47 protein-coding genes, 1 tRNA gene and 4 pseudogenes (1 of these 52 running past the window's edge) are annotated in these 57,671 nt (G+C 53.8%); 24 read left to right on the top strand and 28 right to left on the bottom strand.

Annotation, left to right across the window (positions count from 1 at the left end; genetic code table 11):
* A protein-coding gene (locus G5315_RS19170; RefSeq protein ID WP_421333733.1) for a RecQ family ATP-dependent DNA helicase crosses the window boundary here: on the top strand, window positions 1–4,972 show its 3' portion. Its footprint begins 227 nt before the window's first position; 4,972 of the gene's 5,199 nt are visible here — the last part of the coding sequence; its start codon lies off the left edge, out of view; the stop codon is at window positions 4,970–4,972.
* Between the two features lie 149 nt (window positions 4,973–5,121).
* Here the strand turns inward: G5315_RS19170 and G5315_RS19165 are convergent.
* Window positions 5,122–6,177: pseudogene (locus G5315_RS19165) on the bottom strand (IS3 family transposase).
* A gap of 72 nt (window positions 6,178–6,249) precedes the next feature.
* Window positions 6,250–6,969, bottom strand: coding sequence for a hypothetical protein (locus G5315_RS19160; protein WP_421259297.1), 720 nt, complete (start codon window positions 6,967–6,969; stop codon window positions 6,250–6,252).
* Between the two features lie 295 nt (window positions 6,970–7,264).
* Here G5315_RS19160 and G5315_RS19155 point away from each other — a divergent pair, with 295 nt between their 5' ends.
* Both G5315_RS19155 and G5315_RS19150 read left to right on the top strand, forming a co-directional pair.
* Window positions 7,265–7,816 (top strand): lipoprotein, encoded by a 552-nt coding sequence (locus tag G5315_RS19155; protein ID WP_421333731.1) that lies wholly within the window; start codon window positions 7,265–7,267, stop codon window positions 7,814–7,816.
* Window positions 7,817–8,011: 195 nt separating this feature from the next.
* Window positions 8,012–10,009: a hypothetical protein gene (locus tag G5315_RS19150; protein WP_421235898.1), complete on the top strand. Its 1,998-nt coding sequence runs from the start codon at window positions 8,012–8,014 to the stop codon at window positions 10,007–10,009.
* 84 nt (window positions 10,010–10,093) lie between these two features.
* Here G5315_RS19150 and glgC read toward each other — a convergent pair whose 3' ends face one another.
* Entirely contained in the window at window positions 10,094–11,368 is a 1,275-nt protein-coding gene (glgC, locus tag G5315_RS19145; RefSeq protein ID WP_421333730.1) for a glucose-1-phosphate adenylyltransferase, read from the bottom strand.
* A 189-nt stretch (window positions 11,369–11,557) separates the two neighbouring features.
* On the opposite strand from glgC, the gene G5315_RS19140 reads away from it, so the two are divergent.
* A complete protein-coding gene (locus tag G5315_RS19140) occupies window positions 11,558–13,198 on the top strand; it encodes an EAL domain-containing protein (RefSeq protein ID WP_421172589.1) in 1,641 nt (546 codons plus the stop codon).
* Here the strand turns inward: G5315_RS19140 and G5315_RS19135 are convergent.
* The 9 genes from G5315_RS19135 to G5315_RS19095 all read right to left on the bottom strand — a co-directional run bounded on the left by G5315_RS19135 (window position 13,161) and on the right by G5315_RS19095 (window position 21,307).
* Window positions 13,161–13,655, bottom strand: coding sequence for a hypothetical protein (locus tag G5315_RS19135; RefSeq protein WP_421333728.1), 495 nt, complete (start codon window positions 13,653–13,655; stop codon window positions 13,161–13,163). The two genes, G5315_RS19140 and G5315_RS19135, sit on opposite strands and share 38 nt — an antisense overlap.
* Window positions 13,656–13,830: 175 nt before the next feature.
* On the bottom strand, window positions 13,831–14,193 hold the full coding sequence (locus G5315_RS19130) for a DUF2750 domain-containing protein (RefSeq protein ID WP_005337077.1): 363 nt from the start codon (window positions 14,191–14,193) through the stop codon (window positions 13,831–13,833).
* 179 nt (window positions 14,194–14,372) lie between these two features.
* Window positions 14,373–15,677, bottom strand: a complete 1,305-nt coding sequence (locus G5315_RS19125; RefSeq protein ID WP_005337079.1) for an inosine/guanosine kinase — start codon at window positions 15,675–15,677, stop codon at window positions 14,373–14,375.
* A 186-nt stretch (window positions 15,678–15,863) separates the two neighbouring features.
* The gene (locus G5315_RS19120; protein ID WP_216953401.1) at window positions 15,864–16,256 is read right to left on the bottom strand and encodes an MAPEG family protein; all 393 of its coding nucleotides are present in this window, start codon (window positions 16,254–16,256) and stop codon (window positions 15,864–15,866) included.
* Between the two features lie 34 nt (window positions 16,257–16,290).
* Window positions 16,291–17,265: a ferrochelatase gene (gene hemH, locus G5315_RS19115; RefSeq protein ID WP_160880938.1), complete on the bottom strand. Its 975-nt coding sequence runs from the start codon at window positions 17,263–17,265 to the stop codon at window positions 16,291–16,293.
* A gap of 98 nt (window positions 17,266–17,363) precedes the next feature.
* Window positions 17,364–18,008, bottom strand: coding sequence for an adenylate kinase (gene adk, locus G5315_RS19110; protein WP_005337083.1), 645 nt, complete (start codon window positions 18,006–18,008; stop codon window positions 17,364–17,366).
* A 303-nt stretch (window positions 18,009–18,311) separates the two neighbouring features.
* Window positions 18,312–19,070 carry a tRNA isopentenyl-2-thiomethyl-A-37 hydroxylase MiaE gene (gene miaE, locus G5315_RS19105; RefSeq protein WP_076494671.1) on the bottom strand — a complete coding sequence of 253 codons (759 nt, stop codon included), beginning with the start codon at window positions 19,068–19,070 and terminating at the stop codon, window positions 18,312–18,314.
* Window positions 19,071–19,276: 206 nt separating this feature from the next.
* Complete coding sequence (purF, locus tag G5315_RS19100; RefSeq protein WP_005351229.1) at window positions 19,277–20,797, bottom strand: amidophosphoribosyltransferase; 1,521 nt, start codon at window positions 20,795–20,797, stop codon at window positions 19,277–19,279.
* Between the two features lie 21 nt (window positions 20,798–20,818).
* Window positions 20,819–21,307: a CvpA family protein gene (locus G5315_RS19095; protein WP_005337086.1), complete on the bottom strand. Its 489-nt coding sequence runs from the start codon at window positions 21,305–21,307 to the stop codon at window positions 20,819–20,821.
* An 8-nt stretch (window positions 21,308–21,315) separates the two neighbouring features.
* Between G5315_RS19095 and G5315_RS19090 the strand changes: the two genes are divergently transcribed.
* Window positions 21,316–21,492: a hypothetical protein gene (locus G5315_RS19090; protein ID WP_155395816.1), complete on the top strand. Its 177-nt coding sequence runs from the start codon at window positions 21,316–21,318 to the stop codon at window positions 21,490–21,492.
* 2 nt (window positions 21,493–21,494) lie between these two features.
* Here G5315_RS19090 and serS read toward each other — a convergent pair whose 3' ends face one another.
* From serS to lrp, 5 genes are all read right to left on the bottom strand, one after another.
* Window positions 21,495–22,790 carry a serine--tRNA ligase gene (serS, locus tag G5315_RS19085; protein ID WP_421333726.1) on the bottom strand — a complete coding sequence of 432 codons (1,296 nt, stop codon included), beginning with the start codon at window positions 22,788–22,790 and terminating at the stop codon, window positions 21,495–21,497.
* A 306-nt stretch (window positions 22,791–23,096) separates the two neighbouring features.
* On the bottom strand, window positions 23,097–24,434 hold the full coding sequence (locus tag G5315_RS19080) for a replication-associated recombination protein A (protein ID WP_421333724.1): 1,338 nt from the start codon (window positions 24,432–24,434) through the stop codon (window positions 23,097–23,099).
* A 76-nt stretch (window positions 24,435–24,510) separates the two neighbouring features.
* Window positions 24,511–25,119 (bottom strand): outer membrane lipoprotein chaperone LolA, encoded by a 609-nt coding sequence (gene lolA / locus G5315_RS19075; RefSeq protein WP_041202312.1) that lies wholly within the window; start codon window positions 25,117–25,119, stop codon window positions 24,511–24,513.
* A gap of 80 nt (window positions 25,120–25,199) precedes the next feature.
* A complete protein-coding gene (locus G5315_RS19070; RefSeq protein ID WP_421263212.1) occupies window positions 25,200–27,710 on the bottom strand; it encodes a DNA translocase FtsK 4TM domain-containing protein in 2,511 nt (836 codons plus the stop codon).
* Between the two features lie 202 nt (window positions 27,711–27,912).
* On the bottom strand, window positions 27,913–28,404 hold the full coding sequence (lrp, locus tag G5315_RS19065; protein WP_005300047.1) for a leucine-responsive transcriptional regulator Lrp: 492 nt from the start codon (window positions 28,402–28,404) through the stop codon (window positions 27,913–27,915).
* A 150-nt stretch (window positions 28,405–28,554) separates the two neighbouring features.
* Here lrp and ald point away from each other — a divergent pair, with 150 nt between their 5' ends.
* The 3 genes from ald (at window position 28,555) to G5315_RS19050 (ending at window position 32,116) form a co-directional block, all read left to right on the top strand.
* Window positions 28,555–29,670, top strand: coding sequence for an alanine dehydrogenase (ald, locus tag G5315_RS19060; RefSeq protein WP_047438314.1), 1,116 nt, complete (start codon window positions 28,555–28,557; stop codon window positions 29,668–29,670).
* A gap of 185 nt (window positions 29,671–29,855) precedes the next feature.
* Window positions 29,856–30,806, top strand: coding sequence for a thioredoxin-disulfide reductase (gene trxB, locus G5315_RS19055; protein WP_111900030.1), 951 nt, complete (start codon window positions 29,856–29,858; stop codon window positions 30,804–30,806).
* Between the two features lie 62 nt (window positions 30,807–30,868).
* Entirely contained in the window at window positions 30,869–32,116 is a 1,248-nt protein-coding gene (locus G5315_RS19050) for a diguanylate cyclase (RefSeq protein ID WP_167567200.1), read from the top strand.
* 108 nt (window positions 32,117–32,224) lie between these two features.
* Here G5315_RS19050 and G5315_RS19045 read toward each other — a convergent pair whose 3' ends face one another.
* On the bottom strand, window positions 32,225–32,695 hold the full coding sequence (locus tag G5315_RS19045) for a glycine zipper 2TM domain-containing protein (protein WP_421333721.1): 471 nt from the start codon (window positions 32,693–32,695) through the stop codon (window positions 32,225–32,227).
* A gap of 19 nt (window positions 32,696–32,714) precedes the next feature.
* Here G5315_RS19045 and aat point away from each other — a divergent pair, with 19 nt between their 5' ends.
* The 3 genes from aat (at window position 32,715) to infA (ending at window position 34,422) form a co-directional block, all read left to right on the top strand.
* Window positions 32,715–33,422 (top strand): leucyl/phenylalanyl-tRNA--protein transferase, encoded by a 708-nt coding sequence (gene aat / locus G5315_RS19040; RefSeq protein ID WP_421333719.1) that lies wholly within the window; start codon window positions 32,715–32,717, stop codon window positions 33,420–33,422.
* On the top strand, window positions 33,419–34,135 hold the full coding sequence (locus G5315_RS19035) for an arginyltransferase (protein ID WP_421263210.1): 717 nt from the start codon (window positions 33,419–33,421) through the stop codon (window positions 34,133–34,135). The genes aat and G5315_RS19035 overlap by 4 nt, the downstream gene beginning before the upstream one ends.
* 68 nt (window positions 34,136–34,203) lie before the next feature.
* Entirely contained in the window at window positions 34,204–34,422 is a 219-nt protein-coding gene (gene infA, locus G5315_RS19030; protein WP_005300033.1) for a translation initiation factor IF-1, read from the top strand.
* Window positions 34,423–34,490: 68 nt separating this feature from the next.
* Here the strand turns inward: infA and clpA are convergent, their stop codons facing one another.
* Together clpA and clpS are read right to left on the bottom strand one after the other, a co-directional pair.
* The gene (gene clpA / locus G5315_RS19025) at window positions 34,491–36,746 is read right to left on the bottom strand and encodes an ATP-dependent Clp protease ATP-binding subunit ClpA (RefSeq protein WP_005337110.1); all 2,256 of its coding nucleotides are present in this window, start codon (window positions 36,744–36,746) and stop codon (window positions 34,491–34,493) included.
* Between the two features lie 59 nt (window positions 36,747–36,805).
* Window positions 36,806–37,123 carry an ATP-dependent Clp protease adapter ClpS gene (gene clpS, locus G5315_RS19020; protein ID WP_319920861.1) on the bottom strand — a complete coding sequence of 106 codons (318 nt, stop codon included), beginning with the start codon at window positions 37,121–37,123 and terminating at the stop codon, window positions 36,806–36,808.
* A 229-nt stretch (window positions 37,124–37,352) separates the two neighbouring features.
* Between clpS and cspD the strand changes: the two genes are divergently transcribed.
* A complete protein-coding gene (gene cspD / locus G5315_RS19015; protein WP_005300025.1) occupies window positions 37,353–37,571 on the top strand; it encodes a cold shock-like protein CspD in 219 nt (72 codons plus the stop codon).
* Between the two features lie 117 nt (window positions 37,572–37,688).
* On the opposite strand, the gene folD is transcribed toward cspD, so the two are convergent.
* A complete protein-coding gene (gene folD / locus G5315_RS19010) occupies window positions 37,689–38,543 on the bottom strand; it encodes a bifunctional methylenetetrahydrofolate dehydrogenase/methenyltetrahydrofolate cyclohydrolase FolD (RefSeq protein WP_005337113.1) in 855 nt (284 codons plus the stop codon).
* 213 nt (window positions 38,544–38,756) lie between these two features.
* Here folD and G5315_RS19005 point away from each other — a divergent pair.
* Window positions 38,757–38,833 (top strand) — tRNA-Pro (locus tag G5315_RS19005).
* A gap of 744 nt (window positions 38,834–39,577) precedes the next feature.
* Window positions 39,578–39,787, top strand: a complete 210-nt coding sequence (locus G5315_RS19000; protein WP_164091211.1) for a hypothetical protein — start codon at window positions 39,578–39,580, stop codon at window positions 39,785–39,787.
* Window positions 39,788–39,891: 104 nt separating this feature from the next.
* On the opposite strand, the gene G5315_RS18995 is transcribed toward G5315_RS19000, so the two are convergent.
* Window positions 39,892–40,458, bottom strand: a complete 567-nt coding sequence (locus G5315_RS18995) for a hypothetical protein (RefSeq protein ID WP_421333717.1) — start codon at window positions 40,456–40,458, stop codon at window positions 39,892–39,894.
* Between the two features lie 118 nt (window positions 40,459–40,576).
* On the opposite strand from G5315_RS18995, the gene G5315_RS18990 reads away from it, so the two are divergent.
* From G5315_RS18990 to G5315_RS18975, 4 genes and pseudogenes are all read left to right on the top strand, one after another.
* Window positions 40,577–40,783, top strand: coding sequence for a helix-turn-helix domain-containing protein (locus tag G5315_RS18990; RefSeq protein ID WP_080631368.1), 207 nt, complete (start codon window positions 40,577–40,579; stop codon window positions 40,781–40,783).
* Between the two features lie 240 nt (window positions 40,784–41,023).
* Window positions 41,024–42,127, top strand: a pseudogene (locus tag G5315_RS18985) (DUF3289 family protein).
* Between the two features lie 610 nt (window positions 42,128–42,737).
* Window positions 42,738–42,971: pseudogene (locus G5315_RS18980) on the top strand (DUF4172 domain-containing protein); the annotation flags it as partial.
* Window positions 42,972–43,037: 66 nt separating this feature from the next.
* Window positions 43,038–43,865 (top strand): Fic family protein, encoded by an 828-nt coding sequence (locus G5315_RS18975; protein WP_245131266.1) that lies wholly within the window; start codon window positions 43,038–43,040, stop codon window positions 43,863–43,865.
* Between the two features lie 75 nt (window positions 43,866–43,940).
* On the opposite strand, the gene G5315_RS18970 is transcribed toward G5315_RS18975, so the two are convergent.
* The 4 genes from G5315_RS18970 to G5315_RS18955 all read right to left on the bottom strand — a co-directional run bounded on the left by G5315_RS18970 (window position 43,941) and on the right by G5315_RS18955 (window position 47,392).
* Window positions 43,941–44,207 carry a hypothetical protein gene (locus G5315_RS18970; protein WP_234915294.1) on the bottom strand — a complete coding sequence of 89 codons (267 nt, stop codon included), beginning with the start codon at window positions 44,205–44,207 and terminating at the stop codon, window positions 43,941–43,943.
* A gap of 43 nt (window positions 44,208–44,250) precedes the next feature.
* Window positions 44,251–46,131, bottom strand: coding sequence for a hypothetical protein (locus G5315_RS18965; RefSeq protein ID WP_194495205.1), 1,881 nt, complete (start codon window positions 46,129–46,131; stop codon window positions 44,251–44,253).
* Window positions 46,132–46,199: 68 nt separating this feature from the next.
* The gene (locus G5315_RS18960; RefSeq protein WP_194495203.1) at window positions 46,200–46,610 is read right to left on the bottom strand and encodes an H-NS family nucleoid-associated regulatory protein; all 411 of its coding nucleotides are present in this window, start codon (window positions 46,608–46,610) and stop codon (window positions 46,200–46,202) included.
* A 590-nt stretch (window positions 46,611–47,200) separates the two neighbouring features.
* Window positions 47,201–47,392, bottom strand: coding sequence for a hypothetical protein (locus G5315_RS18955; RefSeq protein ID WP_033113929.1), 192 nt, complete (start codon window positions 47,390–47,392; stop codon window positions 47,201–47,203).
* A 12-nt stretch (window positions 47,393–47,404) separates the two neighbouring features.
* On the opposite strand from G5315_RS18955, the gene G5315_RS18950 reads away from it, so the two are divergent.
* The gene (locus G5315_RS18950) at window positions 47,405–47,956 is read left to right on the top strand and encodes an antitoxin Xre/MbcA/ParS toxin-binding domain-containing protein (protein ID WP_421333714.1); all 552 of its coding nucleotides are present in this window, start codon (window positions 47,405–47,407) and stop codon (window positions 47,954–47,956) included.
* A 464-nt stretch (window positions 47,957–48,420) separates the two neighbouring features.
* Here G5315_RS18950 and G5315_RS18945 read toward each other — a convergent pair whose 3' ends face one another.
* Window positions 48,421–49,551 (bottom strand): hypothetical protein, encoded by a 1,131-nt coding sequence (locus G5315_RS18945; RefSeq protein ID WP_421333712.1) that lies wholly within the window; start codon window positions 49,549–49,551, stop codon window positions 48,421–48,423.
* Between the two features lie 78 nt (window positions 49,552–49,629).
* Between G5315_RS18945 and G5315_RS18940 the strand changes: the two genes are divergently transcribed.
* From G5315_RS18940 to G5315_RS18930, 3 genes are all read left to right on the top strand, one after another.
* A complete protein-coding gene (locus G5315_RS18940) occupies window positions 49,630–49,971 on the top strand; it encodes a transposase (RefSeq protein WP_421333710.1) in 342 nt (113 codons plus the stop codon).
* A gap of 79 nt (window positions 49,972–50,050) precedes the next feature.
* Window positions 50,051–50,161 (top strand): hypothetical protein, encoded by a 111-nt coding sequence (locus G5315_RS18935; protein WP_376902966.1) that lies wholly within the window; start codon window positions 50,051–50,053, stop codon window positions 50,159–50,161.
* A gap of 786 nt (window positions 50,162–50,947) precedes the next feature.
* The gene (locus G5315_RS18930; RefSeq protein ID WP_100654370.1) at window positions 50,948–52,804 is read left to right on the top strand and encodes a metallophosphoesterase family protein; all 1,857 of its coding nucleotides are present in this window, start codon (window positions 50,948–50,950) and stop codon (window positions 52,802–52,804) included.
* A 206-nt stretch (window positions 52,805–53,010) separates the two neighbouring features.
* Here the strand turns inward: G5315_RS18930 and G5315_RS18925 are convergent.
* Window positions 53,011–53,359, bottom strand: a pseudogene (locus G5315_RS18925) (IS66 family transposase); the annotation flags it as partial.
* 580 nt (window positions 53,360–53,939) lie between these two features.
* Here G5315_RS18925 and G5315_RS18920 point away from each other — a divergent pair.
* Complete coding sequence (locus G5315_RS18920; RefSeq protein ID WP_376901543.1) at window positions 53,940–54,980, top strand: IS481 family transposase; 1,041 nt, start codon at window positions 53,940–53,942, stop codon at window positions 54,978–54,980.
* A 245-nt stretch (window positions 54,981–55,225) separates the two neighbouring features.
* The gene (locus G5315_RS18915) at window positions 55,226–57,103 is read left to right on the top strand and encodes a methyl-accepting chemotaxis protein (protein WP_100654373.1); all 1,878 of its coding nucleotides are present in this window, start codon (window positions 55,226–55,228) and stop codon (window positions 57,101–57,103) included.
* The last annotated feature ends 568 nt before the right edge of the window (window positions 57,104–57,671 follow it).

Below are 57,671 nucleotides of genomic sequence, written 5' to 3'. Positions count from 1 at the left end.
GGCCAAACAGGCTGTACGTCCCCAGTTGCTTCTCGAAAAGCCGGTAATAGATACCCTCTATCTATCTCCCCTTGCCTTTCCCAAAAACCCCTATCACCGCTTGGTCAAGGATTACAAACTGGTTCGGGATACCCTCAATGATCCGGTCGCGGATGCAAGGCTCGCATTGCAGATCTTCTCGGAACAGTTGATAGCCCTGCAAGCCTTACCCCTGTCCCAATTGCAGCTTTATCAATATCTGTTCGACCAGGGAGTCATGGCGCAATTTAACACTCAGGGTCTGTCACTGGTGTTTGCCAGACTGACAGGCCGCCCGCCAGTGCGGGTCTCGGAGCTACCCACTCTCATCAAGAGCATTGCCCATGAGAAAGCGTGCCCCAATCAGCTCAACCGGGTGATTGGTGATGCCCTGCGTCAACCCATGCTGTTGTTACCATTGGCTTATGCCTGCGCCTGGTTGCCCGTGTCCGGCGGGAACTCCGTGTTGCCCCCCTGGATTTGGCGCCGCTTCCCCCAGACCGCAGAAATCATTCACACAATTCGTGAACGTCACTGCGGTCATGCTGACTGCAGCTATTGTCAGGAGAACCACGATGCACGCCGCCATCTGCAGCGAATCTTCGAGCTCGACAACTTTCGCAACCTGCCTGATGGGACACCATTGCAGAAGACCTTGATCGAGGAAGCCATGGCTGGCGTCGCATTGCTCGGCATACTCCCAACCAGCGGTGGCAAGTCGCTCTGCTACCAGCTCCCGGCACTGGTGCGTAACCAGCGAAGCGGTGCTCTCACGGTCGTGATATCCCCCCTGCAGGCACTGATGAAGGATCAGGTGGACAACCTTAAACACAAGGCCGGTATTGAAGGGGTTGCCGCTATCTCGGGGCTGCTGACGCTACCAGAGCGAGGCGCGATTCTTGAACAGATCCGTATGGGGGATATCGCCTTGCTCTATATCTCCCCCGAGCAGTTGCGCAACCGCACAGTCAAACAAGCAATACGACAACGTCAGATCGGTGGCTGGGTATTTGACGAAGCGCACTGCCTGTCGAAATGGGGGCATGATTTTCGCCCTGACTATCTCTACTGTGCCAAGGCCATCGCCACCATTGCCAAGGAACAGCAGGTCCCCATGCCTCCTGTCTTCTGCTATACCGCGACCGCCAAACCGGATGTGATTGAGGATATTTGCGCCCAGTTTCTCGACAAACAGCCCAGACCTCTTCTCAGACTGGAAGGCGGGGTTGAACGTACCAACCTCGAATATGCCGTCGTTGAGTGTCCCGGTCTCAATAAACAGGGCCATATCCTTAACCTGCTCGAGCAGTTCTTCGGTGAGGAAAAGCCCGGTTCCTGCGTTATCTACTGCGCAACCAAGCGCAGCGTGGACGAGCTGGCCGATTTCCTCGGTCAGCAACAATCCCTCCCGATCTCGCGCTTTTACGCCCGAATGGACAGTGCCCAGAAAAAAGCGACTCTCGAACAATTTATCAATGGCGAGATCCGGGTCATCTGCGCGACCAACGCCTTCGGGATGGGGATCGACAAGGATGATGTGCGTTTGGTGATCCATGCCGATATCCCCGGCTCCCTCGAAAACTATCTACAGGAAGCGGGACGAGCGGGACGCGATACAGCACAAGCCCACTGCGTACTGCTGTTTGATGAACAGGATATCGAGAAACAGTTCCAGCTCGAGGCAATGAGTGAAGTCAGCCTGCGCGATATCAAGCAGATTCTGCGCGGAATACGGCTCAGGGCCAGCAAAGGCGGCAAGCAGGAGAACAACCCGCCACTGGTCGCAACCAGTGCAGAGCTCATCAACCAGCCTGAGGTGGAAACCAGCTTTGCTGCCGATGACACCAATGCGGATACCAAGGTCAAGACAGCGATCGCCTGGCTCGAGCGCGCTGGCTATCTGGAGCGCAGCGACAACATCACTCAGGTTTTTCAGGGGCGCCCTCTGTTTGCTTCCACAGAAGAGGCAATGAAAAGGGTAGACAGTCTAAAACTCGCTCCCAAGGCCAAAGCCATCTGGCAAGCGGTTATCCAGGCGCTGATGAGTGCTGCCGATGATGATGGTCTCAGTGCCGATGCCATTGCCGAAGAGGCAGGCCAATACATGGCCGATCACGGAAGTGGAGTTCAGGCCAGTGAAGTGATGCGGGTACTCACCCAGATGGCGGATGTCGGTCTGCTCTCTCAGGGGATGTTACTGACTACCTGGCTTCGCCCCAAAGGAAGAGACAATGCCAAGGTGCTCTGCGGGCAAGTACACAGCATTGAAAAGGCGATGCTGGACACCTTGCGTGAAACAGAACCCGAACCTGATACAGGGCAAGGGCTGATCTTTAACATTCGACTGGTCAATCAGGCCATCAAAGATCTGGGGCATGAGCGGTGTAACCCTGGCTTGCTGCGCAATTTGCTGACCAGCTGGGCCCAGGATGGTCGCTCGGGGGGCGAGAAAGGCTCCATTGATGTCAAATATCTCTCTCGGGATCTTTACCAACTCACCTTCAACCGAACCTGGTCCCAGATTGAGCAGACAATTGAGCAACGCCATCGCGTCACTGGCGCCACCCTCGATTTTCTCTACACCCTGTTGGCAAGCAGCGAAGAGAGTGTCCAGCGCCAAGTGATGCTGTCATTTGCCCTGGAACAACTGGTCAAATACCTGCGAGAAGACATGGATGTGGCTCAGCTAATGAACAAGCGGGAGGCAAGCAGCCAGCAGGAGTGGTTGCTCAAAGGGGCAGAGCGGGCACTGCTCTACCTGCATGAGCAACACGCCATCGTGCTGCAAAATGGTCTTGCCGTGTTCCGAAGCGCTATGACCCTCACGCTGACCGCTGAGCGGCAGCAACAATACAACAAGGCAGACTATCAGCCGCTTGAGCATCACTATCGCCAGAAGGTGATTCAGATCCATGTGATGAATGAATACGCCCGCATCAGCCTGGAGCACTTCAAGAAAGCCAAAAAGCTGGTGACAGACTACTTTTCCATGGAAGCTGACAAGTTCCTCGGTCACTACTTCAAAGGGCGCAACAAAATCCTGGAGCTGGCGACCAGCGAACACTCCTGGAAGCGCATTGTCGAAGATCTTCACAACCGAGCCCAGGAGCAGATCGTTCAGGCACCGCCCGAGCAAAACTTGCTGGTACTGGCAGGCCCGGGTTCAGGCAAGAGCAAGGTGATTATCCACCGCTGCGCCTACCTGATGCGGGTCAAGCAAATCTCCCCATCGCGGATCATGTTGCTCTGTTACAACCATAATGCGGCGATGTCCCTGCGCCGACGCCTGACCGAGTTGCTGGGGCGTGACGGAGCACGGGTCTCGGTATTCACCTTTCACGGTCTCGCAATGAGTCTGACAGGCAATGCGGTGCAAAACCGGACATCCGACGATATCGACTTTACCACCATCATTGATGACGCAATCAAGCTGCTCCGGGGGGAGCAGAACCAGCTCGGTCTCGAATTGGAAGAGCAGCGGGAAAAGCTGCTCGGTGGATTGCAATTTCTGCTCGTCGACGAGTATCAGGACATTGATGAACAACAGTACCAGCTTATCGCGGCACTGGTGGGCAAAAGCGAAGAGGATGAGGAGGCCCGACTGCATCTGATGGCTGTGGGTGATGATGACCAATCGATCTACGCCTTTCGCGACGCGAACGTCAGCTTTATTCGCCGCTTTGAGCACGACTACAATGCCCAGACTCACTTCCTGACCTGGAACTATCGTTCCACCACCCACATCATCGAGACCTCCAACCGCGTGATTGAGCACAATCAGGATCGCATGAAGCGTACACATCCCATCAAGATCGACGACAGGCGCAAGATGGAAGTGGCCGGGGGGCACTGGGAGGGACTGGAGGCAGCACAGGGCCGTGTCATCATCCAGCAGTGCCAGGATGTGGCGCAACAGGCAGCCGAGGTTGTGAGACATATCGCGCTTATCCGTGAGAAGACTCCCACTTGCCCGCTGGAATCTATCGCCGTGCTGGCCCGTAATGGGCTGGAGAAGGAGGAACTGGCCTGGGTTCGCTCGGCGCTGGCAGATGCCGATATTCCCTGTCGTTTTACTCTGGATAAAGAGAACGGTTTTCCTGTGCATCGCTGCCGTGAAATCTTGCGCTATCAGAATTGGCTACAACAGCAAGGTCATGCCCTGCTGACAGCGGAGCAACTTGCAGCCCCTCTCCCTCCACTCTCACTGGCCAACCGTTGGGAGGAGCTACTGCACAATCTGATTGCTCAATGGCAAGCAAGCCAGGGAGAGCACGCTCTTTCTGCCCACCACTTCCTGATGTTCCTCTACGAGTATTTGAGCGAGCAAAAGCGCCAGATCCGCTTCGGTAAAGGGGTATTGTTAAGTACGGTACATGGGGTTAAGGGGGAGGAGTATCGCCATGTGATACTTCTCGACGGCGGCTGGCAACGCGCGGCGGAGCTATCGACCAGTAACCTGGAAGAAGAGCGGCGCCTCTTCTATGTGGGGATGACACGTGCTATCGAAAGGCTGGTTCTCATGGCTCGCCACGATCAACGTAATCCCCATATTCCACTGATCGCCTCCCACTGCTACGTGCAGAGACCTTACGCAACCCGACCGGACAGACAACGTCGTTTTGCCATGATGGGTATGTCGCAACTGGTGTTGGGCTATGCCGGACGCAGTAGCGAGACTCATCGTATCCACCGCCTGCTCAGTCAGATAAAGGTTGGCGATGCCGTGCGTATCGCTCCCGATAAAAACAACAAGCTTCATGTGTATCACCAGAATCACGAAATAGCTCGCCTCTCCCTGCTCGGCGAAGAGACCTGGAAATTCGACATGAATAGCATCCGTGAAGCCCGAGTGATTGCTCTGGTGGAACGACGTAAAGAACAGGAGAAAGAAGAGTATCAACCCAAGATGCGCAGCGAACGTTGGGAGATCCCCATAATCGAGCTGGAGTTATGAACCAAACTGGTAGCCCCCCATGCTACCGGGATAGACCTTCACGACTTGCAGCACCAGCTGTGCCGGTACTGCAATAGGTGATAGTGAAAGCTTGGTGACTTGACGACACGTCGCTGCCAATAGCCTCAATTCAGGTCATAATGTAGTGGTCAACTAAATCCGGACACTTGGTTAGGCCGTTCTTCGGCTTTTGCTGGCGGTATCCCGTCATTGTGGCAATGTGGACGCCGCCAGTTGTAGTAAGTAATCCATCAGGTAATAACTGATATCTCGTTTCGCTTCTCGCAAGCTCATATATCCCATAGCCGGGAGCCACTCTGACTTCAGGCTCCTGAACAGTCGCTCCATCGGGGCGTTATCCCAGCAGTTACCACGACGACTCATACTCTGGGTCATGCGATAGCGCCACACTCGTTGCCGAAATGCCCGGCTGCCATATTGGCTGCCCTGGTCAGAGTGAAATAGCACACCGGATGGGCAACCCCGCTGCTGATAGGCCATCTCCAGTGCTTTGATGGCTAGCTCTGCATCTGGTTTATCTGACATCGCCCAGCCCACGACCCGCCGAGTGTGCAGGTCAAGAACCGCTGCCAGGTAATGCCAACGACCACCTGCCCAGACGTAGGTGATATCGCCACACCACACCTGATTGGGTTGCTGGACATCAAATTCACGGGCCAGCAGATTGGGGATATCCGGTCGTTCAGACTGTGCCACCTTATAGCGGTGTGCGCCCGGCTGTTTGGATACCAGCCTGGCTTCCTTCATCAGGTTACGTACTTTGAATCGGCCAATCTGATACCCCAACTCTCGCATCATCGACATCAAGGCGCGGCTGCCCGCTGAGTTCCGGCTTTCTTTGAACAACCTGCGCAACTCAGAGCGCTGCTGCATACGCTCACGGTTAATCGTCCGCCTGCGAGTCAGATAGTCGTAAAAGCAGGAGGTGGGAACATCGAAAGCGCGGCAGACCAGAGTGATGGGGCTTCCAGCTCCTGGATTTTCTGCAGCTCCGGAGTCAGCGCTTTGCTGATTGGGGTAGTGCCAATTCGTTAGGATTGAAGCTGCTGAACCCAACGACGCAGTACGGTTTCACCGACATCCAGTGAACAGCTGGCTTCAGGGACAGAATATCCCTGGTCGAGCACCAGGGATGCGGCTTCGAGTTTGAATTCGGCAGTAAATGAGCGACGTAATCTTGTCATTGAACACCTCAGGTCATGGTGGCGACTGTACCACCTAAAATGGTGTCCGGGATGATTAGACCACTACATTGCTTATTGGCGGGTGACCCGGATCTGCAGGGTCTGGCGCTCGCTCTGGCTGCCTCGTCCGCCCTGTAGCTGGGTGCCGAGCCTGCTCCCCTGATCTGCCGAGCTGGTTGAGAGCTCCCCCACTGTCAGCCACTGGCCCGGGGCTCCACTGACCTCGGTGGCACTCTGCCCGCGATTGATGGTGCCCTGATCCAGCCTCGCCTGTTCGCTGCTCAGCGCAATCTGCACCCGATCGCCAATCAAGGTGGCCGTGGCATAGAGGCCGTTCACCAGCGGCATCATCCCCACCACGGCGCCCCCGTTCCACTGATAGAAGGTGACCGGCTGATAGGAGCCCATCTGCAGCAACACGGGACGACCCGACAGCCCGCGCACCTGCCAGCTGTCGTTCTGGCTGCGCTGGTACTGCTGGGCGTTGCCATCGACCAGCCATTGCCGCTTGGCCTCGTCACGACTTACTGAACCGCCCAGTTGTTCACTGCTGGAAAGCCCATCCACCCGCCACTCGATAAGCAGGCTTTGCGGTGGCTGGTTGATCTGCGCCAGCGTGGCTTCGGCCTCCTGCAGCTGGGCTGGCGTCCCGCTCAGCACCAGCTGATTACCCATGGCGCTGACCCCAAGCTGGGGATAGATCTCCTTGAGGGTCTGCACCGCCGCCTGCGCCTCGAAGACCGGGATCACTTTCACCTCGGCCCACAGCGATGGGCTCCAGAGTCCCATCATGCAGCCAAGCCACAGCAGCGCCCTGCGGCCAATCTTGCCCATCCGAACCATTACGCTCTCCTCGTTCTCTGTGCTCTTCTCGCTTTCTGTTCTCTTTCTCTCTGCTTAAGGTGTAGACCCCACCCGAAGCAACAGCTCAGCCCTATTTCGTTCACCCGTCGATGATGAACCCGGCGGTTGCCAAAAAACAATCGGGAATGCAGCAAGTCCGTGATTTCCCACGGTATGAGGCTCTCATTCCACGCCCGTTATCGCGTAAGATAGCGCCATCATAGTTGCCCAAGCGGAATCCATCATGTTGAAACAGTTGTTGTTACTCCCCCTTGCCCTGCTGCTGGGGGCCTGCTCCCTGACCCAGTACAATGTCAGCGAGGCCGAAATCAACCATTACCTCAAAGATCAGGTCTCTTTTGAAAAGCAGCTGGGGATCCCCGGCATCATGTCGAGCAAGATCCGCCTGGACGAGATGCAGAGCCGTATCGGCCGCAAACAAGCAGATCGCATCGAGCTGGACGCCGCTGGCGACCTGCAGGTGAGCAGCCCCCTTGGCAGCCAGCAGATGAAGATCCGCTTTGCTTTGAGCGCACGCCCGGACTATGTGGCCGATCAGGGTGCCATCTATCTGCGCGATCTTGAGCTGCTCTCGGTCAAGACCGAGCCGGCCGATATCGGGGCCGCCCTCACCCCGCTGCTACCCACCTTCAATCAGTCGCTCTCCCTGTTCCTGTCGCAGACCCCGGTCTACCGCCTCGACAGCAGCCGCAAGAACGAAGCCAGGCTCAAGGAGAAGGTCGAAGCCCTCAAGGTAGAGCCAGGCCGTCTGGTCATCCCGTTCAAGCTGCTCTGATCGCCGCCGCACCGGCACTTTCATCGCAATAAACAGATAACCGTCCTCTTCGACAGCGCACATCCGGTTCAACGTGCAGCCGAATGGGGCGGTTTTTTACTTCTCAAGTCCCCGCCAACACAGCATAATGCAGACCATTCTCATTTAGATTCGTCATGAGAAGCGTCAATAATAAAACCAATGGTGAGAAGGGACATGAGAAAAACCGTACTGGTTCAGGCGATCGCCTGCGCACTGATCAGCGGCGCAGCACACGCTGCCGTCAAACTCGAAGACAAGACATTCAATACCGCCGCCAACATGCTGGCCTATACCGAATTCGAGCTCTCCGGTGAGCCGCTTGCCGAAGCGCTGGGGCTGGATCTGGATGTGCTGGATGCCAACCGTGCCGATGAGCCGACCCCGTTCGACTTCGCCGCCGGCATCGAATCCTACGAATACTCCGAAGAGGCGATGTACGCCCTCAACTACCAATCCGGCATGGGCCCTCATCTGGTGAACGGGCCGCAAAACCTGGCCCGTGGCGGCACCATGGCCTCTCTGGGGCAACGGGTGTTGGCCATGGCCGATGCCGTTGGCTTCCCGGCTGATGAAGTGCCGCAGGGCATGTATCCCCTCTCCCTGCCCTACGCCTCCGCCAATCCGGAGTTTGCCCAGGCCGTCAACGCCACCCCTGTCAATGGCGATCAGATCACCATCAAGACCGCCAAAGGGACCGAGAAAACCGTCAAGACCCAGGTGCCCGCCTACTTCCGCGACTACAGCACCCTGCGCTGGAGCGGCAGCGACAACCTGCTGGTGCCCGCAGCGGTGGGCGGTATCCTGCTCAAAGAGGTGATGTGGTCCCAGGACTTCCTCGGCGGCATGCACGTGGCCGAGACCGATGAAGAGGTAGAAGCCGCCTCCGCCACCATGGATCAGGATGGCAAGCACAAGCTGGGCGTCTCTGCCGCCGATGGCTTCAACGGCATGATGCTGACCGAGCAGTCCATCGACAAGCTGGCCATCATGCAGAACCAGCTTGGCTTCGATGGCAAGCAACTGGGCGCCAAAATCACCCCGCAGTACGATCCGGCCAAGGGCGTTGTCTACTTCCCCCATCAGGTGAAAGTGACCGAAACCAGCAACAACGATGCCGGTGCCATCGGCAAGCTGGAGGTGGTGGATGGTTCCGCCCAGCTGCGCGATGCCTGGATGATGCTGTGGCCGCTCTCCGAGTTCTATGCCTTCAGCGATCAGCGCAGCGCCAACACCAACCAGAACCCGGCCTTCCACGCCGTGTTTGACGGTGCGCCGTTTGCCGCCGCACCGGCTGCCAACAAGACCAATGACCTGGGGAAAGCGGTCGCGGGCAGCGATGCCTTCTCGCTGGCGATCAATCTCTCCAACCTCACCTTCAAGAACCTGGCAGCCCTGCACTTTGATACCAAGGCTGGCACCCTGGTCGACAGCTGGCAGGCAGGCAAACAGGGCAAACACGTCACCACCTTTGACGCCGCTTACGCACTGGTCGCCCTGCAGATCTTCCAGCGCGCTCAGGATGCGCTGCCGGTCGGTTACGCCGCCGGTGACAATGGCGAGCTGAACCTCAAGACCAAGCAGGGTCAAGAGGCGCTCGACTTGATCCGCAAGCAGGCCGATTTCATCCTTGCCAACCTCAAGGGCAAAAATGGTCTGGTGCATGACGGCATCACCCTGGGTGGCAAGCTCGATGCCGGCCACTCCATCGATGCGCAGTTCGCCGCCATCCGTGGTCTGACGGCTGCGTTCCTCGCAACCTCCGATGCCAAGTACCGCACTGCCGCCCGCGAGCTGTTTATCGCTACCGACAAAGCCTACTTCAATGCCAAAGCGGGCACCTGGCTGGCGGGTAAACAGGGTGAATACACCCCCTGGACCCAGGCTGCCATCTCCGGCGCCCTGCGCTCTGCCATGCTGAACCTGCGCAACGAAGGGGCCGAGAAGGCGCCCGAGCTGGAGCTGGCCAAGCTGACCGGTCAGTACGTCAGCTGGTTCCGTGGCACCGTCAACGGTGGCATGCAGATGGCCGAGTGGATCGGTGACTCCGGCGAGAACATCATCGAAGGTGCCGGCAGCGACACCGATGAAGATGGTGTACCGCAAGTGACCGCCGCAGGTGGCAAGCACGGCACAGCCATGGTGATGGCCGCCAAAGCGGTGGTTAGCGAATAATCCTCGCCATTCACCAGCATGAAAAAGGGAGCAAGTTTGGCTCCCTTTGCATTACAGCGTCTGACACAGTTTCAAGGGCCTTCCTCAAACCAGCTTGTCCAGCATCTCCTTGGTCACCAGCACAATTCCCTGCTCGGAGCGGTAGAAGCGGCGGCTATCCTCATCAGCATTCTCGCCCACCACCAGCCCATCGGGCAGCACACATCCCTTGTCCACAACCACCCGGCGCAGACGGCAACCGGCGCCAATCTCGACCCCGGGGAAGATGATGGCCTGATCCAGGGTACAGAAGGAGTGCACCCGCACATTGGTAAAGAGCACCGAGTTGAGGACGAACGACCCGCTTACAATGGTCCCGCCCGCAAACATGGAGTTGATGGTCATGCCGTGCTGGCCATTGCGGTCCTGCACAAACTTGGCCGGAGGCGTCAGGGTCTGGCTGGTCCAGATAGGCCAGTTCTGATCGTAGATATCGAGCTCGGGCACTACGGAAGCGAGATCCATGTTCGCTTCCCAGAACGAGTCCAGCGTACCCACGTCACGCCAATAGGGCTTTTGCCCCTCGCGCGCCCCGACACAGGACATGTTAAAGGGGTGAGCAAATGCCATCCCCTCCTCCACGATGCGGGGGATCACGTCCATCCCGAAGTCGTGTTTGGAGTCCTGATTGTGAATATCCTCCTCCAGCAGTTGGTAGAGGTACTCCGCCTCGAAGATGTAGATCCCCATGGAGGCCAGCGAGCGATCTTCACAACCCGGCATGGCGGGCGGATTGGCCGGTTTTTCGACGAAGGCGCGGATCTTGCGCTGCTCGTCGATATCCATGATGCCGAAAGCAGAGGCCTCGGCCCGCGGCACTTCGATGCAGGCTACCGTCACCTTGGCGCCAAGGCGCACATGGTCAAGCAGCATGGCGGCGTAATCCATCTTGTAGATGTGATCCCCTGCCAGCACCACCAGGTATTTGGGGCCATAGTCACGGATGATATCGACGTTCTGATAGATGGCATCGGCGGTACCGCGATACCAGTGCACCTCGTCCACCCGTTGCTGGGCAGGGAGCAGGTCGATGAATTCGTTCATCTGGTAACGCAGGAAGGACCAGCCCGATTGCAGGTGACGCAGCAGGCTGTGAGATTTGTATTGGGTGACTACACCAACCCGGCGGATCCCCGAGTTGATACAGTTGGAGAGCACAAAGTCGATGATCCGGAATTTGCCACCGAAATGGACGGCAGGCTTGGCTCGGTTGTCAGTCAACTGCTTTAGGCGACTGCCACGTCCACCTGCCAGCACCAGTGCCATACTCTGGTTCAACAATTGTCGTGCTTTGGCACTATTTTCTGGCTCTAACAACATGATTTACCTCTGCCTTGTTTGATCTGTTTTCAACTCATCTTCGCCTGTTTCGGTACCTGTGAAAGTGGTTTCACTCACATTTAACCGATTTCAATTGACCCTTTTCACCGAGTTGCGAGGAATAGCATGCTTTGCACCGCAAGCTTGGTTAAAATTCCCTCATAAAGCAGCCACTTCAAGGATAAAAAGATGGTTCACAAGCTTGGACGCCCCCTCTTCATGATCGCCACCATAGTGACCATACCCCTTCTGCTCCTGCAAGCAGTTTGGTTGGCCCTTCAGAGCACACCGCTCACTCTGACAGTTATTCTGGCCACCACACTGCTCGGCATGATCCTGTTGTTAATGCTGGCCATGCGCACCATGGACGGCATGGTCCAGCATCAGGAGCTCACCTGGGTCAAGGCCATCAGGAGCCGGGATCCCTCACAGCTTGATGAGCCCGCCTCCCGGGAAGTGCTGCAACAGCTGCTGGAACAGTTCGAGAGTGCCGAACAGAGTGCCCATCGTCAGCTGACCGAACTGAGCAATCTGGCCACCACCGACGAGCTGACTCAACTACTCAACCGCCACGCCTTTCGCCGCGACATGACCGAGTTGCTGCAGCGGGATCAGGACACCCAGACCGCAAGTCTGGTGCTGATCCGCGCCACCGAGCTTGGCAAGATCAACGCCCAGCGCGGCTTCCAGTCTGGTGATGCCTACATCAAGGACATGGCGGCCCTTATCAAGCGGGTGGTGAGCCGCTTCCCGGGCAATCAGGTCTATCGCATTTCGGGGGCTGATTTCGCCGTGCTGGTGCAACCGGTGGCCAATATTCCCCCCCATCTGCTGGGACAGGATTTGAAAGTGGCCTTCGATCACTATCAGGCTCAACACGAGCTGGAGAGCACAGGTTACTCGGGGTTGACCAAGCTCAGCAGCGGCCAGAAAATCGAAGCCGTGCTGGCCAGGGCGGATTTGGCACTGGCACGCGCCCAGACCGAAACCATCAATGGCTGGGCCATCCAGCAGGATGACAACGTCTCCGATCTGCAGGGACAGCATCACTGGCGCGAGGTGCTGACCGAAGTGCTGGCACAGGAGCGACTCAGCTTCACCTATCAGCCAATCCAGCCCCTGCACCGCAGCATGCTGGCCTACAACGAGATCTACACCCGTTTCAGCGGCAGCGATGGTACCGCCCTGCCCACCGACACCCTGTTTGCCATGGCCCAGCGGCTCGATATGGTGATGCGACTGGAGCAACTAGTGATTGTTCATATAATGCGTCAATACCGGGCTTTTGGTGCCAATCAGAGTCGCTGGGGAGTCAATCTCTCCCCCAACCTGCTGCAAAACAGCGCCTTCCTGATCTGGCTTGACCGCCAGTTGCTCAAGGATCCCAATACCAGCGCCAATCTGGTGTTCGAGCTGGATGAAGAGCATCTGGAACGCAATCTGACCGGTGCAAAGCGGGTATTTGAACTGCTGCGCCGCAACGGCAGCCGCTCGGCGATCGCCAATTTCGGCAAGGGGATCGGCTCCTTTACCCTGTTTCGCGAGCTCAAGCCCGACTACATCAAGCTCGATCCTGCCCTTATTACCGGGCTGGAGCAGGATCAGACCAACCAGCAGTTTGTGCGGATGATCGTCGATGTATCACATCGGATGGGATGTCAGGTGATTGCTGAGGGGGTAGAACAGCTTGGCCAGAAACAGCTGCTGCAGGGGATGTACGTGGATGGCTTGCAGGGCTATCTGATCGCCCGGCCGCAACCGCTGCGACCGGATATCAGCCAGCTGGGGCTCTTTACTGAGGATGCTTCAGCTTCAACAGGGTCAGAATGATGTCATTGAGCTGGCGGTAACGCTCCAGCTCCTTCTGATCGTAACGGGTCGCCAGTGTAGTAGGATTGTGGCGGTTTTTGAGGTAACGGTTGATCTGCAACCGGTTGAACCCCGCCACCTGATAGACCTGGCCAAGCAGGCTATTGAGCTCATCGTGCTCCAGACCGGCTCTGGCCAGATAGTCCCCATCGGCGGGACTCTCGGTATGGTGGCTCCACTTGCCAATGCGGCCGCTCTCTTGCAGGTAGCTGAGCCACTGCTCGATATAGAGCGGTTTGCACCCCGCCAACAGGTTGAAAAAGCCCACCGCATCGCAACGACAACCGCTCAGGAGCACGACCGCCAGCTGATCATCATCGCACTGGAAGGTCACTGGTCCGGCTTGCGCCCAATCCAGCGCCTGCACCCGGATGCTGGCCTTCTCACCCGCAGCTCCCGTTACGTCGAATACAAACATGGCGCTCCTCCCTTGGCAAAAGGTTGATGATGGACCATCCCCCTGACAGGTGCAAAGGCAAATCGGCTTTTAACTCATCAATCGGGCCATTCGACCATAAAAAAGACCGGCACCTTCGCGGATGCCGGTCTTTGTCCCGATGGCCTGTGCGTTCAGGCCATCAATGGAGACGCTTTCAGGCGTCCAGTTCAACCAGTGCCTTGGCCAGCTCGATGGGTTCGAGCTCCTGACCTTCCAGATCGGCGTTCCAGTTCGGGCCGACCAGTACATCGTCTTCATCCAGATCGTTGATCCAGATATCGAGAAACTCTTCCAGATCGATCACTTCCGGCTCGTAATCGGCCCACTCGTCGACGCAGTGCAGACGGGCGTCCTCTTCGGCAGACCAGAGCGGCATCACGTCGGCATCTTCAAATTCGGCGGAGCGGCAGACGACCCAGTCTTCCCCATAGCGCAGACCCCACACCTGACCCGACTCGCGGACTTGTTCGATAAACAGTTGGAAATTGGCGTCAAGGTTGTCGTTAAGCATGCTCATGGGATTCTCTCTTTCTTTCGGGTGCTGCGGCATTGTCGGGCGACAATACGATGGCCAAATGGTGTCGCAAAAGTGACATGGACTCAAGCATATTGGGGTTATTCCGGGAAAAAAGCCGGGATAACCCATATTTGCCTGCAAAAACGCCTCCCGATGGAGGCGTCTTGCAGATTAGGAGATCAACGCTCCCAGTAAACCTCTTCCAGGCTGTCCTCTTTCTCCGGCAAACCGCGGGAGAGACGGGGGCTGCTCTGGGCCAACACCTCGTAGCTGACGCGGTTGGCGTATTTGCACACCTGGGCCAGTGAGGAGTAAGTCAGGAACTCGGAGATGTGCTTGGCGGAGTTGGGCACATTCATCCGGTGATAAGAGTTGGCCACCATGTCGTGCAGCACAGCGGAAAGTGCGCCATCCCCTGCCCCGTTGGTGTTCTTGATCTTCTCCGGGCCACCCATGTACGGGGAGATGTGGGAGTAGATGCGGGCCGGTTTACGGCACTTGGCGCGGGCCATCGGGCGGCTGAACTCATACATGTTGAACTCGGGGATAACGCCCGGCAACAGGGTATGAGTGGTCTCGCGCTTGTAGTCCTCGTCGGTATAACTCGCCATGTAGAGGCCGATGGGGCCAGCAGTACAGAGCACCATATCGGCCCAATCCAGCGCCTTGTCGGCCGCACCGAGCGGATCTGCGATGCCGGTCAGGGCTTCACCTTCGTCTTCGTTCATCGCCAGCACAGTGACGTTTTCGGCAATGAAGTCTCGCCACCACTGGGGGTTTTCGTCGATGACGAAACGGGTGCCCAGGGTCAGCACCACGGGAATACCGGCCTCGCGGGCATAACGCACCGCGGTCATGGCCGCCTCTTTCATCGGATCACCATCGTCACCACGTACCAGATAGGCGGTGATCACCAGGGCAGACGCCCCTTTGATCACATCCTCCGGAATGTGTTGCACATCCAGCTGGTTCATCTTGCCGGCGTTGATACCGAAGCTGCGCTCGCCGCACTCGGTAATGAAAGTGAAGCAACGGCCGATGGGGCCATCCACCGGCTGCAGATAGTCCAGATTGACGCGGGAAGAGGTGTTGCACAGATAACGGTAGGCGTAGCAGCCGATACGAATATCCTGACTCATCACACCCAGCAGGATGGAGTGGGAGTCGGCCAGTACCGAGTAGTTGTGTACCGTGTTGCCAATGGTGCCACCGGCAAACTCGCTCACTACCATGTTGTTGGCCTTGAGCTCGTCATAAATCCGTTCGGCCACGTCGTCATTGATGACGACGGAGTGCCCCTTGCTCAGACCATAACGGGTCAGAAAGTCTTCATCCACATGGGCTTCAATATCAACCAGGGTCTGATCAATCCCGACGACGTAGGCTTTGCCCAGCTCGGTTAACAGGGGATTTTGCGGAACCAGGGGATCGCGTCTGTCGACAGGGAAGTAGTGTTTGGACTTGCGCTGACCGGGAAATTTCATGGCAATGTTCTGTGCTCTGGGGGAAAGAGGGGCGGGATTTTAACACAATCCGTAGCCCCGAAAAGTCGCCCTGTTTAAATAATGGAGTCAGTATAGACAAGGCTTGCAAGGAAAAACGTTTGCCTTTTCACCATAAAAAAACCACCCTGCCCGGGGTGATTCCATAGCATAAAAAAGCGTCGGTTTTCAGGCGGCCGCCATCCCCTGCAACAGGGCCAGCAGCGAGAAGAGGCCGAGGGCTAGCCAGAACAGCAAGGTGCCCAGAAAACGGGGCACATTGGGGGCTTTGGGGATCTGGATGCCGATGGCATGCAGGAGGCGGCCAACTAGTAGCATGGCGCCACCGGCATGCAGCCAGAGCGCACCGGCACCGGAGAGCTCGCACAGCGCCATCAGCAGCAGGGTCAGCGGCACATACTCGGCAAAATTACCGTGGGCCCGGATCGCCGCCAGCAGCTCGGGGGCCTCCCCCTGCCCTATCATCACCCCGAACTGGGCGCGGCGTTTGACCACCCAGAAGGAGAGCCCCAGAAACAGCAGCCCAAGCAGGCCTGCGTAGATCAGCGTGATATGTACCATGACTCGACTCCTTGTTTGACTGACTGCCGGTCACTCATGCCAATTCGCGGCAGATGAGCGAGACCATCATCCTGATGTGGGCCTGATCGCTGTTGAGGGCCGGAATATATTCAAACCGCTCGCCACCGGCCTCCATGAAGATCTCCCGATTCTGTACCTGAATTTCCTCGAGGGTTTCGAGGCAGTCGGCGGCAAAGGCAGGACAAATCACATCGAGCCGCTTGATACCCGCAGCTGGCATACCGGCGATGGTCACGTCTGTGTAGGGCTTGAGCCACTCCTCCTTGCCAAAGCGGGACTGGAAACTGGCCGTCCACTGCCCGGCCTCCAGCCCGAGCGCCTCGGCCAGCAAGCTGGCGGTATGGCGACACTGGTGACCATAGGGGTCCCCTTCGTTCTCGTAGCGCTCGGGAATGCCGTGGAACGACATCAGCAGGTGATCACCCTGACCGTGCTGCTCCCAGTGACGGCGCACGCTCATGGCCAGCGCCTGAATGTATTCGGGATGGGCGTGATAATCACGAATAAGCCGCACCACCGGCAGATTGCGTTCTCTCTTCATCGCCTTGCCCCAGGCATCGAAGACCGAGGCGGTGGTACTGACCGAATATTGCGGATAGAGCGGCAACAGGATCACCCGGTTGACCCCTTTGGCCTTGAGCGCCTGCCAGCCATCATTCACTGACGGGGAACCATAGGTCATCGCCAGCTCCACCGGCACCTCAACCCCCTCCCGCTTGAGCTCCTGCTCCAGTGCGGCGCGCTGCTGCTTGCTTATCACCATCAGCGGCGAGCCCTGCTCGGTCCAGACCTGCTGATAGAGCTTGGCCACTTTGGGCGAGCGCGTCGGCAAGATGATGAAGTGGAGCAGCGGGCACCAGAGGTAGCGGGGCAGGTCAACCACACGGGGATCGTGCAGGAACTGGCTGAGGAACGCTTTGACGGCAGCGGTGGTCGGTGCGGCTGGGGTACCCAGATTGACCAGCAATATTCCGGTTTTCGTGGTCACGTTGGCTTCCTGTCTATCTGTCATTATGCAAAAAGGGCCCGACAGGGCCCTTCTCTTTATTTATCTGATGGCACGGGAAACAGTGCCGGCAGCAAAGATCAGCCCAGAATGGTGGCAAGCTGCTTGCTGACCAGATCAACCGGCTGGGTGCCGTCGATCTTGACGTAACGGGTGTGGCCCGCTTCCGCCTCTTTGCCGTAGAAACCGATCAGCGGCGCGGTCTGCTGATGATATACATCCAGACGCTTGCGTACTGTGGTCTCTTCGTCGTCGGCGCGGATCACCAGATCTTCACCGGTCACGTCATCCTTGCCTTCCACTTTCGGCGGGTTGAACACCACGTGGTAGGTACGGCCGGAGCCGGAGTGAACGCGACGGCCGCTCATGCGCTTGACAATCTCTTCGTCCGGCACATCGAACTCCAGCACGAAATCAACTACGACACCGGCGTCCTTCATGGCTTGCGCCTGGGGAATGGTGCGCGGGAAACCGTCCAACAGGAAGCCTTTGGCGCAGTCCGGCTGAGCGATGCGCTCTTTGACCAGACCGATGATGATGTCGTCAGAGACCAGCTGACCTGCGTCCATCACAGCTTTGGCTTTCAGACCGAGCTCGGTGCCCGCTTTGATCGCCGCACGCAGCATGTCGCCGGTGGAGATCTGGGGAATACCGTGCTTTTCCATGATGAACTGAGCCTGGGTACCTTTGCCGGCGCCCGGAGCCCCCAACAGAACAATGCGCATACACGCTCCTATTGATTGGTTATTCAAATCTTGCGAAGGCAAAAAAGTACACGGTTTCGCCCGTTTCTACAAGGGTGAGCCACTTGAATGAGCACTTTATCACCACAATAACCGGCTGATCGAACAGGATTTCATCGCAAGGGGAAGACGCAAAAATAGCCAGGGATTCAGCATAGAGCGCCAAAAGCAGGAAGGAGGTACGGCAGAAAAAAAGATCCCGGCTCAGGGCCGGGAATTGCGCTCAAAAGTAACTACTTGTCGCTCGTAGTAGGAACAGGGCAATAGTAGTTTGCCCCCTGTGCGTCAACAACTGTCAGATGTGACAGGCAGGCCGCTATGAAACCTGAACTGCGGATCCGGCGACGAGATAAGCTCGGCTTCCAGCTTGCCAAAGAAGGCCACCCGCTCGCTGATATCCTCCCCTGCGTACTGTTCGGCCAGGCTCAGGTAATCCTGATAGTGACGCGCCTCGGAACGCAGCAAAGAGACATAGAAGCGGCTCAACTCCTCGTCCAGATGGGGCGCCAACTTGGCAAAGCGCTCGCACGAGCGGGCCTCGATATAGGCGCCGATGATCATCTTGTCGACGATGGTGGCCGGTTCATGGGTGCGCACATGCTGCATCAACTGGCGGGCATAGCGAGAGGCCGTCACCGGCCCGTATTCGATGCCGCGGGCCTGCATGATCTCCAGCACCTGCTCGAAGTGATGCAGCTCCTCCTGAATGAGCCGCACCATGGGAAACAGCAGCGGATTGCGTTCCAGCTCGGCAAAGACGGTGCGATCAGACTCCCCCATGCTGCGTTTGCCCAGGATCTCGGCCTTCTCCGGAATGGCATCCAGCTCGCGATAGAACTCCAGCTTGGGCAGCAGATGGCGCTTTCCCTTGGGCAGGCAGTAGCGGCGCACCAGACTGTGGGCGGTGAGTGCGGCCTTGGTCTCGCAGTTGGCGTGATCGATGAGCAGGGTCGGCAAACGGGCCGGATCCCGCGCCATCTCTACCCATTCATCAGGGGTCTCGCACTGCAAAAACTGGCGCACTGGGGCTAGCAGATCATCCATCTGAACTCTCGTCTCTTAAAAGCGTATCGGTCATATATGTTGCCGCCTATGCTAGCGGATCCTGCTGGCCATGCCCATATCCGGCAAGATAAGCGGATATTTTTCAAACAGATATCTCCTCCCCCTTCTGCCCGTGTTAGGTAGAAACGACAATGGGGGCCACTGGCCCCCATCTCGCTATCCCATCCGGCAAAAACCGCAAACGTTTAACTGCCTTCGTTAAAAATTTCCAGATTGCTGGTGCCTTCCTGCCATTCACGCACCGCTTTGGTGTCATCGTTGCGCAGGGCGTTGAGGTGATCCAGATAGGACTGGTCCACGTCGGAGGTGACGTAGTGGCCATTGAAGACCGAGGTCTCGAAGTGACGCAGATCCGGGTTGATCTCCCGCACGGCGGCTTCCAGATCTTCCAGATCCTGGAAAATCAGGCCGTCAGCGCCAATCAGCTTGCACACCTCTTCCACTTCACGGCCGTGGGCGATCAGCTCGTTGGCGGTGGGCATGTCGATGCCATAGACGTTGGGGAAGCGAATTTCCGGCGCCGCCGAGGCGAAGTAGACCTTGGCTGCCCCCGCTTCACGGGCCATCTGGATGATCTGCTCGGACGTGGTACCACGCACGATGGAATCATCCACCAGCAACACCTTCTTGCCCTTGAATTCGGAGCTGATGGCGTTGAGCTTGCGGCGCACGGACTTCTTGCGCTGGGTCTGGCCCGGCATGATGAAGGTACGGCCGATGTAGCGGTTCTTCACGAAGCCCTGACGGTATGGCAGATCCAGGGTGTGAGCGATCTCCAGCGCCACGTCACAGGAGGTTTCGGGGATGGGGATAACCACATCGACATCGAGATCTTCCCACTCGCGGGCAATCTTCTGACCCAGCTTGCGACCCATGTTGAGGCGGGCGGCGTAGACCGAGACCTTGTCGATGCACGAATCGGGACGGGCGAAATAGACGTATTCGAAGATGCAGGAGCTCATCTGCGGGTTCTCCGCACACTGCTCGGAGAACAGCTGGCCCTGCTCGGTGATGTAGATGGCTTCACCCGGCGCAATATCCCGCACCGTCTCGAAACCGATGGCGTCGAGCGCCACGCTCTCGGAGGCGAGCATGTACTCCACCTGGCCCTGCTCGTCCTGACGACGACCGAGGATCAGTGGGCGAATGCCGTTGGGATCACGAAAACCGATGAGACCATGGCCAATCACCAGCGAGACCACCGCATATGCACCGCGGATCTGCTGATGGGTTCTGCGCACCGCGGCGAAGATATCTTCGGGGCGCAGGGCCATCTTGTCACAGCGATCCAGTTCGTGGGCTAGCACGTTCAGCAACACTTCCGAATCGGAGGTGGTGTTGATGTGACGACGGGCGACCTTGAACTGCTGCTCCTTGAGCTCCTTGGCGTTGGTGAGGTTGCCGTTATGGGCCAACACCATGCCGTAGGGAGAGTTCACATAAAAAGGTTGGGCTTCTGCGGCACTTGAGCTGCCTGCGGTGGGATATCTGACATGACCTATGCCGATGTTCCCTTGCAGACGCTGCATGTGGCGCACTTCAAACACGTCCTTCACCAGGCCATTGGCCTTGCGTTGCCGGAAGTTTCCACTATCAATGGTCACGATCCCGGCGGCATCCTGTCCCCTGTGCTGCAACACCGTCAAGGCGTCGTAGAGGGCCTGATTGACGGGGGTGGTGCCAACTATACCGACAATACCACACATGTCTTTGCTACCTCGAAGTCACTATACCTGTTTAAGAAAACTGGATGAGTTCAACATGAACCCGAAAAACCACTGGATCACCGGCTTGAACTCCGGCACCAGCTTGGACGCCACCCACCAGTCGCTCTGGGAGAGGCTGGTGAAGGTATCCATGAAAAAAAGCAGGGCACTGACGATCAGCACCCCGCGAATTGCACCGAAGCAGACCCCCAGCACCCGATCGGTACCGGAGAGACCCGTCTTGTCCACCAACAGGCCCACCACATAGTTGACCACGCTGCCGAGGATCAGGGTTGCCACAAACAGCGCCGCGATGGCCAGACCGTTGCGAACCAGCGCGTCGGAGAAGGAGGTGAAATAGACGGCGAGATCGGGATAGAAATGGCTGGCAATAAAGAAGGCGACGAACCAGGTGACAAGAGACATGGCCTCCTTGACGAAGCCGCGCACCAGGCTGATGAGAGCAGAGAAACCGACGATGCCGATGATGGCGTAATCAATCCAGACCATAGAAAAAGATGTCCTGCGAAATTGCGGCGCAGTCTAACAAAAACGATTGCGCATTGCTTGATAAAAATGTGTTAACTGTTCAAAGCGACGCCGAAAAGCCGCATTTTTTCAGCACTAAAACGGTTGATCGGCGCCAGAATGCACAACGCCATGGCAATGCCATGGCGTTGTGGTCTGCGGCGTGAACTTACCCGATGTGGGTCAGGCCACCCATGTAGGATTGCAGCGCAGCCGGGATGGCGATGCGGCCATCTTCCTGCTGGTAGTTCTCCATCACGGCAACCAGGGTACGACCCACTGCCAGACCGGAGCCGTTCAGGGTGTGCAGCAGTTGCGGCTTGCCGTCGATGCGCACGCGAGCTTGCATGCGGCGCGCCTGGAAGTCGGTGCAGTTGGAGACAGAGGAGATCTCGCGGTAGGTGTTCTGGGCCGGCAGCCACACTTCCAGATCGTAGGTCTTGGAGGCACAGAAGCCCATGTCACCGGTAGAGAGCGCCATCACGCGATACGGCAGCTCCAGCAGTTGCAGCACCTTCTCGGCGTGACCCACCATCTCTTCCAGTGCATCCCAGGATTTCTCCGGGTGAACCAGCTGAACCATTTCAACCTTGTCGAACTGGTGCATACGGATGAGGCCACGGGTATCACGACCGTAGGAACCGGCTTCAGAGCGGAAGCAGGGGCTGTGGGCGGTCATCTTGATTGGCAGCTCTTGAGCGTCAAAGATCTCGTCACGGGCCATGTTGGTGAGCGGCACTTCGGAGGTCGGGATCAGGGAGAACTTGCGCAGCTTGCCCTCTTCTTCCCCTTCACCTTCGATACCGGTATTGAACAGGTCTTGAGCAAATTTCGGCAACTGGCCGGTGCCATAGAGGCTGTCCGGGTTCACCAGATAGGGCACGTAGCACTCGGTGTAACCGTGCTGCTGGGTGTGCAGATCCAGCATGAACTGAGCCAAGGCACGGTGCAGACGGGCAATCTGACCCTTCATCACCACAAAACGGGTACCGGAGAGTTTGACGCCGTTTTTGAAGTCAACGCCCTTGGCCGCTTCGCCCAGATCGATGTGATCGCGTACCGGGAAGCTGAACTCGCGCGGGGCACCCCAACGGCGCACTTCCACGTTGTCGTTCTCGTCACGACCCACCGGGGTGGTCTCGCTCGGCAGGTTGGGGATAGCGTCAGCAATGGCTTTCAGCTGGGCCAGCAGGGCATCCAGCTCGACCTTGCTGGTTTCCAGCTCGTCGTTGATTTTGGTCACTTCGGCCTTGAGCGGGGCAACATTTTCACCACGACGGGCAGCTTCACCGATGGATTTGGAGCGGGCGTTGCGCTCGGCCTGCAGCTCCTGGGTACGGGACTGCAGATCCTTGCGTTTCTCTTCCAGAGCGTTGACAGCCGCTACGTCCAGAACGTAGCCACGTGTCGCCAGACGAGCGGCAGCCTCTTCGATATCGCTGCGCAGATATTTGGGATCCAGCATGGTTTACCTACTTTTTTAAAATGGGATCTGGGCCTGAGTCGTCATGACGGGCTGGGAAACAGATCCGGAAGTTAACATCGGTTGGCGCACCCCAATCGTCTTCAGAATCGGGCCTCAACAATCAGGCCTTCGAGATCAAGAAGATGGCGCAAGGCCAAGACAAGCGGGGTCAGACGGGCAGTGTAGCAGACCGCCCCCCCGCCCGAACAGGGACTATTTGTGTCGTTTTTACCGACTTTGGCACGCAAACCGTCCTGCATATTCAAACGCCTGACCAATTTTCAGCCACACGGGGTAACAAAGGGGCTATTTGCCCCGTTGCTGCGGACTTTGCCTGTCCAGTTCATGGAGGTAATCGAGCTTCTGACCAATCTGCTTTTCAAGGCCGCGATCGGTGGGCTGGTAGTACTGCTTGCCCGCCAGCTCAGGCGGGAAATACTGCTCGCCCGCAGCATAGGCGCCCGGCTCGTCATGGGCGTAGCGATACTCGGCGCCATAGCCCAGATCGCTCATCAGTTTGGTCGGCGCATTGCGCAGGTGCACCGGCACCTCGAAGTCAGGGAGGTTTTTGGCATCATGAAGCGCCGCCTTCCAGGCGGTATAGACCGCATTGCTTTTCGGGGCGCAGGCGAGATAGACGATCGCCTGGGCGATGGCCCGCTCCCCTTCCGCCGGACCAATCCGATGGAAGCAATCCCAGGCCGACAGGGCGACCTGCATGGCACGGGGATCGGCATTGCCCACATCTTCCGAGGCAATCGCCAGCAAGCGGCGGGCTATATAGAGGGGATCGCAACCGGCGCTCACCATGCGGGCATACCAGTAGAGCGCCGCATCCGGCGCCGAGCCGCGAATGGATTTGTGCACCGCCGAGATGAGGTCGTAGAAGTGATCGCCCCCCTTGTCGAAGCGGGCCACGTGCTCCCCCACCACGGCGGCGAGCAGGGCACTGTCGATCACCCGAGCCCCAGTGCTGTCGGTTTCGGCCATGTCGGCCAACAGCTCCAGATAGTTGAGGGATTTACGCCCGTCTCCATCCACCGCCTTAGCCAGCGCCTCTTTGACGCCGGGGGCAAAGGTGAGTGTCGGATCATTGAGACCACGGGGATCGGTCATCGCCTGATCGAGCATGGCGAGAATATCGCTCTCCTCCAGTCGCTTGAGCAGATAGACCCGGGCTCGTGAGAGCAGTGCGTTGTTGAGTTCGAACGAGGGGTTTTCAGTGGTGGCACCGATAAAGGTGATGGTGCCATCTTCGATGTGAGGCAGGAACACATCCTGCTGGCTCTTGTTGAAGCGGTGCACCTCATCCACAAACAGGATGGTACGCACCCCGCGCCAGCTGTTCTCCTTCGCCTTGTCGATAGCGGCGCGGATCTCCTTGATACCGGAGGTGACCGCAGAGAGTCGCTCAACTTCCGCCTGACAGTAGTGAGCCATCAGCTCCGCCAGCGTGGTCTTGCCGGTCCCGGGTGGCCCCCACAGGATCATCGAGTGGCAGTGACCCGCCAGAATGGCTTTGCGCAGGGGCTTGTCAGCCCCCAGGATATGTTGCTGACCGATATACTGGTCGAGGTTTTGCGGCCGCATCCGGGCCGCCAGCGGACGAAAGTCCGATGAGAAATCCAGCGACAAGTTGTTCATCTATATTGACCACCCAGCGTCACGCCACTCGCCTTTGACTGGCGCAGTGGCGAGCAATCCAACGACCGCTTGCTCATTAGCGCTGGTCGTCCAGTTCGACCCCCTTCGGGATCTTGAAAACAAATTCGTTGCCCTTGAGCACCGGCTTGCGGTTGAAGCTGCTCAGGGTGAATTCACTCCACTGCCCTTGCGCCTCTTTCACATCGAAACGACTGATGTTGTCTTGTCTGTCGAAGGTGACACGGAAGGAGGCAATCAGCTCATCCTTGTTACGGCTGGTGACGGTGTAGACATCGCCCTGCTGGGTCACGTCATAGTTCTTCCAGAACTTGTCGTCATTGCCAGCGATCAGAATAAAGGGGGTGTTGAGCACCGCATCTTTCAGCTTGAGGGCAGTGACCTGCTCGACGAAGGGATCATAGACCCAGACATCCTGACCATCTGCCACGATCAGGCTCTCGTCCGGCGAGGTGGTGTGCCAGTTGAAACGGTTTGGCCGCTGCACCAGCAGGTCGCCGCTGGCCTTTTGCAGCTCCTTGCCCTTGCTGTCATAGACGGTCTGGGCAAATTTGGCGGAGAAGAGGCTGACACCCGCCAGCTTCTGTTTGAGATCGCTGGCCGCATCGGCCCACACCTGGCTGCTGGCCATCAGCAGCACGGTACCCATCAACAGTTGTTTTTTCATCACGCTCTTCATAAAGACGCTCTCGATAAAAGGCCACGCCCGCGGAGGGCATGGCCAGGGATAGTATGAAACGGTGAGGTTTAGTCCCGCACCGGCGGCGGTGCCAGCACGTCACGCTGACCATTGCCACCCGGTGAGCTGACGATGCCCTGATTCTCCATCTGCTCGATGAGACGGGCGGCCCGGTTGTAACCAATCTTGAACTTGCGCTGGACGCTGGAGGTCGAGCCACGGCGGGACTCCACCACAAAAGCGACCGCCTCGTCGAACAGGGGATCGAGCTCTTCATCGCCACCACCGCCATATTCGCCGCTGCCACCTTCGCCACCCGACTCACCGGAGAGGATCTCCTCGATGTAGTTCGGCTCGCCGCGCAGTTTCCAGTCTGCCACCACCTTGTGCACTTCGTGGTCATCGACAAACGCACCGTGTACGCGGGTCGGGTTGGAGGTCCCAGCCGGCATGTAGAGCATGTCGCCCATGCCGAGCAGAGATTCGGCGCCGCCCTGATCGATGATGGTGCGCGAGTCGATCTTGCTCGACACCTGGAACGAAATACGGGTCGGGATGTTGGCCTTGATAAGACCGGTAATGACATCCACCGACGGACGCTGGGTCGCCAGAATGAGGTGAATACCGGCGGCCCGCGCCTTCTGGGCGATACGGGCGATCAGCTCTTCCACCTTCTTGCCGACGATCATCATCATGTCGGCAAACTCGTCCACCACCACCACGATGTGGGGCAGTTTCTCAAGCTCCGGCGGCATCTGATCCATGGAGTCACCCGGGCGCCACAACGGATCCAGCAGAGGTTCCCCCTCCTCGATGGCAGCCAGCACTTTGTCGTTGTAGCCCTTGAGGTTGCGCACCCCGACCGCAGACATCAGCTTGTAACGGCGCTCCATCTCCCCCACGCACCAGCGCAGAGCGTTGGCGGCGTCCTTCATATCGGTCACCACCTCGGTCAGCAGGTGCGGGATCCCTTCGTAGACGGAGAGTTCCAGCATCTTGGGGTCGATCATGATGAAACGCAGGTCATCGGGGGATGACTTGTAGAGCATCGAGATGATCATGGTGTTGACCCCTACCGACTTACCGGAACCTGTGGTACCGGCCACCAGCAGGTGCGGCATCTTGGCCAGGTTCACCACCACCGGCTCCCCAGCGATGTCCTGACCCAGGCCCATGGTGAGCGGGTTGCGGCTATCTCGGAAGGCATCGCAGTCGAGGGTTTCGCGCAGGTAAACGGTCTGACGCACCCGGTTGGGCAGCTCGATACCGACGTAGGTCTTACCCGGGATCACCTCAACCACCCGCACGCTGCTGGCAGAGAGGGAACGGGCCAGATCGCGCGAGAGGTTGGTGATCTTGCTCGCCTTCATGCCCGGCGCCAGATCCAGCTCGAAACGGGTAATGACCGGGCCCGGATAGACACCCACCACCTTGGCCTGCACGTTGTAGTCGGCAAGCTTGGCCTCCACCAGACGCCCCATGCGGTCCAGCTCATCCTTGCTCATCATCTGGGTCTTGGCTGGCGGTCTGTCTAGCAGCTCGATACTCGGCAACGGCGGCAGCGTAGATTGCGGACGACGCTTGGGCTTGGTCGGTGCGACGGCTACCGGCGCGGCGACCTCGTCGTCCCCTTCGGCCCACGGCAGATCCAGATCGTCATCATCATCGGCCACAGCCAGTACCGGCTGACGGCGCCCATTCGCAGCCGCCACCGCACGTTTCGGTTTGGCAGCCGGAGCTGGCTCGTCATCCTCATCATCAAACTGGGGATCGAACTCGAAGGTATCGTCGTCGAGTTCCGGCAGCCACTCTTCGGCGGCAGCCTTCTGGTTCTTGGCCTTGGGCTTGCGAGTCCAGCTGGTGTGCGGCTCATCTTCCTCGTCATCAAACGCGATGGCCCCTACCCCGCCTTCCAGCAAGGGATCCGGCCCCTCGTTGCGGGGTTGACGCCAGCCACCGGTCAGCCAGCGGCCGAGGGTGGTCGGGAAGTGGTAAACAGCGCTGACCGAACCGGTACAGGCCGCGCCGATCTGCTCGACGATGGTGAGCCAGGACCAGCCGGTAAACAGGGTGATGCCGGTTGCCACGAAGCAGAGCAGCATCAGGTTGGCCCCGACGCCGCCAAACAGCGGCACCACGGCAGAAGCGATCACATCCCCCACCAGACCACCGGCGGAGAAGTTTTGCATATCGTTGAAGTTCATGCTGGCAATGGCCGACATGCCGAGCACAGTCAGGATAAAGCCGATGATCCGCACCCCAAGGGTGAGGTAATCCACATCAAGCAGACGGCTCGGGCGCCAGAACAGACTCCAGCCCAGCAGCACCACCAGCGGCGGCACCAGATAGGAGAAGGCACCAAAGGTAAACATGGTGATATCGGCGAGCCAGGCACCGGCACTACCGGCGAGGTTCTTCACCTCCCCTTGCCAGGAGGTCTGGGACCAACCGGGATCAGCGGGATGATAGGACAACAGGGCAAGCAGAAGATAAGCAGCCATCAGGGTGATGGCGATCAAGACGGCTTCGAAGATCCGTTGTGTACCTGATAAAGGAGTAAACAGCTTTTTATCGGCCAAACTCCGGCTCCTTTCTGAAAACATGTAATGCAGGAAATAAGGGGGCCTAGTATCCCCGAAAAGCCCATCGATTGTCAGCCAGAGCCTGATGGGACGGGGCCATATTTGCAATTATCTTTACAAGAAGAAACGAGCGGACCGGCCGCTCGTTTCTGACTGTCATGGTGTCTCATATGGGAAAGATACCACGGCATAACCTGCTTTATCGGGTGCTGATCACCAGACGACTGCTCTGCTTGACCTCTTCCATCACCACGTAGGTGCGGGTGTCATTGACACCGGGCAGACGCAGCAGGGTTTCCCCCAACAGACGGCGGTAAGCCGACATGTCGCTGACTCGGGTCTTGAGCAGATAGTCGAAGTCACCGGAAACCAGATGACACTCCTGGATCTCTTCGAGCACCTGAACAGCCTTGTTGAACTGTTCAAACACATCAGGCGCCCCGCGATTGAGGGTTATCTCTACAAACACCAGCAGAGATGCGTCCAGATAATGAGGGTTCAGAATAGCGGCATATCCTTCGATATAACCTTGTCGCTCGAGGCGACGAACCCGTTCCAGACACGGTGTAGGACTCAGGCCAACTCGCTTGGACAACTCAACATTCGAAATCCTGCCATCCTTTTGCAGTTCATTAAGAATGTTGCGGTCAATCCTGTCCAAATCCTTTAGCCGACTCTTAGCTTCCATCATTTTATTCCATCCTTTGGCTATTTTTTGGTAAGAATCACCAGTCATTTTATAATTATGGTCACAAATCCTGTCAATACCTGAATATACTAGGCGCAAATGTTGGTTAACATTTTGGCAACATGAAACACCAATCTATAGACGAGGGATAGCATGATTATCGGTGTACCTAAAGAGATAAAAAACCATGAATACCGCGTAGGCATGGTTCCGGCCAGTGTACGTGAACTGACAGCACGAAACCATACTGTTTTCGTCCAAAGCGGTGCCGGAAACGGCATTGGCTTCAGCGATGCAGATTATATCGCTGTTGGAGCCGAAATTTTGGCCTCTGCAGCAGAGGTTTTCGCCAAAGCCGAGATGATCGTCAAGGTCAAGGAACCTCAGCCTGTCGAATGTGCCATGCTGCGTCCGGGTCAAACCCTGTTCACCTATCTGCATCTGGCGCCAGACTTGCCCCAGACCGAAGCCCTGCTGAAAAGCGGCGCCATCTGTATCGCCTATGAAACCGTCACCGACGGCCGTGGCGGCCTGCCCCTGCTGGCCCCCATGTCGGAAGTCGCAGGTCGCATGTCTATTCAGGCGGGTGCCCAGGCGCTGGAAAAATCGCGCGGTGGGAGCGGTGTGCTGCTCGGCGGCGTACCCGGTGTCGAACCGGCCAAGGTGGTGATCATCGGTGGCGGCGTGGTCGGCTCTAATGCAGCCCGCATGGCCATTGGCCTGCGCGCAGATGTGACCATCCTCGACAACAACGTCGATACCCTTCGCCGTCTCGATAACGAGTTCCAGGGAGCGGCCAAGGTGGTTTACTCCAACAGCGAGACGCTGGAGCGCCATCTGCTGGCGGCCGATCTGGTCATCGGCGGCGTGCTGGTGCCGGGTGCCACTGCGCCAAAACTTGTCAGCCGTGACCACATTGCGCGCATGAAGCCGGGTTCTGCCATCGTCGATGTGGCCATCGATCAGGGCGGCTGTGTGGAAACCTCCCACGCCACCACCCACCAGGATCCGACCTATATCGTCGATGAGGTGGTGCACTACTGTGTCGCCAACATGCCAGGGGCGGTGGCCCGCACCTCGACCGTGGCGCTCAACAATGCCACCCTCCCCTTTATCATCAAGCTGGCACAGCAAGGGTATCGTCAGGCACTGCTGAACGATCCCAACCTGCTGCACGGGCTCAACGTGATGGAGGGCAAGCTCACCTGCAAGGAAGTGGCCGTGGCGCATGGCCTTGCCTACACGGATCCCCTGACCCTGCTGAACTGATCTGCGCTGGCCTGCGCCAGTTGGAGATGAGTGAAAATCCGCCCGCGATGGGCGGTTTTTTTATTCCTTTATTTTGCATGTCACCCCTTGTGAACACGATTAGTGCAATCGACTCACCAGCCTTTGACCCCGGATCACGAATTACCTACAATCGCGCAAACTCATCACATCCCGGAAATGACATCATGAGCCAAGTCACTCACAGCAAATTGCTGATCTTAGGGTCAGGCCCGGCCGGTTACACCGCGGCCGTCTATGCCGCCCGCGCCAACCTCAATCCCCTGCTCATCACCGGCATGCAGCAAGGGGGTCAGCTGACCACCACCACCGAAGTGGAGAACTGGCCAGGTGATCCGGAAGGGCTGACCGGCCCTGCCCTGATGGAGCGCATGAAAGCCCATGCAGAGAAGTTCGATACCCGCATCCTGTTTGATCACATCAACAGTGTCGAACTGACTCAGCGCCCGTTCCGTCTCAAGGGCGATAACGGCGAATACACCTGCGATGCCCTGATCATCGCGACCGGCGCCTCCGCCAAGTATCTAGGTCTGCCCTCCGAAGAGGCCTTCAAGGGTCGCGGCGTCTCCGCCTGTGCCACCTGTGACGGTTTCTTCTACCGCAATCAGGAAGTGGCGGTGATCGGCGGCGGCAACACAGCAGTTGAAGAAGCCTTGTATCTGGCCAACATCGCCAAGAAGGTGCACCTGATCCACCGCCGCGACGAATTCCGTGCCGAGAAGATCCTGATCAAGCGTCTGCACGACAAAGTTGCGAGCGGCAACATCGTGCTGCACACCCACCAGACCCTGGACGAAGTGCTGGGCGATCAGATGGGGGTCACCGGTGTGCGCCTGCGCAACACTCAGGACAACAGCACCAGCGAGCTGGCGCTGATGGGCGTCTTCATCGCCATCGGCCATCAGCCCAATACCCAGATCTTCGATGGCCAGCTGGAGATGCAAAACGGCTATCTGAAGGTACGTGGCGGCCTCGACGGTTTTGCCACCCAGACCAGCATTGAAGGTGTCTTCGCTGCCGGCGACGTGGCCGACCACAACTACCGTCAGGCGATCACCTCTGCCGGTACCGGCTGCATGGCAGCCCTCGATGCCGAACGCTACCTCGACGCGCAATAAATAAGCGCAGTTGTGATATAAGGCATACCAGTCGGTATGCCTTTTTTATTTGAAGGAGTCTAATGAAACAGAAGATATTGATTGTCGAAGATAGCCTGACCATCCGCCGTATGCTGACTCAGGCCATTGCCCAGCAGACAGGCCTCGAGATTGACGCCTTCGATACCCTTGAAGGCGCCCGTCACTGTCGGGGAGAGGAGTATGTGGTCGCGCTGGTGGACCTGACCTTGCCGGATGCGCCCCGTGGCGAAGCGGTCAACGAGCTGCTGGCTCGAGGTTTGCCGGTGGTTATCCTCACTGCCGACATCAGCGAGGATAAACGTGCCGCCTGGCTGGAAACCGGCGTGCTGGACTATGTGATGAAGGATTCGCGCCACTCGCTGCAATATGCCGTCAGTCTGGTGCACCGCCTCTATCTCAACCAGTCCATCGAAGTGCTGGTAGTCGACGACTCACGCACCTCCCGTCACCGCACCATGGCCCAGTTGCGCAAGCAGTTGTTGCAGGTGCATGAGGCCAGTCATGCCCGTGAAGCGATGGCGATGCTGGAGCAACACCCGGACATCCGGCTGGCACTGGTCGACTACTATATGCCGGATATCGATGGCATCAGTCTGGTGCGGATGCTGAGAGAGCGATACAGCAAGCAGCAGCTCGCGATTATCGGGATCTCGGTCTCGGACAAACGCGGTCTCTCTGCTCGCTACCTCAAGCAAGGCGCCAACGACTTTCTCAACCAGCCGTTCGAGCCGGAAGAGCTGCAGTGTCGGGTCAGCCACAATCTGGAAGCGCTCGAGCAGTTCAACAGCATTCAGGAGTCAGCCAATCGTGATTACCTGACCGGTCTCTACAACCGGCGCTACTGGTTCAACGAAGGGCAAAAATGGTTTGAAGAGCATCAGCGCCAGCAGACGCCTCTCGCACTCTGTGTGCTCGATGTGGATCACTTCAAGCAGGTCAACGATCACTGGGGCCATGCCATCGGCGATCAACTGCTCTGCCATCTGACCCGGCTACTGACCCAGTTCTTCCCCGATGCCATGATCGCCCGGTTTGGCGGAGAGGAGTTTGCCATGATGGTGCCTCACTGTACCGTCCCTGTGTTGATCAAGCGTCTTGAAGGGCTGCGTCAGCAGCTGCGCCAGCAACCCTTGTCACCGGAAACCCCGCTCTTTGTTCGCGCCAGTTACGGCGTGATCAGCGTCGGGCGGATATCCATGGACGAGGCGCTGAGCGTAGCGGATCGGCTGCTCTATCAGGCAAAGAACACCGGTCGCGACAAGATAGTCTCTCAAGAGACAACTATCTGAATCCTCAGGGCATCAGTCCCGTGTATTACCGCCCGACAGACTTTCCAACAGGAGAGTCTGCGGGTTCCTTTCCTGCCACAGTCTCCCCATCACAATGACTATCGAAAGTCAGTAAGTCTTGTCGACCCGCACCCCATCATCGAAGTAGAGAATGCGCACCTTGTCTCCATTGGCAAAGACCATGGTGGGATCATAATCCTGGATCACGTTGATAAGGGCATTTTGCTCGTTGCGGATCAGCAGCTCCACCAGCTTGTTTTCCACCACGGTTCCCCCGGACTGGTATTGCTGCGCAGCCGCAGCCCCCGCGAGTGCGCCGACGGCGGTGGCGATTTCACGGCCATGACCGCCGCCAAACTGGTTCCCCAGCAGGCCGCCCAACACGGCTCCGCCCAGCGTTTTCCAGCCAGAGTGCTCGGACTCCAGGATCTGGCGCTGGGTAATATTGCGCATCGTTTCGACCTGACCAAACACCACCTGATTGACCGGCCGCGCGGTATTGCGCTGGTAGACCTCCGCCCCGGCGGGCGCCGTGACAAAGCAGAACAAGCTGGATACTATCAGGATAATGGCCTTCATCTATGAACCTCGTTGCCTTATGTCTCGCTATCTTACCCAACTGGATGATGAGCTTTGCTGGTTTCCCGACCCCAGCCATGCGCTGGAAGAGCCCAACGGCTTGCTGGCGATCGGCGGGGATCTCTCCCCTGCCAGATTGCTGGCAGCTTACCACAAGGGGATCTTCCCGTGGAATGAAACCCACCAGCCGACCCTGTGGTGGTCACCGGATCCCCGTGGGGTGATCCGTCCCGACCAACTCCATGTGGGGCGGACACTGCAGAAGATTATCCGCCGTACCCCATTCGATATTTCCGTCAATCGCGCCTTTAATGAAGTCATTACCGCCTGCGCCGCCCCTCGTCGCACTGCCGATGGCACCTGGATCAGCCAACCCATGATCGAGGCCTACCAGCAGTTGCACCAACTGGGTCATGCCCACTCTATCGAGATCTGGCAGGAGGGAGAGCTGCAAGCGGGACTGTATGGCCTCTCTATCGGCCGACTGTTTTGCGGTGAATCCATGTTCAGCCGGATTGATAACGGCGCCAAACTTGCCATGGTGGCACTCTGTCGCCACTTTTCACGCCATGGTGGAGCACTTATCGATTGCCAGATGCAGAACCCGTTTCTGGCGACCCTGGGTATCGAGGAGTGGCCAAGGGCCCGTTTTCTGGCCGAGCTGGCGCGCCTTGGCCATCAACCACTGTTGGCTTCCTGCTGGCAAGAGGGGGAGATCAGCCTATGACTGAAGAAGTGATCCTTAAAGTAGGGCTGACTCCCAAGCATCCCTGCAGTTATCTGGACCATGAACAGGAGCAACTGCTGGTACTGATGGATCACAATCTGCTCAACGCCAACGGCTACGAGCGATTGTTGACTGCCGGTTTTCGCCGCAGTGGCAACGATATCTATCGCCCCCACTGCCCGGCGTGCCATGCCTGCCAGTCCCTTCGTATTCACAGCGAGCGCTTTCGCCCCAGCCGCGGCCAGAAGCGGATCCGCCAGCTCAACAAAGATATCGAGATCGTCCTGAGCTACGATGACAAGCCCGAGTATTACCAGCTCTACGAACGTTATATCCGCGAACGCCATCGCGATGGCAGTATGTATCCCCCCAACCGCAGCCAGTATCGCGGGTTTCTCCATTGTGACTGGATGCCGCCGCTCTACCTGGAGATGCGCAAAGAGGACCGCCTTATCGGTGTCGCCACCACAGACCTGCTCCCCCACTCCTTGAGCGCCATGTACACCTTCTTCGATCCGGATTATGCCGATCGCTCCCTGGGCACCTTTGCCATCCTCTGCCAGCTCGATCTGGCCAGGCGAACCGGGCGAAGCTGGCTCTATCTTGGCTATCTGGTAGAGGCGTGCCGCAAGATGAATTACAAGCGCAATTATCTCCCTCACGAGCTGTTAATTCAGGGGGAATGGAAAAATATCGACACCAAGCCCGAGTAAACTTTACACATAGCCTTAAATCCGGCATGATCCAGCGGTTTTTTGTTGTGGCTTATCAAGAGGATTCAATGGCTAAAGAAGACAGTATTGAGATGCAGGGCACTATTCTCGAAACCCTGCCCAATACCATGTTCCGTGTGGAACTGGAGAATGGTCACGTGGTTATCGCTCATATTTCAGGCAAGATGCGCAAAAACTACATTCGTATCCTGACTGGAGACAAAGTAACGGTAGCACTGACTCCCTACGATCTCTCCAAGGGACGTATTGTTTTCCGCTCTCGCTAAGCCAGGAATTCAGCAAAAAACCCCAACCTTTCGGTTGGGGTTTTTTGTCGTTTTCTGATCACTGACGCTTAGTGGGAAACAGCTTCAACATTGACCTGAAAATCAAAGCTGAGGCTGTCATTTACCAACTCAACCTTCACTATTCCCCCGTCAACCAGTGAACCGAACAGGATCTCGTTGGCCAGGGGTTTCTTGAGGTGCTCCTGGATAACCCGACCCATCGGTCTGGCCCCCATGGCTCTGTCATATCCCTTCTCTGCCAACCAGTGGCGGGCACGTTCGGATACCTCGAGAGAGACTCCCTTCGCATCCAGTTGAACCTGCAATTCGACAATGAACTTGTCGACCACCTGATGGATCACCGTCATATCGAGATGGTTGAACCAGATGGTGTGATCAAGCCGGTTACGAAACTCCGGACTGAAGGTCTTGTTGATCACCGCCATGGCATCGTGGCTCAAATCCTGTTGCTGGAAGCCAATCGATTTGCGCTGAGTCTCCTGCACACCGGCGTTGGTAGTCATGACCAAAATCACGTTACGGAAATCCGCCTTGCGCCCGTTGTTGTCGGTCAGGGTGCCGTTGTCCATCACCTGCAACAGCAGATTGAATACGTCCGGGTGAGCTTTCTCAATTTCGTCAAGCAACACAACGGAATGAGGATGCTTGATCACCGCATCAGTCAGCAAACCACCCTGCTCAAAACCGACATAGCCGGGAGGCGCACCAATCAGGCGAGATACGGTATGGCGTTCCATGTACTCGGACATATCAAAGCGCAGCATCTCGACACCCAATGCCTTGCCCAACTGCTGGGTCACCTCTGTTTTACCAACACCGGTAGGACCGGCAAACAGGAAGCAACCAACCGGGCGACGCTCGTTACCCAAACCTGAACGAGAGAGGCGAATCGCATCGGTCAGCACCTCGATGGCTTTATCCTGACCAAAGACCACCATCTTCAGATTGCGCTCCAGGTTCTTCAGTACTTCTTTATCTGAAGAGGAGACTGATTTTTCCGGAATGCGGGCGATCTTGGCCACAATGGATTCAATTTCCTGCACATTGATCACTTTCTTGCGCTTGCTCGCAGGCAGCAACCGCTGACCGGCGCCCGCCTCGTCGATCACATCGATCGCCTTGTCGGGTAGGTGACGATCATTGATGTACTTGGCAGAGAGCTCGGCAGCTGCACGGATCGCCTTGGCGGTATAGCGTACGCCGTGGTGGGCTTCGTAGCGACTCTTGAGCCCCATCAAGATGCGAGTGGTGTCATCGATAGTTGGCTCGACAATATCGATCTTCTGGAAGCGACGGGCCAGCGCACGGTCTTTCTCGAAGATCTGGGCGTACTCCTGATAAGTGGTGGATCCCACGCAGCGGAGCAAACCATTGGAGAGCAGCGGCTTGATCAGGTTGGCCGCATCCAGTTGACCACCGGAAGCAGCACCGGCACCAATGATGGTATGGATCTCGTCGATAAAGAGGATGGCCCCTTCCTGACGCTCAATCTGCTTGAGCAGTACCTTGAGGCGCTTCTCGAAATCACCACGGTATTTGGTGCCCGCCAGCAGAGAACCCATATCCAGCGAATAGATGGTACTGCCCGCAATCACCTCGGGGACATCCCCCTTGACGATGCGATAGGCCAGACCTTCGGCAATGGCGGTTTTACCCACGCCCGCTTCACCCACCAGCAACGGGTTGTTCTTGCGACGACGGCAGAGCACCTGAATCGTACGATTAAGCTCCTGATCACGACCGATGAGCGGATCGATGCGCCCTTCCAGCACCAGCTGGTTCAGGTTGGTGGCAAAGCTCTCGATCTGTGCGGCCGAGACATCATCATCAGACTCGGGATTGTTATTGCTACCGAGATCAGGCTTGCTGTCCTTGCGCACCCCGTGGGAGAGGAAATTGACGACGTCAAGACGGCTGATCTCGGCTTTTTTCAGGAAATAGGCAGCTTGTGACTCCTGCTCACTGAAGATAGCGACCAGCACGTTGGCGCCGCTGACTTCGGTATTGCCGGAGGATTGCACATGGAAGACGGCACGCTGCAACACGCGCTGGAAGCCCAGTGTCGGCTGGGTTTCACGATCTTCATCGTCGCGCGGTATGAGCGGAGTAGTTTGGGTGATGAATGCGCGGATCTCCTTGCGCATCTGCTCGACATCGGCACCACAGGAGCTCAGCGCCTCATGGGCTGAACTGTTATCCAGAAGGGCTAACAACAGGTGCTCGACGGTCATGAATTCGTGGCGCTCGTCACGGGCCAGTTTGAAAGCCTCGTTCAGCGTCTTTTCTAGATCTTTATTCAACATAGGCACCTCCCCTAGTACAGCTACAATGTGGTGTCACACTCGCCATCAAGTCATCAGATTCAAGCCTTTTCCATAGTACAGAGCAGTGGATGTTCGTTGTTACGTGCATAGGTGTTGACCTGGACAACCTTGGTTTCGGCGATCTCTGCGGTAAACATGCCGCAGACACCCTTACCACTATAATGCACACTCAGCATGACCTGAGTCGCCTTGTCCAAATCCATACCAAAGAACTTTTGCAGCACCTCCACCACAAACTCCATGGGCGTGTAGTCATCGTTGTTCAACACAACCTTATACATGGGTGGCGGCTGCAGCTTTGTTTTCTCTGCTTCTGCAATCTTTTCATTAGCAAAGAGTTCTTTCTGCTTGCTCATAATCGCGCTTTGGTACCTCTAGATTACTACCGTCTAACACAAGGTTGTCAATAGACTTGTTAACCAGATCACATCAGCTGTTAACAACTTCTTGACTCGCTCAAAAGTTAGACTAGATTGGTTACTTGCTAATCTGTGCCCGTCTGCTATGGGCCCATGTCCCTAGTTATAAAGGGCTGGCGCAGGTTACTCAACGACTTCTGGGTAATCAATAAAAGGATGTAGAAGTATGGCAACCGGCACAGTTAAGTGGTTTAACAACGCAAAAGGATTTGGGTTTATCTGTCCGGAAGGGGGCGGTGAGGATATCTTCGCTCACTACTCCACGATTCAAATGGAGGGCTACAAGACCCTGAAAGCGGGTCAGGCTGTCAATTTTGAACTGCAACAGGGGCCGAAAGGAAATCACGCCTCTGTGATTGTGCCAAACGAAGCACAAAATATGTAAATAACACCCGTTGGATAAATAAAAAACCGGTTCCTCTCTGAGCAACCGGTTTTTTATTGTCAGATTTCTGGCGAACCCTGCCTCCTCACGGGATCACAGGGTTATCACCAGCCATGATCAGTCGTGATATTCACTGCAGGCGATCAGGGTATTTTCCATCAGGCTGGCGACCGTCATCGGGCCCACGCCACCGGGTACCGGGGTAATGAAGGAGGCATGGCTGCGCGCCGTCTCAAACTCCACATCCCCGACCAGCGAGCCATCAGCCAAGCGGTTGATGCCCACATCGATTACCAGTGCCCCCGGTTTGATCCACTCGCCCGGGATGAAGTTGGGCTTGCCGACTGCGACAACCAACAGATCGGCACGGCGAACCTGCTCTTCCAGATCCCGCGTAAAACGGTGACAGGTCGTAGTTGTACAGCCCGCCAGCAACAATTCGAGGGTCATGGGACGCCCCACTATGTTGGACGCGCCGACCACAACGGCGTGCAAACCATGGGTTTTGACACCGGTGGTTTCAATCAGCGTCATGATCCCTTTCGGAGTGCAGGGGCGCAGCGCCGGAATACGTTGGGCCAGACGGCCGACGTTATACGGGTGAAATCCATCTACATCCTTGTCAGGCTGGATCCGCTCCAGCACCTGAGTGGTATCAAAGTGATCCGGCAACGGCAGCTGAACCAGAATGCCATCTACGTGGCTATCCGCATTCAGCTGGTCAATCAGCGCCAGCAGCTCTTCCTGACTGGCGGTTGCACTCAGATCATAGGAGCGGGAGAGAAAACCCACCTCCTCGCACGCCCGACGTTTGCTGCCGACATAGACCTGAGAGGCTGGATCCGCCCCCACCAGAATGACTGCCAGCCCTGGAGCCCGTTTCCCTGCCGCCAACCGCTGTTGGACTTGCGCCGCGACCTGGCTGCGAATCGTTTGCGCAACCTGTTTTCCATCTATGATTTTGGCAGACATCGTTCTCCACTCACCATGTGTTCAACTGCCGCGCATTGTCGCATTTTTTTAGCCGGGATGTTAGCGGCAGACGCACGCCAGACCTGTAGCGGGCAATAAGTAGGCACTTGAATTTACTGGGGGAAAAAGTCGTTGACGCTGGCCCTTACGCTTGGCTATGATGCCCGCCCGTTGCCCAGTACGACTCATGTCGATATGCTGGTCAGGGATTTTCGGTGATTAGCGCAGTCCGGTAGCGCATCTGGTTTGGGACCAGAGGGTCAAAGGTTCGAATCCTTTATCACCGACCATGTTCATCGACTCGTCCTCAAGACGTGTTGATACAAAGCGCCCTTAGCTCAGTTGGATAGAGCAAAACTAACCCCCAAAGTGTTACCACTTTTTGAGGTGACTAGAGTAGGCAAGGGCTGGAGAGATGGTAAGGTTACCTAGTAAAGCCTTGCTGTTACTCCTTACAAAAAAGAGTTACCATTTTGCATAGCTCTTAAGATGTTGTTGATTTGTAAAATTTGTCCCGTTAGCTCAGTCGGATAGAGCATCCGCCTTTAAGTTATTAGGAGCCTGTACAGGGAAACCTATACAGTGGAGAGGGTGAATTCAAGGAAGCCTCAGCGCGTAATGGCGGTGGTAATCTTGAGCCAAGCTCTACAAGCGTGTAGAGAAGGTGCAGAGACTAGATGGTGCAATGCGATCTCATTGCGGAATACATCATTAGCGCCCTCCACCCAAACAGATAATGCTGTGGGTGAAGATATAGTCCAGACCACAAACACCCTCGGGTGGCAGTGAAAGCTGTAGTGGTAAGCTAAGCGGATGGTCGCAGGTTCGAATCCTGCACGGGACGCCATTTTCAGAAGTAAAAAAGCCAGCATTAGCTGGCTTTTTTACTTCTATAACCTCTCAATTAAATCCCCCCCTCCCCCATTGGACAACCAATGACGACCTTATTGGTCTTTGGATGAGTACGCCCTCATCACCTCCTCCACGGCAAAGTGTTGGCTCATGACAACCTTATCGATCGGATCTATGTGTGTATGGCTCTGAGCAAGATAGCGGTCTGTTTTGTGACAGCCAACGGGCGTGGCATTGATGTCGCCAAGCGCCTGCTGGAGTTCTGCACGAGTCTGCGCCTGCTTTGCTGGGCCCATGTACTGCGCAACGTGGCTATTATCGCCCTGAGTGGGGAGCTGTTTCGTCAACGCTTACTTTCGTTGGTTGAGACGACCAAACACTTGGGACATTGACCCCAAGAGTGACTGCATACAATTATCCGAGCCCGCATCGAGAAACGGATTACCCCATTCACTCCGAACTGTGTGCATCAATCCCCTGACGCTGAACGGTTACATCAAGAGGCGCTTCTAAACGCCATCAGCCCCCTCAAAAGCCTCTCCACGGCCTCCAGCCTGCCCCGCAAATCGCGACTTTCTGCAACGGTATGGTTGATGGCCCTTTCAATCGCTAGATCCAATATGGAGAAGTCGGATCTTAACTCCTGGTACTCAGTGAGCATTGAATCACATTCCTGCAACGCTTGACGGTAGTGCTGTGCTCTCGCACTCAGCCCCTCCAAGACAGACTCATACGCTTCCAATTCTCGCTCCTTACCCGATTCCGTTACAAGCGCATCCGGCCCAATAAATTCCTCTTTGAAATGCACTTCATCGAACTTGGGAGTCCTGATGAAATGAGAAAAGCGCCTCCCATCATCAACGTTCTTCCTTTTTAGAAGTCCCTGATTTACGAGCTTAATCAGATGCCGATAAATGAAGGTATAACGCCGCTTACGTATCTGCGATTCTGCTTTGTCACCAAAAATGGCATTTACAAATCCTATCGCAGTGAAGTCATCCATCTGCAATCGAATGAGTGCGGTGTAGAGCGCGGTTGGTAACCACACAGTCTGGGAGCTCATAAGCAATACTCAGCCTCGAACGAAAACATTTAGTGGAAATCTAAACTCGATTGCGGATTATAATCCGTGGTCGTTAGCCAGACAACCAGAGATAGTGCTCGCCAGTGAGAGGCGAGACATGCAAGATCTAGCAAAAAAATTTGGTGATGCTGTGCGTGATAGACGGCTTCAATTGGGCGTATCGCAAGATGCACTCGCATATGCGGCCGAAATTGATAGAAGCTACGTAGGACGAATTGAGCGTGGTGAGGTTAATATCACCCTGGAAAAGGCTTATCGTCTTGCCAGAGTAATGGGGTGTGACATTCGCGAGTTGCTGCCATAGATATATTTGCCAAGTAATTATCTCTTTACCCAGATAAAACCAAATTTCCCTATAATTATTCACAGTGATGGCAATTAGCATCATTGCCATCCTTAGCATTTGTCTATTAGCTATTAATCCCCCGCGTCCATCGATAGAAAGCGTCACAAACTGCCGTTTTCAGAAAATGCCTACATGGTCTCGATTGGCGCATTGATGATAAAGTGATCCTCTCACTACTTTTCATCGAGCCCTCTATACATGCAGAAACCAGACCTCAGAGACATCAGCCAACTCACCAAGGACGAGTTCAAGCGCATTCTAGGCCCTGTGGCAGGAAGCCTTGATGATGGTTCAAAGGTCGTATTGGGGATGCAATCTGATGTGTTTGCTTGCTGTACTATTCAGGGAGACCAAATCTCGGTGAGAGGGACGCCCAGGTTTGAGCAGGCCATCAAGTCGGCATATGCCCAGGCCAAGCCAACAATGTGGTTTGGTTCGGCAGAGAAAGAGCGTCCGAAAACAGAAACCATACCTCCTGCTCTCAAGCCAAAAACCGATACAACGTCAGCCACAACCTATCATGTGCCTGTGCTCATTTACAAGTCGAAGCGTGAGCCAGGTAAGAACGTTGATGGTAGCCCTGCCGAAGATATGACCTATGGTACGATGACGGCTGAGCAGATCAAGGCTATCCCCATGTTCGTAGGGAAGATGGGAGATGACGGCTTTATTGGCGATCTCGAAAAGAGTGACCCCAAGGTGTTCTTTAGTAGCTTCCGCAACATGGCCACATTGTTTGCAACTGGTGACTTGAAGATGAACATTCTGGCCATGATCGCCAAGTTCGAAAAATCTGAGGGGGGTGAATACCGGAACCAAGCATTGACGAGAGCAGCGCGAGCTCACCCGACCACGATCAAGTTCTCAGATACCCTTATCAAGGAAGTGAAGGCAAAGCTGGCCGAAGTTGATGGTGATGTGAATAAGCTTGTTCTGAGTGACTTGATGCAGCAATACAGCAAGACCTCCGGCTTTCGGTTACCCATCTTCAACTCTGCGGTAGATAAGGTGCAAGGCCTCACAATTGCGGTGAACGATGTCTGGGCAGGCAAGGCGGAAATCACGACATATGAAAAGTTTGGCGATTTCTACAAGGGCACGATCAAAGTAACGCTATATGACCACTTCGGTCTCGATTATCCTGACATTGGCCCTGACCCCACAACCGGAAGAGTCAAGTTCTAGGGCCTGGCGTCCGGTTTCAGAAGCTGGTTTGTTCTTCAACACTACAAGCGCTTTGCCTACAAGCCATTTTTGACCGTCATTGAACTCAGCTATCCATTCCAAGGGGAACTAAAGTGAGCGCAGCAGTGAAGACAGAGAGAACATGGGTATTCGTGTTGTTCATGCTCTATCACCTCTTGAATGCATCGATCCTGTTCATTCAGCCTGTCTATGACTGGTTTAACGATGAATACTCCCTGACTGGCCTATATGTACTGCTCATGCCCTATCTCTGGGGTTTGATAACAATACTGGGGGCGATTTTGTTCTTGTCAGATCGATCTTGGAAATACCTCGCAGGCAATCTACTCGGTGGTTCAATTCTTCTCTTCTGGTGGCTTAGACTGGCATTCCAATATTAGTGAGTATCGTCAGGCATATGAATGAGTAGACCGAACGGCATTATCTTGGGGGTGGATTCATGCAGCGCAAGCTGCAAGCTCACAAGAACCATTCGAAACGAAAACGAGCTTCCCGCCTCGTCTATCTACTGGTTGCTGTAGCGCCACACAGCAGCAATAAATCCAGTTTTTCGTCAGCTCCGGTCTGAGATTTTCAGCCTGGATCTCCATCCTCATTTCCAGCTCTGCTGGTCTGCTGCATGTGTTATATTCGGCTCAGATGTTGAGCCGAATGATGGGCTGGGTCGGCTCATTATTGAGACCCTAGCACGTTGGATGAGGAAATAATGGAACCATTTTGGATTTGGCAACAAGCAGATTGGCCCCATTTTCGTTGGCGGGATAGCGAGATATTGCCCAGATTACGGCAGGTTCAACGCAGGCAGGGAATTCTAATCGGTCGTCATTCCAGGTTGGGGAACCCCGACCAAACGTTGGACACGTTATTGGCTAACATCATCGCCTCGTCCGCTATCGAAGGCGAACGCCTCAATGCACAATCCGTGCGTTCCTCTCTGGATAGGCGGTTAGGAGGCTCACAAACTCAGTCCTATCCAGTATCAGAGCGCTCAGAGGGGCTCGCGGCCATGATGCTGGATGCCATCGACAATCATGGACAGCCGTTGACGATTGAGCGGCTTTACCAATGGCATCGTTGGTTGTTCCCCGTCAACGAATGGTCGGTGAAGCGGCTGCATGTAGGGCAGTTGCGAGGAGATGCGCCGATGCTGGTTGTCTCTGGACGTGTAGATCGCCCCACCGTGCATTTTGAGGCACCGCCCAGAGCAACTCTGGACGATCAACTGGCCGAGTTCATCCCCTGGTTTAACCAGACTCAGCATGACCCCACGATGGATCCACTGCTTCGTGCGGCGATTTGCCATCTCTGGTTCGTGACCCTGCATCCCGTTGATGATGGTAATGGGCGGCTCACGCGGGCATTGACCGATCTCGCGCTGTCACAGGCTGACAGCCACAGCATCCGGCTGTATGCCATGTCAGTTGCGATTCTAGAGCTGCGGGGTGACTACTATCGAGCGCTTGAGTCAGCGCAGAGGGGCTCGCTAGATATTACCTCCTGGATCTGTTGGTTCCTCGACACACTGGATTACGCCATAGAGCTGGCATTACAGGTTATTGAGCGTTCTCTTGCCAAAAAACATTTCTGGTTGCAGCACTGTCATGATGGTCTGAGTCCAGAGCAAACCAAGGTTATTAACCGTTTATTGGATGGCGGCCAACAAGGTTTTGAAAATGGCATCAACGCCAGCCAATATCAAAAAGTCACCGGAGTCAGCAAGGCGACGGCTACACGCCATCTGGCCGAATTGGTGGGTAGGGGGTGCATTGAGAAATTACCTGGTGGCGGACGCAATACACGCTATCAGATCCGCTTGCACACCGAGGGAGTTTGAAAAAGCATCGCCATGGGGTGTTATTTTTATTTGGTAGATAAAATCTGCGATTAACGTACCAATGACGATCTTTAGTTAAATATTGACGCCATGATTAGTTCCGTCAGGCATATGAACGAATAAACTTAGCCGACAGTCATTACTCTCAACAGACCTTTTGAGCGACAATAAACCATCGAGAACATCGGGATCTATTTCAGGAACATCACCAGCCATGAGATTTGAAAGCAATTTGGTCAGAGCGATACGGACTCTCAGCACTTCGGCAAGCTCCTTTGTGCTCTGAGCTACCTCAAATGGTTGTGATTCGATTAAATCTTCAAATTTTTTACTCATAGACATCAGATACCTTATAATAAATGGCTAGGCCATTTGGCAGAAAATGCTATCCATTAACAGTAGAAAAGGCATCTCTTACATGTTTCACTATCACAGCATCTTGAGAAACTAGATGATTTAGACTCGATAACTTAATATATACCGGATTGTTTATTAAGTCAGAGTTGCGAGTATACATTTCAAGTGCTTTAATCGCCCATCCACCCAGTGATATATAGCCAGCCCCCATAACATTTGAGTATTCCATTACAGCCCCAGCAGCTGCGGGAATAAATGCACCAGCAAAATCCAGAGATGCTACTCTCGTTTGATTTTTTTCAATCCTTTGTATTTCTTTGTTTAAGCAGTAGAGCTTTTCTGTTCTTTGTTCCTCACTAAGCCTAGAAAATTCACCTATTATTTTTGGTAGAGTTCTAATAAGACTGCGTGATAATGCATCATCGAGTTCCAGTACGCTCATGTCATTATTAACTGCAAACACTTTACTCAAAATTGTCGATATCTCAGACTCTCGTATGGTTTGTGATGTACTAACAACTCCGTTATATAAGCCACTAATTATTTGGCAAGCATTAACCTCTGAGTAGCCACTAGAGTCGAATGGAAAGTGATGGGCTTTTAATCCTTGGGAAAACTCGTAGCTAGAGCTCGCACTAGATAATTCTATAGTATAGTCTTTTCCTTTTTCTTTAAATCCCATTATGGCCATTTCAGATAGGCCCAAATAATGTGCACCTACTGCGCCTTCTTTATTTACAATATACTCTCCGAATTGCCATTGTGCCGAAAGCATATCCGCTAATCGCTGCAATCCTAGATTTCCAGAACGAGAGCAGTGGTGAACAAAATTATATTGCTCATCACTCGAAAAAGTAGTCCCAACAACACCACTCTTTTCTTGGATACCTTGAATGGTTGCTGCGGCTAAACGTCTAGAGAAAATAATAGAATTAGGATTAACTGAAATAATGTCAAGGAGCAAAGATTGAGAATACCTAGCTAGATTTTGTGGGACAACAAATAATAATCGCCCACGAAAAATCAATTCACGCAACTCAAACCTATTAATTTTAAACATTTCATAGAAATGCTCATTGGACTGCTCAAGCGGCAATGCGATAACCACCTGTTCATATAGCGTCAAATAGACCCTAATATTTAGACGAGAGAAAACTGATGCATCAACAAAACAGCGTGTTCCGATTTTATCAAAACCAGGCAATAAGTAACTCGCTGCTGAATCAGAATGATTCCCACTAAAAATAAAATGTCGATTCTCAAGCCAAAAATCTTCATCTTCTTCATAGCATGCAAGTAATTCTTTTGGGAATTGCTTATGAATCAGTCCGCTAGCAGCCAATAATAAGTTGCCATTTTGATTTGGTTTATAGTGAACTTCGCCAGGGTAGTCCTTTATTCTATCATTGTGTATAAATACGTAATCATACCCTTGATAACCAAGAGACTCACATATCAACTGAATTTCTTCCTTGTCACTTTCTGTAAAATTACATTTTAAGGTAATCTGGAACTTGTTAGTCCCATACTTAAAATCAACGTAGAATGGATGATATTTTTTAGGAATATGCAAATTCAGTTCATTAATTGTTTCGTGCATATTCATAGGATGACCATGAAGATGACTTTTCTCAATTGAATTTCGCAGCGCTATAGGCTTATAGCTATCTAAGATCTCCCCAACAATTTTTGCGGCTGGAATTCCGGCTGTTTTAAAATGATGATACTGCTGACTTAGCTCCTCTAGAAGCTCCTTGTTACTGTTTACTTCTAGTATCACAGCAAATAATAAATCACCATCTGTAAACAATCCCTTATGTGTATATTTATGAGTGTCAAACCTAAATCTCTCATAGTCATGACGGATCACATCCATTATTGGAAGACTATAAGGAAAGCTATCACTCATAATTAACCTCTACACATATCTATGGTAGCTAGAAAGAGCCCATGCCACACAGGCATGGGCTCTCAGCACTAGATCAAGAACTCTTCCAATGCTCGACCACTCGCAACAGCTTCTGCGATGGCCTTGGGCATACGACCTTGGCCAGTCCAGGTTTTCTCCTGACCGTCCTCGTTATACTTGTATTTGGCAGGACGAGGAGCGCGTTTGGCTTTGTTGGCTGAACCATCAGCTTTCGCTGGAGCCGCAGTACCAACCAGCTCGCTCGGATCGATGCCAGCCTCTTTCAACATCTCGGTAAACTCTGCCAACTTTTGCAGGCGCTCGGCAGACTCGGCTTTGATTTTGTTTTCTTGCTGCTCACGCTCAGCAAAAATCTCTTCGAATTTTTCTCTGATTTCGACCAACTGCTCAAATGACAACTCACGCAATGCAGCTCGCAGACTACGAATATTCATCAGTATTTTCAAAAAATCGTTCATTTTTATCCTCATGTATCACATTTTTATATCAGGAAAATTATCTCTCAATCCCAGCATCAGCTCCACTGTTTTTGGCACCAAGATGATTCGAAAAAGCATCATTTAAAAATCCTGAGCTAAATTGCGTTTGGATCTGCTTAGTGACCTGGCTCCAATCTTCTATGAAACTGTGTAGCCAAAAAATTAATCTATGTAGTAGCTAGCGTTGAGACCACCTCACCAGATGAGCCGATGAATGATCTTGATCGGCTCACGAAATGAGCCGATAGGACAATATCATTGGCTCACAGAATGAGTCGATGATAAGAAATTTTAGATTTGCCCCTTGAGGATCCAGACACTTCGCCCCTCTTAACTTAAGAGGAAGTCTTGGATGACTAGGCCACTACACATCCATGTCTCCAGAAAGCAAAAAACCCCGCAACGAGGCAGGGTTTCAGCATTTTTTCAACTTCGCACTCAGGGTAGCGACTCTCCCTTGTTTCAACTTCGCACTTAGGGTAGCGAATCTCCCTGTGCCTTGATTCTATGAAAGGTGAAGCCGCTAGTCAACATTATTACTGGCATAACCAGCATTGAACTCTCATTTGTTATTTTTGGATGTCTTTGCACTCAAATTTTGGAGGTGTTTTCCAACCTGTAACGCGCCCGCTGCGTTTGTTGACCCTTCGGTATTCATTACCCAACAGGATTTCCCATTCAGAGCCGTTCTCCGATAGAACCTGAAAAGTAGTCCCCAGCTCAATGCCTAAACCTGGTTCAGTACAGACCAACTCGGTCATCAGCCCTCCTCAATGCAGGGGCATTTGGTTGTTAATTTTCCACTCAAAACGACAGTTTGGGGTAGGATAGCTCATGAGAGGTCGTGTTTGTACAATGAGGAGTGCTACATGATGCCCTATGCAACCTATCATCCTAGTAGTGACGCAGTTACTCCGAACCGTCTCCTAGAAGGTCTTGGTATTCCTCGTGACCCACTAGGAGCACATCTATGGATCGTGGCTGGCGTTGCTCCTGGCATCATTCATCGACTGGCTGAATTGATGAGTGCAGACATAGGTTTGATATGCCGCTTAGCAGGCATTAGTCGCCACACTGTTGCTCGCAAGCTGAGGATTGGGGCTCCCCTATCAATCTCGCAGGGTGCCAGGGTATACGGCGTTGTACAGGCACTCGAAGCTGTTCTCTTCCTCCACAGAAACAATACCGCCAGAGCATTGTCATGGTTACATCGCCCAGCTTGGGGCTTAGGTGGTAAACGGCCAGCAGAGGTGCTGTCGACAGCTTTAGGGGCTCAGGCAGTAATAGTACTTGTAGGACGAATCCAACATGGGGTGCGCACCTAGAGCGAGGTAGCTGATAGGCTAACTCCCCCTTAAGAACGCTTCAAAAATAACCAACCTCATCTTTTTTCGAACTTTTTTCATTTACCCCACTTGAAAAAATCGAAAAACTGTCCATTTACTATTATTGAGAACAATTAAAAAATTTAAGAATTTCAACATTCCGCTGCTTCGCAGCGAAGATAATCCAGATTTTTAATTCCTTCGAGCTAGCTTTCCTTAAAGGAAGAAAATTGCACTTACAATAAGAAATTACTAGAATATAGTGTGTCAACACTCATCTTTTGTGTGAATTATCTTTTATTAAAGTAATTAGCACACCTAACTCAGCAAGATCTAAATGTAGTGCGTGAGAGGCAATGATTATTTTCACGTTTTAACACGCCTCTCACACTGTCGACAGCTGTCGATTACAAATAAAAACTCAACACAAAAGATAAAAAATATCTTTTCTAGTTAATTCCGCCTTAGTCATATGAGCCGTGATCTTCAAATACGATTCCATCATCAAAATGTTCTTGACATAGCTTATCTACGACTCGCTGAGCCTTGTGATGCAAGACCATCTCTAGAGCTGGTAATGTCAGTGCAGGAAAAGTCTGCCCTTGGATAGTGAATGTATGCTTGTCACTACCCGCATGCATATCATAAGTTGTGGATGTATCGACCTCATTTAGGAGATCATACCCAATACTCTCTGCAAGAAGTACCCATATCCAACAACGATATAAGTCTTCCTTTTCATAGTTGCTAATCAACTTGTGCATTGCGTTAATAGACCCTTGTAATGCAGCTCTAATCCACCAGTAATATGCATGTTGCATATACCTAGCATCTTCGCATTTGACTGCTACATTTTCATGATACGTGTAGTCTTTTAATTCATTCATATATAAAGAAACATCAAGCCGATAGGTTGACAATAACTCTATAGCCTCTATGTCAAATCTCATAGCTGATTTTTTCAAGTGCTGGAGCCAAAGCGAGTATCGTTCTCTATCATTATCAACTAATCCGCCTACATCTGTATCATTAAACTCACCAGCCAGTTTATAAAACTCTTGATGAAGCTCGTATTGTGGGAACGATGAAGCATTTCGGTCTGCAAATGCACTTAACTGGACCAACCCCTGGTGTACTAATGGCGAGTTAAATTCATTCTGTTTAAACATACTCATTAATTCCCCAGCATAATGGTCTGAGGAGCTAAAGCGGCTAGCAGTAGTCGAATTAGGAGGAAGTTGATTACTCTTAATATAAAGCTGAGTAATGTAATCGTCGTTTAGGCGATTCCTCAAAATCTCTTTTACGCGTAGGCTTATAATACCATCTTGCACTAACAATGTGGCCAACTTCTGAGCGATAAGCTCAGGAATACTAATACCCAGAATATTAGCTCTAGCCTCAATTGCACTTACATCCAACGCAACCTGCCATTTCGTATTACTGAGCAGAATCGCATCAGCTTGCAATAACGCGTAAGTACTGTAGCCATAGGCCGCAGCAATCATCTCGTAGATATGACTACGTTTGAGGGAGATGCCTAGTACATCTTTGAGCTCAAGTTGGGTTGTGTGGACGAACGCTTTGATGGTCATGATCCAATCTCCTAGTCCTACCCTGGGGTATACATCGCACGTTTAATCCATCCAAGGTGAGGATTTGAGGTTGAGATCATGTGGCTTGAGAGTAGTAACCATTTTGACTCGTGCGAAAGTCTGGCTGGTCAGCCACGACAAATCATATCCGAATTGACAGAACAGTCCAAGAGAATCATGGACTACGGGCGTAGCCAGTTCTACACCGATCAGATCATCGTCACTTTCCTGATGGTTAAGGGGATTTTCAACCTCACTATGCGGGCTACTCAGGGACTATACTGTCAACGCCCTGTTAGAGCTGATGAATGTGCCACTGTTCACAACGGGTATAGCTATGTCAGCAGGCTAGCACGCACGGTGACGGTGGCTTATCGACAAGCCGCATTACCGTCTTGGTTATCGACTCAACCGGGTTGAAGGTGTTTGGTGAAGGCGAGTAGAAGATCAGAAAACATGGTGGAGAGTCTGGCGCAAGTTGCATCTGGCAGTAGACCCGGTGACCCACGATATCGTGACGGCGGAAGTCTCGTTGGAAAATGTCCATGATGCCGAGGTGTTGCCCACCTTGCTCAACCCTCTGCGGCGTGCATATTCCGGTCGAAAATGAACACCTATTCCGGTTTAAAATGAACGCTGATTCCGGCTTGCGTGTACACCGATTCCGGACACCTCAGAGCACGTACTCTGATGTCAGATGAACCGTCCTGTTCCAACGTCTTGGATCCACAACTGCCGCGCTGCGCTTGGCTGCTGGCTTGTTCGGTGAGTCGAAAAGATGTCTCCCCTCAAAGCTCAGCTTCTGCTCGAAGAATCTCTGTCCGCATACTTTCCGGAAATGGTGTTCACAGATTCCGGAATCACTGTTCAACTTCACCGGAATACGCACGGCGCAAGCTGGGGCGTATCAAACACCTAATGCACTCCGCTAAAGCTTACCATGAGACAACTCCTTGCAACCCCAGCAGGGGCAATCAACAGGCGGATAGTAAGAAACCACGAACAGGCGGAGCAGTTTCAGTCCTGACACTGGAGGGGGCTCGGAAGAATTGCCGCTGTGCTGGTTGAAGCGATCCTCCAACTTAGTAATACGGCCTGGCAGCTTATTTATGAACTCGTCGGTCTGCTCGAGGGCCAGAGAGTTAACTGCCTGTGTCGGATGCTTTATGGTCATGCCAGAAAGCAATACGGGAGGGACCATCTGCAAGCAGAATACGCTGCCTTCACAATATTGTTACTTTTTCCATCGTCGCTAATTACAAAGCTGACTGTGAGCTGAATGTAACTCATATTTATCGGCAGTTATAAACACGCTACTCCACTGTGTAATAAAAACTTAAGATTGCAGTCTTATTCTCGCACTCACCAAACCAAAATTAATCATCAAAGAGTAATTATGTTGCATTTTAAAAAACTAGCATTGAGTGTTGTAGTTAGCTCCATTTTATTAGCAGGCTGTAATGACAATCACAGTCAAACTGACCAATATATTGACAGCGAAAATGTTCAAACACTAAAGATTTCGATTGTTACCGATACACATCTATATGATGGTAGTATGGGGGATGATATTAATGGCGAGATGTTTCAAGCCGCTATTAGTAGCGACCGCAAGGCGTTTTTGCAAAGTCAAGAATTACTTGATCATGCAATTCAAGAAATGATTAAAAACGGTACCAACGTTATTTTAGTACCAGGTGATTTGACCAAGGATGGGGAACGAATTAACCATAAAAAAGTACGTACAAGCTTGCAGCGTGCTAGAGAACAAGGAATCAAAGTCTATGTGGTGCCGGGTAACCACGATATGAATAACCCCTATGGTTATAAAGAATCCCTGACCCAAACCCTGACCGCCAAAGGAGCTGTCTATCTGGAAGGAAATGAGCAGAATGTTGTCCCTGGCAGCATGGCGCCGCATATGACTAACACCACTGGCGAACCTATGTTTATGGAGAACTGGGATAATTTCTACCAAGATTTTGGTTTTAATGAAGCCATTGCCCGAGACCCTAACTCTTTCTCCTTTGTTGCCGAACCAACAGAGGGCGTGCGAATCCTCGCAATAGACTCCATTACCTCCTCCATCAAAGATGTGCAACAGCACTGGCAAGCTAATAGTCCGGATTATAGTAAAACTGGCGGATCTCTGCTGACGCCTGAGCGTTTGAGCACTCTGGAGTGGATTAAACAGCAGGCACAGGAAGCCAAAGATCAAGGAAAGATATTGCTGGCAATGAACCATGCTGGTGTTATTGAACATTTCCCTAGCAAGAGTGCTTTAATCCCTGGTTATGTCATCGATGGTGAAAAAACCTCATTTCATGATAGTATCGATGTACCCACCTATATAGAAGAATTTACCAACACATACACTGGTAAGAAGAGCAAAACCCTCTATACCAGCACCAGTGAGTATATATCAAAAATCTTGGCGCAAGCAGGTGTGAACATTGTGTTTACTGGTCACTTCCACGCTAATGATATTACCAAACGTCAATATGAGGATGGTAGTTGGATCTATGATATTCAAACAGGTGCCTCAGTGAGCTATCCCGCACCTTATCGCTCGGTATTGGTCGATATTAAAAACAAATTGATAACCACAGATGTTGACAACACAACGGTTATGGAATCAGTTCCTGATGCAAATTTAGTTGGTTTGGTCGATGGTTTGAGCCAAAATATTTTCGCGGCACTCGGTGTTGATATTGATGGACCATTGCTGGAGATCCTTGACAATTCACTAACAAAAAAACCTGTGGCCAAAACCATGCTGGATGTCTATAAGCGTGAGAATTGCCAAAAATTTATCTGTCAAGATTCGGAATGGCAACCCCTGTTTGAAGCAGATGTGTTAGCTGATTCAGGGCTTACCTGGAATGAGCTGTATAAGACAACCCTCAGCCAGTTGATCGGTGCGGTGCTCAAAGCCCATTACCATGGTGATGAAGAGAACTCAGAACAAATCGATGATAAAATGCGCTTTGTTTTAAACTGGGCTCGTGAATATGGCCAAAAACATAATGTTAGCAAACAGGAATTGGCAGACGAAGTCACCAAACTTAAGACTTTGACGCTTTCCCAAGAGTGGGACCCTAGCAAGGATCTCAGCAACCTCCTTGGCGATAAAATGCTGGCGCCAATTTATGGCCTACTAGGTACCGTCGGTGAAGGGATTATCTATGATCCGGTACCAGACCTGAATATCCAGATTGACATGACAAACGGCCAATTTGAAAACCTAAAATAATTAGGCCTATCGTACCAGCCGAACCGCTCCCCCTTATGGTGAGCGGTTTTTTTATTAACTGTGGCCATCAAACACAATGCATAAGTGTAATACTCATTATTAATCTGCTATTTGGACACAACACTGATGTCCATACTACCTATTTATGCCGAACTACTCTTCCTACTATTTGTCTTGCTGAACATTCGTATAATCCACACCCACCTTCATGTTAATCGTTCACCGACCGGAGCTTGACGCACACACTCGACAGATATGGGGTAATCCATTTCTCGATGCAGACACGGACGACAACGCGCTGCATCTCCTGAGGACAACGCCCCACTCGCTTGGCCAGCTCCACCAATGACAGTATTCGCTGGCGAAACAACTCCCCACGATGTGAGTATACCCCGCAGCCCCCTTTGTGCTTCAGCACATAGCCACGCCTAGCGAGCGCCCGGCCTCATTGTTGAGCAGCGGAATATCGTCATCGATCATAAACCGCCAAAGCATCTCATCATCCTTGATGAACAACTCGCAGCGGCCACGATAGCACTTGGGGCATAACATGGCCTATGACCACTATAAACTATTATTATCTACCCAATTGTAGGGTAAAGATACATTCATACAGTCCGTGTTCAGCATTTTGATATAAAATGTCCGACCACTTTATACTAGATGTACCACATAGTTAGCTCAGTGAGAACTACAGACTTGAACAAAAATCCGCATGTATCAAATAAATTCGCTAAAGCTATAACCATATATCATACAGCATTATATATTTTTGCAATGATTATTATTGGGTCGACCTCTGGTTGAACTGATTATTACATTTAGATAATGTTACTCCATTGAAACATTGGTGATTACTTTACAAATTCCAACAACCTAAAAACAGGTTACACAATAACTTACTATATATAATTTCAGTCAATGAATGGTTGGTTGGTTGGTTGGTTGGTTGGTTGGTTGGTTGGTTGGTTGGTTGGTATAGGCAACCTATTGAACTTTGATAATTCAAAATTTTTTAAATACAGTCTGTATGGAGATGGTATTCACCTGACAGTTGCCCACAAAAGGGAGTGGTCATACGGCTTCAAACCGGATAACAAAACGGTACCCCTACCGTGTTATCCGGAGTCACCGTATGACCACCAACGAGAAAGTAGCACGTCGTAAACTCAGCCTGCTAGAGCTCGCCAAAGAGCTCAATAACGTCAGAAAAGCCTGCAAGCTCATCGGCTACAGCCGCCAGCAGTTCTACGAGATTCGCCGTAACTACCAGACCTATGGCGCCGAGGGCTTGCTCGACAAACTCCCCGGCTGTAAAGGCGCTCATCCCAACCGGGTCGCTCCCGAGATTGAGCAAGCCATCCTCGATTACTCTCTCACCAGACCAACCCATGGCCCGCTGCGGGTCGAGCAAGAACTGGCTCTGCAAGGCATCAACGTCAGTGCGGGCGGTGTGCGTGGCGTGTGGCAACGTCACGACTTGCTCTCCAAGCATGACCGCTTGTTGCGCCTCGAGAAAACCCATAGGGAACAGACGATTGAGCTCAATGACGAGCAGATCCGCCTGCTCGAGCGCTTCAGCCCCGAGTTTCGCGAACGCCAAATTGAGGTTCACTACACCGGGGAACTGGTGGCGGTCGACACCTTCTTCGTCGGCGCGCTCAAAGGGGTTGGCAAGGTGTATCTGCAAACCGTGCTGGACTGCTACAGCCGCCACGCCTGGGGACGGCTCTACACCAGCAAGCTGCCGGTGACCTCGGTTCATGTGCTCAACGAAACGGTCCTGCCGTTCTTCGAAGCCCATGAGGCTCGGGTCTATACCATCTTGTCGAACAACGGGCGCGAGTTCTGTGGGCGCCCTGACCATCATCCCTACGAGCTGTTCCTGCAACTGGAGGGGATTGAGCACCGGACCACCAAGGTACGCAGACCGCAGAGCAACGACTTTATCGAGCGGCTACATCGTACCCTGCTGGATGAACACTTCCGTATCAAGGGGAGGACAACCTGGTATGAGTCGGGAGAGCAGATGCAGACAGACCTGGATAGCTACCTGGAGCACTACAACATCCAGCGGCCACATCAGGGCAGGATGATGGAAGGACAGACTCCCTACAGCATGTTCAAAAAGGGTCTGAAATTGATACCGAAGGAAGTGCGCACTAAAGTAGCGTAAACAAGACACCGGTTTGAGGCCGGTGTCAGGTGATAACTAGATCTGTACAGCTCCGCTCAGTTCACTTGTCGCCTGACAGGGGATCTCCTGTTGGGACTTGCCCATCTGACTCTCTAGGTTGGTTGAGTCAGAGGCTCAGCTCCCCGGATTCGCTGAAAATTTCGGATTTAGTCAATAACCCACTAAAATTCCACAATAATTAAATTTTTTCCTACACTCAGACTAACGCTCACAGGGATGTCACTATGAACTTATCCATTAAAAACAAGCTGGTCTTGGCTATCGGGATCATCATCCTGGTGATCACCGGCCTGCAAGTCTGGTACAACACCTCACAACTGCGCACTGAAACCCAGAGACTGGTCTGGAGCATCATTGACGAAAGCTCCATGGCCAACGTCAAGGGTATCTCCAACTGGGTCGATGCCCGCATCAGCATGGTCAGTACCACCAAGGAAGCATTCACCAAAGAAGATGAACCCATCAGCCATCTGGCCCAAGCCATGAATGCCGGTGGCTTTGAGGGGGTCTATGCCGGTACTGCTGACGGCAAGATGCTCGAGAGTACCCCCTCCGGCCTGCCAGCCGATTATGACCCCCGTCAACGCACCTGGTACAAGGATGCAGTTGCCGCCGGTAAACTGGTCATCACTGCGCCCTACGCCGATGTCTCTAACGGCAGTTTGATCGTCACCATCGCCGAGCCATTCCAGCGTGGCAACACCCAGGGGGTTATCGCCGGAGATGTCTCTATCAGCGCCCTTATCTCGGATATTCTGACGGTCACTACCGAGGGGACTTACGCCATTCTGGTCGACAGCAACGGCACCATCATCGCCCACCCCGATGCCTCCCTGAGTCTGAAACCCGCCACAACGCTAGCCCCCGAGTTGACCGCGTCTTACATCAATCAGATCGCTCATGACGGTACGATCAACGAGCTGGTGATCAGCGGTAAGAAAGAGGTCTTTGACTTTAACGCGATCCCCAACACCAATTGGTATTACGGCATGATGGTGGATGACGAAACCGCTTACCAGTCGGTACGCCGCATGGTCACCTCCTCACTTATTCAGGGACTTATCACCATATTGATCGTGGCTGGCTTCTCCTATGTCGCCATCAACAGCTCGCTAGCGCCTCTGAAAACCCTGGGCGAGGCAATTGCCGATCTCTCCCGTGGCAACGGCGATTTGACCCGCCGCCTCAAGATCGAGCGTGAAGATGAGGTGAGCGCGGTTGCCAAACACGTCAATACCTTCATTGAGCGGCTCCATGCGATGGTGCAGGACATTTCCAACTCCTCCGGCCAACTCAACCAGCAGGCCAAGTCCTCCCACAGCATGGCGGAGAAGGCCAATGAGGGGCTGGCTCGCCAGCAAAACGAGATCACTCAGATCGCCACTGCGGTCCATGAGATGTCGGCAACTGCGGTCGATGTTGCCAGCAACGCCGAGCAAACTGCCGAAGCGGCCCGCAGCTCCTCCAGCAGTTGCGAGCATGGCAAACAGGTGATCGCCCGCAACCAGCGCTCCATCACCGATCTGGCCACCCAGGTGGAACAGGCCTCCAACATCATTCAGGAACTGGAGAAAAACGCTCAGGAGATCAACACCATCCTCTCCACCATTCAGGGCATCGCCGAGCAGACCAACCTGCTGGCGCTCAACGCTGCCATTGAAGCGGCGCGTGCCGGTGAACAGGGCCGTGGCTTTGCGGTAGTGGCCGACGAGGTGCGCGTTTTGTCACAGCGTACCCACAGCTCGACTGTCGAGATCCGCAGCATGATCGAAACCCTGCAACGCAATACCCAGGGAGCGGTCAGCACCATGCACGAAGGCCAGCAGCTGGCCCAGAACAGCGTGGATGACGCCAACAACGCCACCCATGCGCTGGAGCAGATCACCACCTCGATCAACCAGATCTCCGACATGGCGACCCAGATCTCCAGCGCAGCCGAAGAGCAACGAGCCGTCACCGACGAGGTAAGCCGCAACATTCAGGCGGTCAAAGATGTCTCGGACGAACTGGCGTTGGATGCAGACAGTTCACGTCATCTCTCTGAACAACTTAAAAATATTTCGGATGAACTGAGTAATCAGGTCGGTATGTTCCGCATTTGAGTATGAGTAAAGGGGGCGTATATGCCAAATGCCACTCAGTTAAGGCTCCAGAGGCCGCTCCCCTGATGTGTAAAAATCCGAAACCTTTTGATTTGGTTTCGGATTTTTTATGCTTATCGACTAAGGAAGAGGCGAACAAGTTGATTGCTCCTTCATCATAATCAGCCTACTCACGTTTATAATTTCATTACTCCATTCGCACCGTCCTAAAAACATCCGATTACATCTCTATCTTGTTGATATGAAACTGATATATCCATAGCTTACATTAAGTAACGTTAAAAACGTTTGCCATAGTTCTTACATGTGATTGAATATTCGCCGCTCAATTTTTGAGCATGCAAAGGTTATGGATATTAGAATGGATAGTGCAATGTTGTTGCCTGCGGAAAATGCGGGTCATACGAGCCCACCTCGTATGACCCTTTTATTATCTCGTCTGCAATTTGGGGCGAAGATGAATGTTTTGATGGGACTTATGTTGTTGTTAAGGAAGGTGCGAATAAGCGGGGAAATTCTTCTCGGCTGACGCAGTCATTTCATTTCTTCATGTTTGAGCCGATTTTTT

This window comes from Aeromonas sp. 603607 (genome assembly GCF_049171595.1).
In the GTDB taxonomy this organism is placed as follows: domain Bacteria; phylum Pseudomonadota; class Gammaproteobacteria; order Enterobacterales; family Aeromonadaceae; genus Aeromonas; species Aeromonas veronii.
Note: the sequence above shows the minus strand (reverse complement) of the source record. Positions and strands in the feature narration are given on the sequence as shown.

What these genes read in the sequence shown, in the direction of transcription:
- G5315_RS19160 (WP_421259297.1), bottom strand. Translation starts at nt 6,969, where the DNA reads ATGATGGGACTCTGGAGCCCATCGCTGTGGGCCGAGGTGAAAGTGATC.
- G5315_RS18930 (WP_100654370.1), top strand. Translation starts at nt 50,948, where the DNA reads ATGTTGCATTTTAAAAAACTAGCATTGAGTGTTGTAGTTAGCTCCATT.
- G5315_RS18945 (WP_421333712.1), bottom strand. Translation starts at nt 49,551, where the DNA reads ATGACCATCAAAGCGTTCGTCCACACAACCCAACTTGAGCTCAAAGAT.
- G5315_RS18940 (WP_421333710.1), top strand. Translation starts at nt 49,630, where the DNA reads ATGTGGCTTGAGAGTAGTAACCATTTTGACTCGTGCGAAAGTCTGGCT.
- G5315_RS18950 (WP_421333714.1), top strand. Translation starts at nt 47,405, where the DNA reads ATGCAGGGGCATTTGGTTGTTAATTTTCCACTCAAAACGACAGTTTGG.
- G5315_RS18970 (WP_234915294.1), bottom strand. Translation starts at nt 44,207, where the DNA reads ATGTCTATGAGTAAAAAATTTGAAGATTTAATCGAATCACAACCATTT.
- serS (WP_421333726.1), bottom strand. Translation starts at nt 22,790, where the DNA reads ATGCTGGATCCCAAATATCTGCGCAGCGATATCGAAGAGGCTGCCGCT.
- lrp (WP_005300047.1), bottom strand. Translation starts at nt 28,404, where the DNA reads ATGATGGAAGCTAAGAGTCGGCTAAAGGATTTGGACAGGATTGACCGC.
- infA (WP_005300033.1), top strand. Translation starts at nt 34,204, where the DNA reads ATGGCTAAAGAAGACAGTATTGAGATGCAGGGCACTATTCTCGAAACC.
- G5315_RS19095 (WP_005337086.1), bottom strand. Translation starts at nt 21,307, where the DNA reads ATGGTCTGGATTGATTACGCCATCATCGGCATCGTCGGTTTCTCTGCT.
- purF (WP_005351229.1), bottom strand. Translation starts at nt 20,797, where the DNA reads ATGTGTGGTATTGTCGGTATAGTTGGCACCACCCCCGTCAATCAGGCC.
- miaE (WP_076494671.1), bottom strand. Translation starts at nt 19,070, where the DNA reads ATGGATGATCTGCTAGCCCCAGTGCGCCAGTTTTTGCAGTGCGAGACC.
- G5315_RS19150 (WP_421235898.1), top strand. Translation starts at nt 8,012, where the DNA reads ATGAGAAAAACCGTACTGGTTCAGGCGATCGCCTGCGCACTGATCAGC.
- G5315_RS18955 (WP_033113929.1), bottom strand. Translation starts at nt 47,392, where the DNA reads ATGACCGAGTTGGTCTGTACTGAACCAGGTTTAGGCATTGAGCTGGGG.
- G5315_RS18995 (WP_421333717.1), bottom strand. Translation starts at nt 40,458, where the DNA reads ATGAGCTCCCAGACTGTGTGGTTACCAACCGCGCTCTACACCGCACTC.
- G5315_RS19140 (WP_421172589.1), top strand. Translation starts at nt 11,558, where the DNA reads ATGGTTCACAAGCTTGGACGCCCCCTCTTCATGATCGCCACCATAGTG.
- G5315_RS18920 (WP_376901543.1), top strand. Translation starts at nt 53,940, where the DNA reads ATGACCACCAACGAGAAAGTAGCACGTCGTAAACTCAGCCTGCTAGAG.
- folD (WP_005337113.1), bottom strand. Translation starts at nt 38,543, where the DNA reads ATGTCTGCCAAAATCATAGATGGAAAACAGGTTGCGCAAACGATTCGC.
- G5315_RS19050 (WP_167567200.1), top strand. Translation starts at nt 30,869, where the DNA reads ATGAAACAGAAGATATTGATTGTCGAAGATAGCCTGACCATCCGCCGT.
- cspD (WP_005300025.1), top strand. Translation starts at nt 37,353, where the DNA reads ATGGCAACCGGCACAGTTAAGTGGTTTAACAACGCAAAAGGATTTGGG.
- G5315_RS19090 (WP_155395816.1), top strand. Translation starts at nt 21,316, where the DNA reads ATGTCCTGCGAAATTGCGGCGCAGTCTAACAAAAACGATTGCGCATTG.
- trxB (WP_111900030.1), top strand. Translation starts at nt 29,856, where the DNA reads ATGAGCCAAGTCACTCACAGCAAATTGCTGATCTTAGGGTCAGGCCCG.
- G5315_RS18990 (WP_080631368.1), top strand. Translation starts at nt 40,577, where the DNA reads ATGCAAGATCTAGCAAAAAAATTTGGTGATGCTGTGCGTGATAGACGG.
- G5315_RS19120 (WP_216953401.1), bottom strand. Translation starts at nt 16,256, where the DNA reads ATGGTACATATCACGCTGATCTACGCAGGCCTGCTTGGGCTGCTGTTT.
- G5315_RS19000 (WP_164091211.1), top strand. Translation starts at nt 39,578, where the DNA reads ATGGCTCTGAGCAAGATAGCGGTCTGTTTTGTGACAGCCAACGGGCGT.
- G5315_RS19045 (WP_421333721.1), bottom strand. Translation starts at nt 32,695, where the DNA reads ATGAAGGCCATTATCCTGATAGTATCCAGCTTGTTCTGCTTTGTCACG.
- lolA (WP_041202312.1), bottom strand. Translation starts at nt 25,119, where the DNA reads ATGAAAAAACAACTGTTGATGGGTACCGTGCTGCTGATGGCCAGCAGC.
- G5315_RS19130 (WP_005337077.1), bottom strand. Translation starts at nt 14,193, where the DNA reads ATGAGCATGCTTAACGACAACCTTGACGCCAATTTCCAACTGTTTATC.
- aat (WP_421333719.1), top strand. Translation starts at nt 32,715, where the DNA reads ATGTCTCGCTATCTTACCCAACTGGATGATGAGCTTTGCTGGTTTCCC.
- G5315_RS19125 (WP_005337079.1), bottom strand. Translation starts at nt 15,677, where the DNA reads ATGAAATTTCCCGGTCAGCGCAAGTCCAAACACTACTTCCCTGTCGAC.
- G5315_RS19080 (WP_421333724.1), bottom strand. Translation starts at nt 24,434, where the DNA reads ATGAACAACTTGTCGCTGGATTTCTCATCGGACTTTCGTCCGCTGGCG.
- G5315_RS18965 (WP_194495205.1), bottom strand. Translation starts at nt 46,131, where the DNA reads ATGAGTGATAGCTTTCCTTATAGTCTTCCAATAATGGATGTGATCCGT.
- G5315_RS19135 (WP_421333728.1), bottom strand. Translation starts at nt 13,655, where the DNA reads ATGTTTGTATTCGACGTAACGGGAGCTGCGGGTGAGAAGGCCAGCATC.
- ald (WP_047438314.1), top strand. Translation starts at nt 28,555, where the DNA reads ATGATTATCGGTGTACCTAAAGAGATAAAAAACCATGAATACCGCGTA.
- G5315_RS18975 (WP_245131266.1), top strand. Translation starts at nt 43,038, where the DNA reads ATGATGCTGGATGCCATCGACAATCATGGACAGCCGTTGACGATTGAG.
- clpA (WP_005337110.1), bottom strand. Translation starts at nt 36,746, where the DNA reads ATGTTGAATAAAGATCTAGAAAAGACGCTGAACGAGGCTTTCAAACTG.
- adk (WP_005337083.1), bottom strand. Translation starts at nt 18,008, where the DNA reads ATGCGCATTGTTCTGTTGGGGGCTCCGGGCGCCGGCAAAGGTACCCAG.
- glgC (WP_421333730.1), bottom strand. Translation starts at nt 11,368, where the DNA reads ATGTTGTTAGAGCCAGAAAATAGTGCCAAAGCACGACAATTGTTGAAC.
- G5315_RS19155 (WP_421333731.1), top strand. Translation starts at nt 7,265, where the DNA reads ATGTTGAAACAGTTGTTGTTACTCCCCCTTGCCCTGCTGCTGGGGGCC.
- G5315_RS18915 (WP_100654373.1), top strand. Translation starts at nt 55,226, where the DNA reads ATGAACTTATCCATTAAAAACAAGCTGGTCTTGGCTATCGGGATCATC.
- G5315_RS19035 (WP_421263210.1), top strand. Translation starts at nt 33,419, where the DNA reads ATGACTGAAGAAGTGATCCTTAAAGTAGGGCTGACTCCCAAGCATCCC.
- G5315_RS18960 (WP_194495203.1), bottom strand. Translation starts at nt 46,610, where the DNA reads ATGAACGATTTTTTGAAAATACTGATGAATATTCGTAGTCTGCGAGCT.
- clpS (WP_319920861.1), bottom strand. Translation starts at nt 37,123, where the DNA reads ATGAGCAAGCAGAAAGAACTCTTTGCTAATGAAAAGATTGCAGAAGCA.